This is a genomic window from Streptomyces sp. NBC_01304 (genome assembly GCF_035975855.1).
Classification (GTDB): domain Bacteria; phylum Actinomycetota; class Actinomycetes; order Streptomycetales; family Streptomycetaceae; genus Streptomyces.
This window is the reverse complement of record NZ_CP109055.1, coordinates 6,703,256-6,760,926: the sequence shown is the minus strand read 5'-3', so window position 1 is coordinate 6,760,926 and position 57,671 is coordinate 6,703,256. Positions and strand designations below refer to the sequence as shown.

At 70.6% G+C, this 57,671-nt stretch carries 48 protein-coding genes, 1 tRNA gene, 1 other RNA gene and 1 pseudogene (2 of these 51 running past the window's edge); 14 read left to right on the top strand and 37 right to left on the bottom strand.

Annotation, left to right across the window (positions count from 1 at the left end; all coding sequences use genetic code 11):
* The 3 genes in view from OG430_RS29985 to OG430_RS29975 are tightly spaced (each overlapping or abutting the next) and all read left to right on the top strand, a layout consistent with a single transcriptional unit that may run on beyond the window.
* Positions 1–472, top strand: the 3' end of a protein-coding gene (locus OG430_RS29985; RefSeq protein WP_442816576.1) for a betaine/proline/choline family ABC transporter ATP-binding protein. The gene continues 836 nt to the left of window position 1, outside the view; only the last 472 of its 1,308 coding nucleotides appear in the window; its start codon lies off the left edge, out of view; the stop codon is at positions 470–472.
* On the top strand, positions 469–1,344 hold the full coding sequence (locus tag OG430_RS29980; RefSeq protein WP_442816575.1) for an ABC transporter permease: 876 nt from the start codon (positions 469–471) through the stop codon (positions 1,342–1,344). The genes OG430_RS29985 and OG430_RS29980 overlap by 4 nt, the downstream gene beginning before the upstream one ends.
* Positions 1,341–2,315, top strand: a complete 975-nt coding sequence (locus OG430_RS29975; protein WP_327355737.1) for a glycine betaine ABC transporter substrate-binding protein — start codon at positions 1,341–1,343, stop codon at positions 2,313–2,315. The genes OG430_RS29980 and OG430_RS29975 overlap by 4 nt, the downstream gene beginning before the upstream one ends.
* Before the next feature lie 36 nt (positions 2,316–2,351).
* Here the strand turns inward: OG430_RS29975 and OG430_RS29970 are convergent, their stop codons facing one another.
* The 4 genes from OG430_RS29970 to OG430_RS29955 form a co-directional block, all read right to left on the bottom strand.
* The gene (locus OG430_RS29970; RefSeq protein ID WP_327355736.1) at positions 2,352–3,149 is read right to left on the bottom strand and encodes a S16 family serine protease; all 798 of its coding nucleotides are present in this window, start codon (positions 3,147–3,149) and stop codon (positions 2,352–2,354) included.
* A gap of 166 nt (positions 3,150–3,315) precedes the next feature.
* Positions 3,316–3,957, bottom strand: a complete 642-nt coding sequence (locus tag OG430_RS29965) for an IclR family transcriptional regulator (RefSeq protein ID WP_327355735.1) — start codon at positions 3,955–3,957, stop codon at positions 3,316–3,318.
* A gap of 402 nt (positions 3,958–4,359) precedes the next feature.
* The gene (locus OG430_RS29960; protein WP_327355734.1) at positions 4,360–6,150 is read right to left on the bottom strand and encodes a DEAD/DEAH box helicase; all 1,791 of its coding nucleotides are present in this window, start codon (positions 6,148–6,150) and stop codon (positions 4,360–4,362) included.
* Positions 6,151–6,352: 202 nt separating this feature from the next.
* A complete protein-coding gene (locus OG430_RS29955) occupies positions 6,353–7,855 on the bottom strand; it encodes an MFS transporter (RefSeq protein WP_327355733.1) in 1,503 nt (500 codons plus the stop codon).
* A gap of 206 nt (positions 7,856–8,061) precedes the next feature.
* Here OG430_RS29955 and OG430_RS29950 point away from each other — a divergent pair.
* Positions 8,062–8,133 (top strand) — tRNA-Cys (locus OG430_RS29950).
* A 107-nt stretch (positions 8,134–8,240) separates the two neighbouring features.
* On the opposite strand, the gene OG430_RS29945 is transcribed toward OG430_RS29950, so the two are convergent.
* Positions 8,241–8,714, bottom strand: coding sequence for a VOC family protein (locus tag OG430_RS29945; protein WP_327355732.1), 474 nt, complete (start codon positions 8,712–8,714; stop codon positions 8,241–8,243).
* A 164-nt stretch (positions 8,715–8,878) separates the two neighbouring features.
* The gene (locus OG430_RS29940; RefSeq protein ID WP_327355731.1) at positions 8,879–9,406 is read right to left on the bottom strand and encodes a GNAT family N-acetyltransferase; all 528 of its coding nucleotides are present in this window, start codon (positions 9,404–9,406) and stop codon (positions 8,879–8,881) included.
* A gap of 158 nt (positions 9,407–9,564) precedes the next feature.
* On the opposite strand from OG430_RS29940, the gene OG430_RS29935 reads away from it, so the two are divergent.
* Positions 9,565–11,376 carry a serine/threonine-protein kinase gene (locus tag OG430_RS29935; protein WP_327355730.1) on the top strand — a complete coding sequence of 604 codons (1,812 nt, stop codon included), beginning with the start codon at positions 9,565–9,567 and terminating at the stop codon, positions 11,374–11,376.
* A gap of 274 nt (positions 11,377–11,650) precedes the next feature.
* On the opposite strand, the gene OG430_RS29930 is transcribed toward OG430_RS29935, so the two are convergent.
* Both OG430_RS29930 and OG430_RS29925 read right to left on the bottom strand, forming a co-directional pair.
* Positions 11,651–12,769: an SUKH-4 family immunity protein gene (locus OG430_RS29930; protein ID WP_327355729.1), complete on the bottom strand. Its 1,119-nt coding sequence runs from the start codon at positions 12,767–12,769 to the stop codon at positions 11,651–11,653.
* A gap of 408 nt (positions 12,770–13,177) precedes the next feature.
* Positions 13,178–13,721, bottom strand: a pseudogene (locus tag OG430_RS29925) (AAA family ATPase).
* Positions 13,722–14,022: 301 nt separating this feature from the next.
* Between OG430_RS29925 and OG430_RS29920 the strand changes: the two are divergent.
* From OG430_RS29920 to OG430_RS29905, 4 genes are read left to right on the top strand one after another with little or no spacing between them, the layout of a single operon-like run.
* The gene (locus OG430_RS29920; protein WP_327355728.1) at positions 14,023–15,012 is read left to right on the top strand and encodes a serine/threonine protein kinase; all 990 of its coding nucleotides are present in this window, start codon (positions 14,023–14,025) and stop codon (positions 15,010–15,012) included.
* Positions 15,013–15,014: 2 nt separating this feature from the next.
* Positions 15,015–17,252, top strand: a complete 2,238-nt coding sequence (locus OG430_RS29915; RefSeq protein ID WP_327355727.1) for a protein kinase domain-containing protein — start codon at positions 15,015–15,017, stop codon at positions 17,250–17,252.
* 58 nt (positions 17,253–17,310) lie between these two features.
* Positions 17,311–19,395, top strand: coding sequence for a protein kinase domain-containing protein (locus OG430_RS29910; RefSeq protein ID WP_327355726.1), 2,085 nt, complete (start codon positions 17,311–17,313; stop codon positions 19,393–19,395).
* Between the two features lie 31 nt (positions 19,396–19,426).
* Positions 19,427–19,729: a ribosomal protein L7/L12 gene (locus OG430_RS29905; RefSeq protein WP_327355725.1), complete on the top strand. Its 303-nt coding sequence runs from the start codon at positions 19,427–19,429 to the stop codon at positions 19,727–19,729.
* Positions 19,730–19,772: 43 nt separating this feature from the next.
* Here the strand turns inward: OG430_RS29905 and OG430_RS29900 are convergent, their stop codons facing one another.
* From OG430_RS29900 to OG430_RS29870, 7 genes are all read right to left on the bottom strand, one after another.
* Complete coding sequence (locus OG430_RS29900; RefSeq protein WP_327355724.1) at positions 19,773–20,150, bottom strand: hypothetical protein; 378 nt, start codon at positions 20,148–20,150, stop codon at positions 19,773–19,775.
* Positions 20,151–20,273: 123 nt separating this feature from the next.
* The gene (locus OG430_RS29895; protein ID WP_327355723.1) at positions 20,274–22,592 is read right to left on the bottom strand and encodes a xanthine dehydrogenase family protein molybdopterin-binding subunit; all 2,319 of its coding nucleotides are present in this window, start codon (positions 22,590–22,592) and stop codon (positions 20,274–20,276) included.
* Positions 22,589–24,070, bottom strand: a complete 1,482-nt coding sequence (locus OG430_RS29890; RefSeq protein ID WP_327355722.1) for a (2Fe-2S)-binding protein — start codon at positions 24,068–24,070, stop codon at positions 22,589–22,591. Before OG430_RS29890 ends, OG430_RS29895 begins: the two co-directional genes overlap by 4 nt.
* Complete coding sequence (locus tag OG430_RS29885) at positions 24,067–24,966, bottom strand: FAD binding domain-containing protein (protein WP_327355721.1); 900 nt, start codon at positions 24,964–24,966, stop codon at positions 24,067–24,069. Before OG430_RS29885 ends, OG430_RS29890 begins: the two co-directional genes overlap by 4 nt.
* A gap of 290 nt (positions 24,967–25,256) precedes the next feature.
* Positions 25,257–26,909 carry a beta-N-acetylhexosaminidase gene (locus OG430_RS29880; protein WP_327355720.1) on the bottom strand — a complete coding sequence of 551 codons (1,653 nt, stop codon included), beginning with the start codon at positions 26,907–26,909 and terminating at the stop codon, positions 25,257–25,259.
* A 134-nt stretch (positions 26,910–27,043) separates the two neighbouring features.
* Positions 27,044–27,343, bottom strand: coding sequence for a DUF3039 domain-containing protein (locus OG430_RS29875; protein WP_327355719.1), 300 nt, complete (start codon positions 27,341–27,343; stop codon positions 27,044–27,046).
* A 65-nt stretch (positions 27,344–27,408) separates the two neighbouring features.
* Positions 27,409–27,969, bottom strand: a complete 561-nt coding sequence (locus OG430_RS29870) for a YqgE/AlgH family protein (protein ID WP_327359274.1) — start codon at positions 27,967–27,969, stop codon at positions 27,409–27,411.
* Between the two features lie 281 nt (positions 27,970–28,250).
* Between OG430_RS29870 and murA the strand changes: the two genes are divergently transcribed.
* Positions 28,251–29,597, top strand: a complete 1,347-nt coding sequence (gene murA / locus OG430_RS29865; protein WP_327355718.1) for a UDP-N-acetylglucosamine 1-carboxyvinyltransferase — start codon at positions 28,251–28,253, stop codon at positions 29,595–29,597.
* Between the two features lie 240 nt (positions 29,598–29,837).
* Positions 29,838–30,473: an HAD family hydrolase gene (locus OG430_RS29860; RefSeq protein ID WP_327355717.1), complete on the top strand. Its 636-nt coding sequence runs from the start codon at positions 29,838–29,840 to the stop codon at positions 30,471–30,473.
* Positions 30,474–30,576: 103 nt separating this feature from the next.
* Here OG430_RS29860 and OG430_RS29855 read toward each other — a convergent pair whose 3' ends face one another.
* From OG430_RS29855 to OG430_RS29795, 13 genes are all read right to left on the bottom strand, one after another.
* Positions 30,577–30,858, bottom strand: a complete 282-nt coding sequence (locus tag OG430_RS29855) for an HU family DNA-binding protein (RefSeq protein WP_016645140.1) — start codon at positions 30,856–30,858, stop codon at positions 30,577–30,579.
* A gap of 324 nt (positions 30,859–31,182) precedes the next feature.
* The gene (locus OG430_RS29850) at positions 31,183–32,613 is read right to left on the bottom strand and encodes an NAD-dependent malic enzyme (RefSeq protein WP_327355715.1); all 1,431 of its coding nucleotides are present in this window, start codon (positions 32,611–32,613) and stop codon (positions 31,183–31,185) included.
* A gap of 468 nt (positions 32,614–33,081) precedes the next feature.
* Complete coding sequence (locus OG430_RS29845; RefSeq protein WP_327355714.1) at positions 33,082–35,469, bottom strand: HelD family protein; 2,388 nt, start codon at positions 35,467–35,469, stop codon at positions 33,082–33,084.
* A gap of 104 nt (positions 35,470–35,573) precedes the next feature.
* Positions 35,574–36,362 (bottom strand): anti-sigma factor family protein, encoded by a 789-nt coding sequence (locus OG430_RS29840; protein WP_327355713.1) that lies wholly within the window; start codon positions 36,360–36,362, stop codon positions 35,574–35,576.
* Positions 36,359–36,931 (bottom strand): sigma-70 family RNA polymerase sigma factor, encoded by a 573-nt coding sequence (locus OG430_RS29835; RefSeq protein ID WP_327355712.1) that lies wholly within the window; start codon positions 36,929–36,931, stop codon positions 36,359–36,361. Before OG430_RS29835 ends, OG430_RS29840 begins: the two co-directional genes overlap by 4 nt.
* 153 nt (positions 36,932–37,084) lie before the next feature.
* On the bottom strand, positions 37,085–37,696 hold the full coding sequence (locus OG430_RS29830) for a CGNR zinc finger domain-containing protein (protein WP_327355711.1): 612 nt from the start codon (positions 37,694–37,696) through the stop codon (positions 37,085–37,087).
* 590 nt (positions 37,697–38,286) lie between these two features.
* Complete coding sequence (locus OG430_RS29825; RefSeq protein WP_327355710.1) at positions 38,287–38,829, bottom strand: anthrone oxygenase family protein; 543 nt, start codon at positions 38,827–38,829, stop codon at positions 38,287–38,289.
* Between the two features lie 76 nt (positions 38,830–38,905).
* Positions 38,906–40,069, bottom strand: a complete 1,164-nt coding sequence (locus tag OG430_RS29820) for a uroporphyrinogen-III synthase (RefSeq protein WP_327355709.1) — start codon at positions 40,067–40,069, stop codon at positions 38,906–38,908.
* A gap of 145 nt (positions 40,070–40,214) precedes the next feature.
* Positions 40,215–41,594 (bottom strand): nitrate/nitrite transporter, encoded by a 1,380-nt coding sequence (locus tag OG430_RS29815; RefSeq protein WP_327355707.1) that lies wholly within the window; start codon positions 41,592–41,594, stop codon positions 40,215–40,217.
* A 107-nt stretch (positions 41,595–41,701) separates the two neighbouring features.
* Positions 41,702–43,009 carry an acyltransferase family protein gene (locus OG430_RS29810; protein ID WP_442816574.1) on the bottom strand — a complete coding sequence of 436 codons (1,308 nt, stop codon included), beginning with the start codon at positions 43,007–43,009 and terminating at the stop codon, positions 41,702–41,704.
* On the bottom strand, positions 43,006–45,123 hold the full coding sequence (locus OG430_RS29805) for a glycosyltransferase (protein WP_327359272.1): 2,118 nt from the start codon (positions 45,121–45,123) through the stop codon (positions 43,006–43,008). The genes OG430_RS29810 and OG430_RS29805 overlap by 4 nt, the downstream gene beginning before the upstream one ends.
* Before the next feature lie 125 nt (positions 45,124–45,248).
* Positions 45,249–45,899: a hypothetical protein gene (locus OG430_RS29800; protein ID WP_327355706.1), complete on the bottom strand. Its 651-nt coding sequence runs from the start codon at positions 45,897–45,899 to the stop codon at positions 45,249–45,251.
* Between the two features lie 206 nt (positions 45,900–46,105).
* Entirely contained in the window at positions 46,106–47,101 is a 996-nt protein-coding gene (locus OG430_RS29795) for a LysR family transcriptional regulator (RefSeq protein ID WP_327355705.1), read from the bottom strand.
* A gap of 83 nt (positions 47,102–47,184) precedes the next feature.
* Between OG430_RS29795 and OG430_RS29790 the strand changes: the two genes are divergently transcribed.
* Positions 47,185–48,456 carry an MFS transporter gene (locus tag OG430_RS29790; RefSeq protein WP_327355704.1) on the top strand — a complete coding sequence of 424 codons (1,272 nt, stop codon included), beginning with the start codon at positions 47,185–47,187 and terminating at the stop codon, positions 48,454–48,456.
* On the opposite strand, the gene dacB is transcribed toward OG430_RS29790, so the two are convergent.
* Entirely contained in the window at positions 48,447–50,021 is a 1,575-nt protein-coding gene (gene dacB / locus OG430_RS29785) for a D-alanyl-D-alanine carboxypeptidase/D-alanyl-D-alanine endopeptidase (RefSeq protein WP_327355703.1), read from the bottom strand. The two genes, OG430_RS29790 and dacB, sit on opposite strands and share 10 nt — an antisense overlap.
* Before the next feature lie 115 nt (positions 50,022–50,136).
* Between dacB and OG430_RS29780 the strand changes: the two genes are divergently transcribed.
* Entirely contained in the window at positions 50,137–50,583 is a 447-nt protein-coding gene (locus OG430_RS29780; protein WP_327355702.1) for a DUF4870 domain-containing protein, read from the top strand.
* Between the two features lie 74 nt (positions 50,584–50,657).
* Here OG430_RS29780 and ssrA read toward each other — a convergent pair.
* From ssrA to ftsE, 5 genes are all read right to left on the bottom strand, one after another.
* Positions 50,658–51,045, bottom strand: a transfer-messenger RNA (tmRNA) gene (ssrA, locus tag OG430_RS29775).
* An 81-nt stretch (positions 51,046–51,126) separates the two neighbouring features.
* A complete protein-coding gene (smpB, locus tag OG430_RS29770; protein ID WP_327355701.1) occupies positions 51,127–51,615 on the bottom strand; it encodes an SsrA-binding protein SmpB in 489 nt (162 codons plus the stop codon).
* A gap of 18 nt (positions 51,616–51,633) precedes the next feature.
* Complete coding sequence (locus OG430_RS29765; protein ID WP_327355700.1) at positions 51,634–52,797, bottom strand: S41 family peptidase; 1,164 nt, start codon at positions 52,795–52,797, stop codon at positions 51,634–51,636.
* Between the two features lie 67 nt (positions 52,798–52,864).
* Positions 52,865–53,782, bottom strand: coding sequence for a permease-like cell division protein FtsX (gene ftsX / locus OG430_RS29760; RefSeq protein ID WP_327355699.1), 918 nt, complete (start codon positions 53,780–53,782; stop codon positions 52,865–52,867).
* 38 nt (positions 53,783–53,820) lie between these two features.
* The gene (gene ftsE / locus OG430_RS29755; RefSeq protein WP_327355698.1) at positions 53,821–54,510 is read right to left on the bottom strand and encodes a cell division ATP-binding protein FtsE; all 690 of its coding nucleotides are present in this window, start codon (positions 54,508–54,510) and stop codon (positions 53,821–53,823) included.
* A gap of 267 nt (positions 54,511–54,777) precedes the next feature.
* Here ftsE and OG430_RS29750 point away from each other — a divergent pair, with 267 nt between their 5' ends.
* Complete coding sequence (locus tag OG430_RS29750; protein WP_327355697.1) at positions 54,778–54,975, top strand: hypothetical protein; 198 nt, start codon at positions 54,778–54,780, stop codon at positions 54,973–54,975.
* 81 nt (positions 54,976–55,056) lie between these two features.
* Here OG430_RS29750 and OG430_RS29745 read toward each other — a convergent pair whose 3' ends face one another.
* From OG430_RS29745 to OG430_RS29735, 3 genes are all read right to left on the bottom strand, one after another.
* A complete protein-coding gene (locus OG430_RS29745; protein WP_327355696.1) occupies positions 55,057–55,683 on the bottom strand; it encodes an LPXTG cell wall anchor domain-containing protein in 627 nt (208 codons plus the stop codon).
* Positions 55,684–55,980: 297 nt separating this feature from the next.
* Positions 55,981–57,084 (bottom strand): peptide chain release factor 2, encoded by a 1,104-nt coding sequence (gene prfB, locus OG430_RS29740; RefSeq protein ID WP_327355695.1) that lies wholly within the window; start codon positions 57,082–57,084, stop codon positions 55,981–55,983.
* 58 nt (positions 57,085–57,142) lie between these two features.
* Positions 57,143–57,671, bottom strand: the final stretch of a protein-coding gene (locus OG430_RS29735) for a serine/threonine-protein kinase (RefSeq protein ID WP_327355694.1). 740 nt of this gene lie beyond the right edge of the window; 529 of the gene's 1,269 nt are visible here — the last part of the coding sequence; the start codon falls outside the window, past its right edge — the gene reads right to left on this strand; the stop codon is at positions 57,143–57,145.

The following is a 57,671-nucleotide window of genomic DNA, read 5'->3' as shown; positions in this document are numbered from 1 at the left end:
CGTACGGGATGTGGAGATCCGCGAGTACCCGACGGTCACCGTCGACGACCCGCTGCAGGACATCTTCAACAAGCTCCGCTCGGGCAACACCAACGAGATCCTGCTCCTGGACAAGCGCGGCCGCCCCTACAAGTGGCTCAGGCGCGGTGACTTGATGCGCGCCAGGGGTTCACTGGCCCGCGCGGGCACGCTGGTGCACGACACGGTGACCCGTGATGCGACCCTGCGCGACGCGCTCGAAGCCGTGCTCACCGAGAGCGCGGGCCGGGTCGCGGTGACCGGGCGGCGCGGCGAGTTCGAGGGCGTCGTCGACATGGAGACGCTGATGAACTCCGTGCAGGAACTCCTGGAATCCGACCGCCTGGAGGCCATGGAGCACCAGCACGCCCTGGAGGAGCAGCGCGCCGAGCAGACCCATCGCGAGCAGGAGGGCGACTTCGGCTCCGCGGCGCCCGGGGAGGAGAAGGCGTGAACACCTCGCGCAGGCCCCCCGCTCCCCCGCCCGGGCGCCCCGAGGGCGAGCACGAGCTCAAGGGGCACACCTTCCGCGACATCGGCGAGGCCGAACTGGAGGCACCGCCCGCGGAGCAGGCCGTGAAGGACCCGCCCCGGATCACCTGGCAGAAGCTGACCTTCCTGCCGGCGACCCTGGCGATCGTCCTCCTGATCACCTGGCTGTGGTTCCGCAACGCCAGTCTGGACTCGATCGCCACCAACGCGCTCGCCGACGGCAGCGTCTGGGTCCGGCTCAAGGAACACATCGAACTCACCGTGATCTCCACGTTCTTCGTGCTGATCATCGCGATCCCGCTGGGCATCCTGCTCACCCGCAAGCGGCTGCGCCCGGCCGCCCCGTTCGCGATGGCCCTGGCCAACATCGGGCAGGCGACACCCGCGATCGGTCTGCTCGCGCTCCTGGTGATCTGGCTGGGCATCGGCAAGCGGGCCGCGCTGTTCGGCATGGTGATCTACGCGGTGCTGCCGGTCCTCTCCAACACCATCGCGGGGCTCAAGGCCAACGACCCGACCCTCCTGGAGGCGGCACGCGGCATCGGGATGTCGCCGCTCGGAGTGCTGAGCAAGGTCGAACTGCCGCTCGCCGTACCGCTGATCCTCGCGGGGGTGCGTACCGCACTCGTCCTGAACGTCGGCACGGCGACCCTCGCCACCTTCGGCGGTGGCGGCGGGCTCGGCGATCTGATCACCACCGGGATCACCACCCAGCGCATGCCCGTCCTGGTCCTCGGCTCGATCCTGACCGTGGCGCTCGCGCTCCTGGTGGACTGGCTCGCCACGCTGGCCGAGCTGTTGCTGCGGCCACGAGGTCTCGAGGTGCGGTCATGAGGCATACGTTCCGATTGATCGCGGCGACCACCGGTGCGCTGGCCCTGCTGAGCGCTTGCGGACTGCACAGCGGGTCCACCCTGGTCGCCGATGTCACACCCGGCTCGATCGGCAGGGGCGAGCCCCTGAAGGGGGCCGATCTCACCGTGACCTCCAAGGAGTTCACGGAGCAGCTGATCCTCGGCCAGATCATGGGCATCGCGTTCAAGGCGGCCGGCGCGGACGTCCTCGACCGGACCGGCATCCAGGGCTCGATCGGCGCGCGCGAGGCCGTCAAGAGCGGGGACGCGGACGGCATGTACGAGTACACGGGCACCGCCTGGATCACCTTCCTCGGCAACACCGAACCCATCGACAACCCGCAGAAGCAATGGCAGGCGCTGCACGACGCGGACCTGAAGAACGGCATCACCTGGCTGCCGCCCGCCAAGCTCAACAACACCTACTCGCTGGCCATGAACCAGGCCAACGCGGCGAAGTACAAGACGAAGACGCTCTCCGAAGTGGCGGCCCTGTCGAAGTCGGATCCGAAGGCCGTCACGCTCTGCGTCAACCAGGAGTTCGCCTCGCGCAACGACGGACTGCCCGGGATGCAGAAGGCCTACGGCATGAACATCCCGCCGTCCCACATCAAGGCCATGGACTCCGGGATCGTCTACACCCAGGTGTCGGAGGGCAACTCCTGCACCTACGGCATGGTGTTCACGACCGACGGCCGGATCAAGGCGATGGATCTGGTGCTGACGGAGGACGACAAGCACTTCTTCCCCAACTACAACGCCGCGCCCATGCTCAACAGCGACACCTTCAAGAAGTACCCGGCCATCGCGGACGTCCTGGACCCCATCACGGCCAAGCTCGACAACGCGACGGCGCAGGAGCTGAACTCGAAGGTCGACGTGGACGGGCAGGACCCGCACGAGGTGGCGCTGGACTGGCTGGTGCAGGAAGGGTTCGTCAAGAAGGGCTAGAAGGGCTAGAAGGGCTGGGCGTACGGGAGTTGAGCCCTAGCAGCTCGGTACCTTCTCGCCCTCCTCCAGGGCGCGCAGCGATTCCACGGTGCCCTTGAGGGTGCTGACGGGGATCAGCTGGAGGCCCTTGGGGAGTTCGGCCTTGGCGTCCGAGCACTCCGCCTGCGGGACGAGGAAGACGGTCGCGCCGTCGCGCTTGGCGGCCTGCGTCTTGAGGGACACCCCGCCGACCGGGCCCACCTTGCCGTCCGGCGTGATCGTGCCGGTGCCCGCGATGGTGCGGCCGCCGGTGAGGTCGCCGCCGCTGCCGTCGCCGTCCAGCTTGTCGACGACGCCGAGGGAGAAGAGCAGGCCCGCGCTGGGGCCGCCGATGTCGGCGAGCTTGAGGGAGACCTTGATGCCGTCGTCGGTCTTGCCCAGGTACTTCAGGGCGGCGTCGACGGCGGAGTTCTGGGACTTCTTCATCTCGTCGAGGTTGTGCTTCTCGATCTCCTCGGTGGAGTCGCCGCTCGGGTACACGGCGTCCTTGGGCATCACCGCCCGGTCCGTGCGGAACCAGCCGTCGATCACGTCGCCCAGGTCGACGTCCATGGCCGGGCCGGTCGCGATGATCGTCGTCATGCGCAGCTCGCCCTTGGTGGAGCGGGTGGGCGCTCCGGTGATCGTGATGACCGGGTCGCCCTTGTTCTCGCCGAGCACATCGGCCGTGGTGCCGGGCTGGGCCACGGTGAACGGCAGCGGGGCGAGCCCTACGGTGGCGAGGAGGGCCACGGTGGGGATCGCGCTTAGGGCGATGGCCTTGGGGCGGGTGAGCTTGGCGAGGCGTGAGAGCACGGGCCCAATGTAACCGGCAACGCCCCCCGCAGCGGGCCCGGGGAACTGCGCCCCGTAAGGGGCGCGGGGAACTGCGCGACCAGCCCCCACGAACCCGCACCCGACAAACAAGGGGTCGCCCCCATCAGGGCGCGGGGAACTGCGCGAAAGACCGGCCCAGCCAGCGCTAGCGCAGCGCGTCCGCGACTTCGCGCGCCGCGTCCACGACCCGAGGCCCCACCCGCTCCGGCACGGAATCCGCCAGCATGACGACCCCCACGGAGCCCTCTATCCCGGTCACCCCGAGCAGCGGCGCCGCCGCCCCGCTCGCGCCCGCCTCCAGCTCGCCGTGCGTGAGCGTGTAGCCGGGCTCGTTCACCAGGCCCTGGCGCGCCGCGAGGATCGCCTTGCCGGCCGCGCCCCGGTCGAGGGGGTGCCTGAAGCCCGTCCGGTAGGCCACGTGGTAGTCGGTCCAGGTGGGCTCGACCACCGCCACGGCCAGGGCCTCGGTGCCGTCGACCATGGTCAGGTGGGCCGTGGCCCCTATGTCCTCGGCCAGGGAGCGCAGCGCGGGCAGCGCGGCCTCGCGCACCAGCGGGTGCACCTGGCGGCCGAGCCGCAGCACGCCGAGCCCCACCCGTGCGCGACCGCCCAGGTCACGACGTACGAGCGCATGCTGTTCCAACGTGGCGAGCAGCCGGTACACGACGGTCCGGTTCACCCCGAGCTTGTTGGACAGCTCGGTGACGGTGAGGCCGTGGTCGGTATCGGCGAGCAGCTTGAGGACTCGCAGTCCCCGGTCGAGCGTCTGGGAGGTCTCCGCGGTCACGACGCCCTCTCCTTAGAGGTGAGTTGCGACGGCCTCTTACGCTTCGTTACGTCACCGAGTCCCGTCGGCGACGCGCGTCAGAGGGCCGCCGGTCGTAAAGCGGGGCCCGGGGCAACCTTGCGTACCTGCCCCGGCGCCACCTGGCACCGGCTGCGCTCCGCGGCGGCGCTGCCACGGGGCGTGTGCGTTGCCGGGACAGTAGCGAGCGGGTCCGCTGAGCGGAAGACTACGTCCAGAATCCGGGCACTCAGGGGTGAAGAGACGACTCCGGTACGTCCTGTAAATGCGGAATGCCGCATTCGCGTACGTACGGAATGCGGCATTCGGTCCCTGCGGATGTGGAGGTTCGGCGGTGGAGGCCAACTCCCCCTCCACACGCCCCACTTCCGCACTCCCTCTTCCTCACTTCATCCGGGTCGCCCACTCCTGGACCTTGGCGATCCGCTGCCGGATCTGCCCCGCCGTGGCCTCCGCGCTCGGCGGGCCGCCGCAGACGCGGCGCAGCTCGGTGTGGATCACGCCGTGCGGCTTGCCGGACTGGTGGGTGTACGCCGACACCATCGTGTTCAGCGACTTCCGCAGTTCAAGCAGCTCCTTGTGGGAGACGACGGGACGCCGCTCGGCCGGCAGTTCAAGGAGGTCGGCCTCGTCGTCCGGCTTCTTGCGGCTGTGCGCGATCTGCCGGGCCTGGCGCTTCTGCAGGAGCATCTGGACCTGGTCGGGTTCCAGGAGGCCCGGGATGCCGAGGTAGTCCTGCTCCTCTTCGCTCCCCGGATGGGCCTGCATGCCGAATTCGGCACCGTCGTACAGCACCCGGTCGAAGACGGCCTCGGACTCCAGCGCCTCGAAGGAGAACTGCTCCTGCTCGCCGGTGTCCTCGTCCTCCTGCTTGTTCGCCTCGTCCATCTCCTTCTCGGACTCGGCGTAGGGGTCTTCCTCCCCGTCCTTCTTGGGCTTGTCGAGCACGTGGTCGCGCTCGACCTCCATCTCGTTGGCGAAGCCGAGGAGATCGGGGATGGTCGGCAGGAAGACGGAAGCGGTCTCGCCGCGCCTGCGGGAACGTACGAAACGCCCCACGGCCTGCGCGAAGAAGAGCGGGGTCGAGATGGTGGTGGCGTACACCCCGACCGCGAGGCGGGGCACGTCGACGCCCTCGGACACCATGCGGACGGCGACCATCCAGCGGTCGTTGCCCTCGCTGAACTTGTCGATCCGGTTCGACGCGCCCGTGTCGTCGGACAGGACGGTGGTCGCCTTGGTGCCGGTGATCTCGCGGATCAGTTTCGCGTACGCGCGTGCCGAGTCCTGGTCGGCGGCGATGACCAGGCCGCCCGCGTCCGGGATGCCCTTCCTGACCTCGGTCAGCCGCTGGTCGGCGGCCTTGAGGACGCTCGGCATCCACTCGCCGCGCGGGTCCAGGGCGGTGCGCCAGGCCTGGCTGATCGCGTCCTTGGTCATGGGCTCGCCGAGGCGGGCGGCGATCTCGTCGCCGGCCTTGGTGCGCCAGCGCATGTTGCCGCTGTAGGAAAGGAAGATCACGGGTCGCACGACGCCGTCACCCAGGGCGTTCCCATACCCGTAGGTGTAGTCGGCGGACGACTTCCGGATCCCGTCGTTGCCTTCCTCGTACGTCACGAAGGGGATGGGGTTCGTGTCGGACCGGAACGGCGTACCGGTGAGCGCGAGGCGGCGGGTGGCCGGCTCGAAGGCCTCCAGGCAGGCCTCGCCCCAGGACTTGGAGTCACCGGCGTGGTGGATCTCGTCGAGGATGACCAGGGTCTTGCGCTGCTCGACGCGGTTGCGGTGCAGCATCGGCCGCACACCGACACCGGCGTACGTGATCGCGACGCCGTGGTACTCCTTGCTCAGCGGGCCCGCGCTGTACTCCGGGTCCAGCTTGATCCCTATCCGGGCGGCCGCCTCGGCCCACTGCTTCTTCAGATGCTCGGTCGGCGCGACCACCGTCACCTGCTGCACCACATGGTGGTGCAGCAGCCACGAGGCGAGGGTCAGCGCGAAGGTCGTCTTGCCGGCGCCGGGCGTGGCGACGGCGAGGAAGTCTCGCGGCTGCTCCTGGATGTACCGCTCCATGGCCCCTTGCTGCCAGGCACGCAGCTTGTTGGCGGTACCCCAAGGGGCCCTGCCGGGGAAGGCCGGGGAGAGGTGGTGGGAGGAGGTGGCGGTGGTAGTCACGGGCTCCGGGTTCGACGGGTCGGCGTCAAGGGCAGGACGCGGTGGCGTCAGGTACGTACGACAACCGGGCCACCTTACCGGTGGGGGTGGGGCGGTGCCGGGTGGACGGTGCCGGGGTGGCGGGGAGTGCGATGTGCGTCACATCTGTCACCGCGACTTGGACCGAAGCCCGAGCCCGGCGCAGCCCGGCCCGAAGACAAGCTCAATCCCGCCGCCCGGCGCCCAGCCGGCCCGCCACGAACACCCCCAGCAGCGCCACCCCCACCGACAGCGCGAACACCGCCACGAAGGCCCCCGGGTGCGAGCCCGAAGAACCCCCGGCGTGCCCCACCGATCCCCCGCCGAGCCCCGCGAACAACGCGCCCCCACCCGCGAGCAGCAAGACGTTCGACAGCCCGTCCGAGATCTGCAGGGAGGCCGAGTTCGACCCCACGTCCGCCGGCGCCGACAGCTTGAGCAGCAGCACGCTCGTGGACGAGATCACCAGCCCCATCCCGAAGCAGCCCCAGGCCCACGCGACCCCGATGATCCACACCGGCACCGAGGAGATCAGCACGGTCGGCGCCGCCGCGATCGCCGTCGCGACCAGGAGCATGCCGAGCCGGACCAGCGACTCCCGCCGGCCCTCGAGCCGGGGCCGCGACTGAACGTACGAGCCGAGCGCCCAGGTCGCCCCACCGACGGCGAGCGAGAACCCGGCGAGGGTGGGCGAGAGCCCGCGCTGCGTCACGAGCATCAGCGGCACGAACGACTCCGCCGCAATGAACGATCCGGCCGCGATCCCCCGCAGCAGAACGACCGAAGGCAGCCCCCGCCCGGCCCGGAACGTCCCCCGCGGCAGCAGCCCCAGCGCGCAGGGCGCGAGCAGGGCCGCCCCCGCGAGGGCGGGCAGCACCGACCAGAGGGACAGCTCCTGCCCCGCGTACTGCAGCAGCCCCGCCCCCGCGGAGATGCCGAGCGCGAGGCGGATCCGGCGCGGGTCGAAGCGGGCCTCGTCGGACACCGGGCCCGACGCCTTGCGGCGTATCGCGGGCAGCGCGAGCGCGAGGGGGATCACGACCAGGACCGGAACCCCGATGAACACCCAGCGCCAGCCCAGCTGTTCGGTCACCGTGCCCGCCGCGAGCGGCCCGACGATCGACGGCACCACCCAACTCGCCGCGAACGCCGCCATGATCGCGGGCTGCAGCCGCTGTGGATAGGCCCGGCTGACGACGACGTACAACGAGACGATCACCAGGCCGCCACCGAGCCCCTGCACCGCCCGTCCCAGGATGAACAGCCACATCCCGCCCGCCGTCCCGGAGAGCAGCAGCCCCGCCACGAAGGCGCTCATCCCGATCGCGAGGGGCCGCAGCGGCCCCTGCCGGTCGGCCCACTGCCCGGCGAGCACCATGCCGAAGAGGCTCGTGGTGAAGTACCCGGAGAAGGCGAACGCGTACAGCGATATCCCGTCCAGCTCGCGTGCCGCCACCGGCATCGCGGTGCCGACCGCCGTCGCCTCGAAGGCGATCAGGAACGTGACCGAGACGATGCCGATGCTCAGGGCTCGGTGGGCCCGGCCGAGCACTCCGCCGCCGTGGTCGTTGCCACCGTCGTGGTCGTTGCGGTCGTTGCGGCCGCCGTGGTCGTCGGCCAGGGCGGGAGCGGCGTCCGGTATGCCGGGTTCACCCGGTTCGGTCTCACGTGGTGCGGTGGCGGTCATGCAGGCCAGAGTAAGTGGCGTGACGCCCGTTGACCCCTGTCGCGGGACGGGCTCGGCCTGGTCCCTTGGTCGTACGTCCTCTACGTACGTCCGTACAGCGGTGAGCCCGCTCCATGAACGGCGTATGGCAGTCGCATTGCAGGCCCCGCCCTTTCCTTGAGCTCCGGCCCCGGGCCCGCCTACCGTCGAAGCACGAGGTACGACACGGCCGTGTGCCCGAGTGGTTGAGGGACTCGCCTGCAAAGCGAGTTACGTCGGTTCGATTCCGATCACGGCCTCCGGCAGCTCCGGCGCACGAGCTGCAAGGATCGAGGGGCGGTTCCCCGTTCAGGGGCCGCCCCTCGGTCGTGGTCCGTCCTCACGTGCCCGGGACGCAGCCCGGGACTCATCCGGCGTAGGCGTCCTTCAGGGCCTGGACGTCGATCTTCCCCATCTTGAGCATCGCCTCCATGACCCGCCCCGCCTTGGCCGGGTCCGGGTCGCGCATCAGCTCGGTCAGGGTGCGCGGGACGATCTGCCAGGACAGGCCGTACCTGTCCTTGACCCAGCCGCAGGGCCCGTCCTCGCCGCCCTCGCCGAGCTTGGCCCAGAGGTCGTCCACTTCCGCCTGGTCCGCGCAGTCGACGGACAGCGAGATGGCCTCGGTGAACTTGAACTGCGGTCCGCCGTTCAGCGCCATGAAGCTCTGCCCGGCGAGCTCGAAGGTGACGACCATGACCTTGCCCGCCATGTCACCGGGACTGCCCTCGGGGTACCGCTGGACCTCCGTGACGCGCGAGTCGGGGAACAGGGACGTGTAGTACTCCGCCGCCTCTTCCGCCTGCTGGTCGAACCAGAGGAACGTGGTGATCTTCTGCATGACGTCTTCTCCTTCGCCGGCCGTCCGAGGCGTTCGCCTCGTCCTGTCTCGTCCTGTCTCGTCCTGTCGTGTAACCAAGGGGTAGACCGGCCGGGCCTCGGAAACTCATCGCCACGCACTCATCGCTCCGTCGCCACGCGCTCATTGCTCCGGCTGCCGCGCACTCATCGCTCCGGCTGCCGTGCATGAACCCAGGAGTGGAGCACGAGCGGCCGCCCCTTCTCCTCCAGCCGCTCCTCCTCGTCGATGCGCCGGTATCCGGCACCCTTGGCCACCGCCACGCTCGCCCCGTTCTCGTCCTCGATCTGCAGCCGCAGCCGGGGCAGGCCGAGGGTGTCGTGGGCGTACGCGGTGAGCAGCCGGGTGGCGCGCAGGGCCAGGCGCTGCCCCCGGTGGGCGGAGCCGACGGCATAGCCGAGGGTGCCGGTGGAGGTGACCAGGACCTCGCCGAGCGGGGCCCGGCCGTCGGTGGTGATCGCCAGGTGCAGCCGGGTGCCCTCGGCGCGGGCGCCGCGGACCTTGTCCAGGTAGGCGCGCGCCTCGGCCAGATCGAAGGGGGTGACGAGCGGGGTCCAGTACGCGACCTGCGCCTCGTCGAACAGGTCCACCATGGCGGGCAGATCGTCCTCGGACCATTCACGCAGGACGAGACCGTCGCCCTCGATCAGCACCGCCTGCTCGCTGTTGCCCACGGCCGCAGCTCCCCTCTCTCGTTCGTCACTACTGTTGCCTGTTGCCTGTTGCCTGTTGTTGTCTCGCGGGTACGCCCCCACGTCACGATTCAGTGCTGATACATGGCCCCCGAGGCCCGGATCCCAGCCTCTCCGGCACCGTGCGGCATGATGTGGCCATGGCAAGCACGGGGGATCTGATAGCGGGCCGCTACCGCATCACGACGCGGCTCGGCCGCGGCGGCATGGGCACGGTGTGGCGGGCCAAGGACGAACTGCTCGGCCGGGACGTCGCGGTCAAGGAACTGCACGTGGACGACGAACTCGCGCTCGTCGACGCCGAGTTGCAGCGCGAACGCACGCTACGCGAAGCGCGCACCGTCGCCCAGGTGCGACACCCCAACATCATGGTGCTGCACGACATCGTGTCCCATGACGCACAGCCCTGGATCGTGATGGAGCTGATCGACGGCCGCTCCCTCGCCGACCTCATCGCCGCCGAGGGCCCGTTGACGCCCGCCGAGGCCGGTCGCATCGGCCTCGACCTGCTCGCCGCCCTGGGCGCCGCGCACGACAGCGGGGTCCAGCACCGCGACCTCAAGCCCGCCAACGTCATGCTCGAAGCCGGCACGGGCCGCGTCGTCCTCTCCGACTTCGGCATCGCCCAGGTCGTGGGCCAGCCGACGCTCACGGAGACCGGCGCCTTCGTCGGCTCGCCCGAGTACACCGCCCCCGAGCGCATGTCGGGCAAGCGCACCGGTCCGGAGTCCGACCTCTGGTCCCTCGGCGTCCTGCTCTGCACCGCCGTCACCGGCGAATCCCCCTTCCACCGCGACTCCCTGGCCGGGGTCCTGCACGCGGTGGTGATGGACGAGATCCAACTCCCCCCGGCGGCGGGCCCCTTGCTGCCCGTCATACGCGGCCTCCTGGAGCGCCACCCCGACGTACGCCTCGACGCCCCCGAGGCGGCCCACCTGCTGCGCACCGTCCTCACGGACAGCCGGTCGGCGTCCACCGTGCGCCGCCCCTTGGGCGAGACCAAAGCCGAGCATCCTGACGGGTTCGGGCCCGGGCACACCGACGCCCACTCCGGCGCCGCCCACTCCGGCGCCGCCCACTCTGGTGCCGCCCGCTCCGGCGCCACAACCACGCCGGACACCCCGCACCCACCCGCCGATCCCCTGGTCCACGTCGGGCCCACCACGGCAACTCCCGCACGCCGCCCGCGCGTTCGCGCCGCGCTCCTCGGCGGCATCCTGGTCGCGGTACTGGCCGCCGGCGGGGCCGGCGCCGGGGTGTGGCTGCTGACCCGGGACGACGGGAGCAGCGACAAGACCACGAGCAACGGCACGTCCGACCAGGTGTCCCAGGAGGACCTGCCGGACCAGCCGGAGGGCGGCCGGGTCCCGCCCCCGGCCGGCGGCAAGTCCGGGAAGCCCACGCCGTCCACCGACGCCACCGACCCGGACGGCTCCGGCTCGGGCGACTCCGAAGGGGCCACGTCGGGCACCGGCGACGCGACCGAGGATCCACAGGACTCCGGCCCGCCCAGCTACCACACGGTCAACGACCAGCTCGGCTTCGAGCTCGCCGTCCCCGACGGTTTCACGCGCTCCAGCGAACCCCCTCGCGTCTTCTACTACTCCCCAGGCAAGACCTACCGCCTCGGCGTCCACCCCCAGCCCCAGGACCCGGACGGCCCCCTCGCGGTGATGCAGCGGGCCCACGAGGACGGCCCGTCGCGCTATCCCGGCTACCGGCTCGGCTCGGTCCGCGAGATCACGCACAACGGACAGCCCGCCGCCCTCTGGGAGTTCACCTGGGACGGCACGTCGGCGGACGGCGGCCCCCGCCACACCTACGACCTGAGCTGGGACGAGAACGGCAAGATGCACGACGTCTGGCTCTCCGCACCGACCACCCAGGAGGAGCGCGGCAAGCAGTACTTCGACAAGGCCATCGAGACGTTCGTGGCCCCACCGGCCGACTGAGGCGGGGCGGCAGCCGGGGGCGCGCCCCGGGGCCGGGCGTAGGGGCTACGTGGGGCGAAAGGGGCACCTAAGCGCCCGAATTACCCAGGTTTCGGCGCCCCTTTTCCCTCACCTACCTCTTCCCGCACCTACCTCCACCACTCCCCAGCCTCCGCCCCTGGCCTCGCCGCCCCAGCTCCGCCGCCCCTGGCTCCCCCCTCCCCCGACCTCGCCGCCCCCGCCTCCGCCCCGCTCCCCCTCCCCCGGCCGCCCCAGCCCCAGCCCCCCGCCGACCTCAGAGCACCCCGCCCCCCTCGTCCCGAAACGCCTCCGGCCAGTACCGCCAGCCCCTCGCCTGGGCCTCCGCCTCTCCGGTACCCCCGGCGCTTCCGGTACCCCCAGCACCCCCGGCCGCCCCCACCGGCCCCGCAGGCGCGCAGGCCACCGGATCCTTCCCGGCAAGGACGGCCACCATCGCGCTCGCCGCCGCCTCGTACGCCTCGTACGTCACCTCCTCCAGCTCGTCCAGCTCCTTCTCGCGGTGCAGCAGCCAGAGCGTGAACGCGAGCGTCGACACGTCGGCGTTGACCGGCCGGAGCACGCCCTCGACGCCGTACCAGCCGAGAACCCGCCCCGTGCTCCCCTCGACCACGACGTCGATCTCCTCGATGAGCGAACCGAGCCGGATCAGCCGCCCCGCGCTCGTAGGCAGCGCGAACCCGCATTCCTCGACCGACTCCGAGTCGGACTCCGCGTAGTACGAGGCCAGGGTCGGCAGCGGGACGTCCGCGTCGAGCAGGAACATGAACCCGTCCTCGGGCAGCCCCACTTCGCGCAGGAAGCGCCGGGTCGGCTCGTGCTTCAGCGCGGTCGGGAAGTCGACGTCCTCGAAGCGCACCACCCCGCTCGCCCCGAACTCCTCGTCGAGCAGGCGCTCGGGAAGGTCGAGCGCGAGCTCGTGCACGGGATCCTTTCCGGGGCCCGCGCCGAGCGCCAAGGGACGTATCTGCGCGGCGACCAGCCAGTAGGCCGGCACGTCGGCATCCCCCATGCCCTGCTCCAGGACCGCGGTGAGTCGCCTCGCCGCCTCCTCGACCACCCGTATCCCGAACCGCCCGCGCAGGTCCTGGAACCGACCGTGCAGCCCGTCCAGCTCCGCCACGGCCGCCTCGAACCGGAGCAGGGTCTCCAGGTCGGGGGCGAGCAACTCCCGCTCGGGCGTGCTCACTCCGGGGTAGAGGTCGGTGAGGTAGACACGCCCGCTCTCCCCGTCGAGCAGAATCGTCCGCTCACCGTCCCGGCCCCACGCGCCGTCCCCGTCCTGCGCGCCGTCCCCGCCCCACGCGCCGTCCCCGCCCTGCGTGCAGTCCCCGTCCTCGCTCCCGTCAAGGATCAGCCGCCCGACGACCAGCAAGTCCCGTATGGACTCCTCTGGTTCAGCCGAAGGAGGCGCAACCTCCCCCAGGGTCCGCAACCCACCCCCGTCCCCACCCCTGCCTCCGTCCGCACCCTCATCCCCCAGGGCGAACCGCATCCGGGCCGTCTCCCGCAGCCCTTCCCCCGCCAGCCACGCACGCGTCCCCGCATGCGCGATCCGCGGGTCGATCCCGCCCTCGGCCTTGCCCTGGGACTTGCTCTCAGCCCTGTTCCCAGGCTTGCTCTCAGGTTTCCTGACCGTGCTCATGGCACCGCCTCTGTCCACATACATCCCCACAGGACCCGCGCCCGCCGAAGACCCGGCCGCACACGGTTCCCCACTGCTCAACGACCATACGCGCCACCACTGACAACGCTCCCGAACCGGCATGACAGAGGCCGGAGTTCAAGCCACCGAGGCCTCTCCCAGCCCGGCCAGAATCGCCTCGACCGTCTCGTCGACGGTCAGCTCGGAACTGTCGAGCCACAGCCCGACCCGCGAGGTCTCCTCCCGCAGCCCCTGGTCCAGCTCGGCCACCGACCAGGCCGCCCCGTACCCGGTCTTGCCCCGCCCCGCCTCCCGCTCGGCCACCACGTCGGCCCGCGGCGCAAGCACGACCACGTACAACGGCCGGGTCCGCACCCCGGCGACGTACCGCCCTAGTTCCGCACCGAGCACGACGTCCTGCACCACGGCGGTGAACCCGGCCGCCGCATACTCATCGGCCACCATCGCCGACAGCCGGTACCGCAACCGCAGTTGCCCCAGCGCCTCCTCCCCCGCCCCCTGCACCATCTCCTCGCGCCCGGAGACGACCATCCCGCCGGAACACATCCCCCCGGACATGCACGGCCCGCGGCAACCGCTCGGCGAGGGCCTGGGCAACGGTGGACTTGCCGGCGGCCATGATGCCGGTGACGAGGAGGACGGCAGGGCCCGGATCAGTCATGGCGGGACGGTATCCCGACCGCCGGACCACACCCCGACACCCGAGCCACGACGCACGCACAACCACATCCGCAACCACCCCCCGCGCACTCCCTCGACCACATCCCCAACCACCCCTCGAGCACTCCCTCGAGCACATCCGCAACCACCCCTCGAGCACGCCCCCGAGCAGCAACACCCCTCATTGCATTCGCCAGCCCGCACACAAGCCCCACCCCGCCCCACCACCGCCCTCCCTCCCCCACCGCACCACCGTCTGGGTAGGCTCGACCCGTTCAGCACGCACGGGGGGAAATTTGCGCATGGAACGCCTACGTCAGGACGACCCGCCGCAGATCGGGCCGTACGTCACCCTTGCCCGGGTCGATGCCGACGGCGACCGGCAGCCCGTTCCCGACCGCCGCTACATCGCCCGCAGCTCCGACGGCGAACGCACGGTCGTGGTCTGCCTCCCCCGCGTCGACGCGGACCCGATGCGCTGGGCCGTCGAGGCGGAGGGCGCCCGCCGCAGCTCACTGCCCGGCCTCGCGCCGGTCACGGAAGTCGGCGGTTCCGCGGCGTTCCCCTGGCATGCGATGCCGTACGTCCCCACGCTCCCCCTCCCCGCCGCCCTCGCCCTGCACGCCGGCCCTCTTCCGGAGACGGTCGTACGTTCCCTGGGCGCGGCCCTCGCCACCACCCTGGCCACGGCCCACGAGCAGGGCGTGACCCACGCGGGCCTGTCCCCGACCGCCGTGCTGCTCGGGGCTGAAGGCCCCTTGCTGGCGTCCTTCGGAGCCGTGCGGGCGGCGGCCCCGGACGGCGAACAGCGCACGGGCCTCCCCGGCCTGGAGCCGAGCTGTCTCGCCCCGGAACAGGCCCAGGGCGGCCGCCCACGCCCACTCGGCGACGTATACGCACTGGGTGCGGTGCTCTCGTACGCGAGTACCGGGCACACCGTCCCCGAGCGGGAGGAACTACCCGCCTCCCTCCGCTCCTTGATCACGGCCTGCCTGTCCCGCGACGCGGCGAAGCGACCGCCGGCCGCCCAGCTCGCGGCCGAACTGGCAGCGGAACAGGCCGTCCCGACACCCATGGCCGTCCCTGCGCCGCCCATGGCCAGCTCTGCCCCGCCCATGGCCGTCCCGACACCGCCGGGGCAGCCGGCGACGGTCCTCGACACCCCGCCCACCCCCTCTCCCTCCCCCTCCCCTCTCCTCGCTCTCCCCCCGTCGCTCGTCGTGGCCCTGGCCCGCCAGTCCGCCGACCTCCTGGCCACCCAACTCCCGCAGCAGCCCACGGAGGTGAGCTGACCATGACGTTCGCCCCGCTCGCGCACGACGACCCCGAGCAGCTCGGCGGCTACCGCCTCATCGCCCGCCTCGGCAGCGGCGGCATGGGCACGGTCTACCTGGCCCGCTCGGCCACCGGCCGCACTGCGGCGCTCAAGACGATGCACGAGCGAATAGCCGCCGACACGACATTCCGTACCCGCTTCCGCCTGGAGGCCGACGCTGCCCGCGTCATCGGCGACCACCACGGTGCCCGCGTCTTCGACGCCGACGCCATGGCCCAAACCCCCTGGCTGGCCACGGAGTACGTGATCGGCCCGCCCCTCGACGACGCCGTCCACCTCTCCGGCCCGCTCCCCGAACCGGCCGTACGCTCCCTCGGCGCCCTGCTCTGCGCGGCCCTCGCCCAGCTGCACGCCTCGGACGTGGTCCACCGCGACCTCAAGCCCTCCAACATCATGCTCACCGCCGACGGCCCCAAGGTCATCGACTTCGGCATCGCCCGCGCCTTCGGCGACGAACGCCTCACCAGCGTGGGCGCCGCGGCCGGCACCCCGGCCTTCATGTCACCGGAGCAGGCGACAGGCCAGGAACACACCCCGGCCGGCGACGTGTTCGCTCTCGCAGGAGTGCTGCTCTACGCGGCCACGGGCCACGGCCCGTTCGGCGGCGGCGCACCCGCGGACCTCCTCTACCGGGTCCGCTACGCCGAACCCGACCTCACCGGAACCCCGGAAGGTCTCATCCCGATCCTGCTGCGCTGCCTGAGCAAGGACCCGGCAGACCGCCCCAACACCTCTGACCTGGCAGCCCAACTGTCGCCTGGCCACCCGGACTTCACCGCCCACCTCCCCGAGCCCTTGCTCACCGACATGGGCCACCGCGCCACGGAAGTCTGGCGCGTACAGCCCCACCGCCTCCCGGCCCCGCCCATGACGGCGGAACAACAAGCAGCAACTTCCGTATCCACCGGCGTCACCCGCCGCACCCTGCTCACAGTGGGCGGCACCTCGGCGCTCGGGGTGGCCGCGGTGGGGGGCGGGGCTTGGGCTTGGTTCGGGCGGCAGAAGGACGGGGGGCCCGAGGCGAAGCCGAGCAAGGCTCCTAAGTCGAAGGCGAGCGCGGTCGCCAATCCGGACCGCTTGTGGCAGGTCCCGATCACCGAAGCGAAGGACGCGCTCGTGCCGTCCTTCCCTTTCGCCTTCAGCGCCGGATTCGTCGGGATCTCCGACAGCAAGGGAGTGCGGCTGTACGACTCCGAGCGGGGCGGCGTGGAGTTCGACGGCCTCAGCAAGGCTCCGGCCCACCAGTGTGTCGCCGAGGTCATAGGTGAGTCGTCCAAGGCCGAGACGCTCCTGCACACCAATGAGTCACCGGCGGGTGAGAACGGCCCGCTGCGCATCCAGTCGGTGGATCCCGTCTCCGGTGAGGCCGCGTCGCCCGCGGCCGAGTACCCGGACTTCAACGGGGGCCTGCCCGGGACCCAGTTGCTGTGCGCCGCGGACGACGTCCTCTACCTCGCGGCGGGCCGGGGCGAGCAGTCCACGGAGGGCATCGGCTTCGGCCCGGACCAGTCCTGGTCACTGCTGGCCGTCCACGCCAAGAAGCGCAAGATCCTCTGGCGCCATCCACTCCCGAAGCGGCCGGCCTCCTCACGCCGGCTGCATTTCCTCGACGCCCGGATCACCGCCGCGTACCTGGTGCTGCTCCAGGAGAGGTCGGACGGCAAGGTGAAAATCTCGGTGCGCGACAACCGCTCGGGCAAGCTCCGCTGGGAGCAAGTGATCGAGGCTCCCGACCCGGAACGGTTGCGCGGGCTGCTGGCCGTGGATCTCAGCCAGGTCTTCCCCCCGACCGGGCCGCTACGCGCTCTCGACCTGGAGGACGGCCGCGAGGGGTGGAACGCCGGCAAAGGGCGGGCCCGCACCGGCCCTCCGGCGAACGGGGAGCACCTGTTCGCCGTGGAGGAGGGAGTCGGCGTCATAGCCGTCGACCTCTACAACGGGAAGGAGGTCTGGCGGGAGAAGGGCAACCAGGGAGCCAAGGCCGACCTCACCGCTCCACCCCTCACCATATACGGCTACGTCTACAGCTACAGCAAGGACCTGGGGCAGATCCGCATCCTGAAGGACCGCTCCGGCGACGCCGTCCGGCCCTACCAAGCCGCCGGAACCCGCCTGTTCGCGCAGTCCGGCATCCCCGAGCGTGTCCTTGCCCTGGGCGATGGCTTCCTCGACGCGTACGAGCACAAATTCAAATGACCCAGATGAACCAGCTGACCCAAGTGACCCAGGTGAACCGACAGAAGGCAGTCTTCGCATGAACCCGCTCGGCACCGGCGATCCGCTCCGCCTCGGCCCGTACCGCCTCCTCGGCGTGCTGGGCGAAGGCGGCATGGGCAAGGTGTACTTCGGGCAGGACGCCGAGGGGAACAAAGCCGCGGTGAAGGTGCTCCGGCCCGAGCTCACCCAGGACCAGCACCTCGCCCAACGCTTCGTCCGCGAGGCCGAGATGGCCCAGGCCGTCGTCAGCCCCGGAGTGGCCCGCGTCCTGGGTGCGCAGACCGAGGGCGGGCGTCCCTGGATCGCCACCGAGTTCCTGACCGGCCCGACGCTCGACGAGGCCGTGGAGTCGTACGGGGCACTCGACGAGCCCGCCGTGCGCGCACTGGCCGCCGGAATCGCCGGAACCCTGACGGACATCCATGCCCTGGGCCTGGTCCACCGCGACCTCAAGCCCGCCAACATCGTGCTGACTTCGACCGGGCCGCGCGTCATCGACTTCGGCATCGCCCGCCCTGAGCACGGCCTCACCCTCACCACCACGGGCCAAATCCCCATCACTCCCGGTTACGGCGCCCCCGAACAGGTCCTCGGCCAGCGGGTCGGCGCCCCCGCCGATGTGTTCTCGCTCGGCGCGGTCCTGGTGTACGCGGCTACCGGGGCCAGAGCCTTCGACGGCGGCCATGTCGCCGCGGTGCAGTACGAAGTCGTGCATGGTGAGCCTGAGTTGGGCCACGTCCCGGAAGAGCTCCGGTCGCTCATCGCGCCCTGCCTCGGCAAGGAGCCGGCGTTCCGTCCCACTCCCGACCAAATCACGCACGCCTTCGCGCCGCCGCGCGGGGCCGAACGCATCTGGCGGCACGGCCCGTTGGCCCAGGACATCAAGAAGCGGGAACGTACCGTTCAGCAACTGACCACGGTCGTCTCGGGGCCCGGCTCCGGCCGCCCTCTGTCGCGCCGCCGTCTGATCACCACCTTCGCGGTCGGCGGCACGGTGCTCGCGGCAGGCGGCGGAACGGCTGCCTGGTGGCTGCGCGGGCGCAAGGAGGACGATCCCTTCGCCCTTCCCCCTGCGGCAAAGACCCCGCAGGCCCGGGTGGTTGCGGCTGCGGGCGGCAAACCGCCCGCTCCTCTGTGGCAGACCCGTGAAGCCTTCACTGAGAAGTCACCGGGCCCCCTTGCCGTACGCGATGTCGTCATCGCCGGCCCGAAAGGCGGGGGCATCGCCGCGTACGACGTGGTGGACGGCAAGCGCCGGTGGCAGGCGAAGGACATCGACATGACGGCGGGATACCTGTCGCTGTCGGACGCCCTCATCGCGGCGATCGACACGAAGGGCACGCTCCGGACGTACGTCGCCTCCAGCGGGGAGCCCAGATGGACGGCCCCCGCGGAGGCCAGATCGCTGGTGGCCGCCGACGACAACGCGGTGTACGTCGCCACCAGGAGCGGCCGCCTGCGCAGCATCAGCCGCTACACCGGGAAGATCGTGTGGACGGTCAAGACCACCATCGATCTCGACAGCCAGGGCGGCAAGCAACGGCCCGTGGGCGCCGCGGCGCGGGATCGGCTGGTGGTCGCCACGCACGCCGGGGACGTGGTCGCCTTCGATTCGGGAACGGGCGAGCAGAAGTGGAAGTTCAGCGGCCAGGAGACGATCGACGAGACGGTCCTCGTCCCGGTGATCGAAGGCAACGTCGTGTACATCAACGGCAGGGTCCTGACCGCACGCAACCTGGCCGACGGCAACGAGCACTGGGCAACCGGCAAAATCACCGAGGGCAAACTGCGCGCGGCCGGCCCGCCGATCATCCGGGGTCGCTCCATCTACGTCACCGAAGGCCTCAACATCGACGCCTACCGTCTCAAGGGCGGGGACGCGGAGTGGGAGTCCTCGCAGGCGAACTTCACCTACAGTCCGCTCGCGTTCCAGGGCGACACCGTGTGCGCGATGAGCTCGGGGGACTCGGGCTTCCAGCTGTGGGCCTTCAGCCACGACAGCGGTAAGAAGGTCTGGACGTACCCCTTGGTCAAGGACGCAGGACGCTACTGGGTGGTGGGCGACGGCAACCGCCTCTTCGTGCGCAACGGCACTGAGCTCCTCGCACTACCGGTGTTCTGATCGCATCAGCGTGCCCTCTAGGCTCACCCGCATGGAATTCGCCGTATACCTGATGCTCTTGGCCCTTGTTGTGATGTACGGGTTCCTCGAGACCAAGATCAAGCAGACCCATCGGACCATGGCCAGGATCGAGGGGAAGGTCGACCACATCCTCGGCCACCTGGGCATCGACATGCCTGTCGATGGCTTCGACGCCTCCCCTGACGGGCCCTACTCCGAAGTGATCGCCCTCGCGCAGGCGGGCAAGAAGATCCCGGCGATCAAGCTGTACCGGGAGCTGACGGGAGCCGGCTTGAAGGATGCCAAGGACGCGGTGGAGCGGATGGTGCCGTAGGCATCGTCGGGCCAATCGCACCGCTCGGCCAGCTCAGACAGCGTCACGGCAAGTCGAGCAGACCCCAAAAGACCAGATACAGCGCAACGAGGGAGAGCGGCGCCAACCAGGCGAAGGCCACGCGCCGCCCCCTGTAACGCAATTGCGCGGGAACGGTCCAGCCGGCGATCAGGAGCCCGAGCGTCACCACGTGGCCAAGCCCGTAGACCGGGAAGGCGATGTCCCAACTGGACTCGAAGCGCTCACTGTCCGCGTCGGAGCAGGAATCGCAAGCCATCGCCGAGAAGGCGACGACGATGTAGGCGAAGCACGCCAGCGGGAGCGTGACCACGGTGGAGAGCAGCGGGGCGAGCCAGGCGCGCGGAATCGGGTCGTCGGGCGAGCTCTCCAGGTCGGCCACTTCGGTCGCGTTCTCAGGCATACGGGCCAGTTAACTCGATGAGAACGAACGGAACATCGGTCCGCGTACTCATCCAGGTACTCAACTGTCCGCGGCCCAACAGACCATCACCAGGTACTCACCTGTCCGCAGCCCAACAGGCCATCACGAGCCCGCGACAGCCACCGCAGCCTGCGGCCGAATAGGCAACCGATTGACCGGCCGCCCAGTAGCCGCCCGCACCGCCCCCGCCACCGCCGCAGGCGAAGTCACCACGGGTGCGGCCGAAGCCGGCTTCGCGCCGAAGGGCGCCACCACGTCCCGCTCCTCGACGAGCTTCACGATGCGAATTTCCGGGGCGTCCAGCGACGTCGGCAGGGCGTAGCCCGTCAGGTCGGGGTGCCGCACCAACCCCTGCGGCGTCCGGAGGTTCTCCATCAGCGCCGCCCCCACGCCCTGCGTGACGCCGGCCTCGATCCGAGCGGCCAGCTGCACCGGATTGAGCACGCGGCCCACATCCTGCGCAACAGCCAGCTCCACCACGCGAATTGAGCCGAGCTCGACGTCCACGTCGACGACAGCCCGAATCGCGCAGAAGGCGAGCCCGACGAAAGCGTCGCCCTGCCCGGTGTCGTCCAGCGGCTCCGTCGGATGCGGCCTGCACTGAGCCGTGGCCCAGAGCTCCTTGCCGTCCATCGCCTCAGTGACAGTCGTCGACAGGACACCGTCGTACGACGTGATCTTGCCGTCGACGATCTGGAGAAGCTCCGTCGACATTCCGAACTTGGCCGCCAGCGGCTGGAGCAGCTGAGTGCGGACCATCTTTGCCGCCCGCTCGACAGCGCCTCCCGAAACCCACGTGTGGCGGCCACGGCACGAAGGCCCGGCCGGCGGCTGGTCCGTGTCCACGGACGCGACGTGGACTTCTTCCAGGCCCAGCGTCTCCTGCACGATCTGCCGGGCCAAGGTGGAGAAGCCCTGCCCCGCGTCCACCGCCGCGCAGATCACCGTCGCCACGCCGTCCTGGACCTTCACCGTGGCCGTCGAGACCTCGTCGGCGCCCTCCGCGCCCAGCATGTGCACCATGCCGAGTGCGTAGCCGACGCCCCTGCGGATCGCTCCCGGTTCGCCCGCGCCCTCCGGGCCGCCCGGCAGCAGCCACTCCTCCTCGGGAGTGTCCTTCGGCAGCTCGGGGAGCGGGAAGTCCCGTACAGAACGCAGCAGTTCGGCGACCGGGGCGGGACAAGTCACCGTCTGTCCGGTCGGCAGGATGTCGCCCGTGGCCAGCACATTACGAAGCCGCAGCTCCGCCGGGTCCACCCCCAGCTTCGCCGCCAGCTTGTCCATCTGGGCCTCGTAGGCCGCGCAGACCTGGAGAGCGCCCTCGCCCCGTACGTGACCCGAGGGCGGGTTGTTCGTGCGGACCGCCCAGCCTTCGACAAAGGCGTGCGGGACGACGTACGGGCCACAGGCGAACGAGACCGCGGCCGCCAGCGACTCCGACGAAGCATCCGCGTACGCGCCCGCGTCCAGCAGGATCTGCGCCTCGACCTTCACCAACCGCCCTTCGGCGTCCGCATGGTGGCGGTACCGAAGAAGAGTGGGATGCCGGTGCGCATGCCCGAGGAAGGACTCCTCGCGCGTCGCCGTCAGCTTGACCGGGCAGCCGGTCTTCAACGCCAGCAAGCCCAGGGGGAGTTGGAAGCTGGGGTCCTCGCGGTCGGCGGTGGCGCCGGGTACGCCCGTGACCACGACCTTTACGCGGTCCTGCTCCAGGCCGTAGCAGGCCGCGGCCATGTCGCGGTCCGCGTGCGGGTCCGTCGAAGCGACGTAGAGCTCCACGCCGCCGTCCGGGCGGGGCACGGCGAGGCCCGCCTCCGCGCCGATCGGGGCCGGGTCCTGGCGGCCGATGCGGTAGAGGCCCTCCACCACGACCTCGCCGGCGGCCTCGGGGTCGCCGTAGCGGAGCGGGATGTGGCGGATGAGGTTGCCGTCGGGGTGCAACGGTTCGGCGGCGAAGGCCTGTTCGGGGTCCGTGACCGGGTCAAGCACCTCGTACTCGACGACGATCGCGGCGGCCGCCATGCGGGCCGTGTCGGGGTGGTCGGCGGCGACCGCGGCGATGGGCTCCCCGTGGTGGCGTACCAGCACAGAAGCGAAAACCGGACGGTCCGCGATGCGGCGGCCGTGGGCCGCGTCGCCGGGGACGTCCTCGTGCGTGACCACCGCGCGGACGCCCGGCATCGCGGCCGCGTCCTTGGTGTCGATCGCGACGATGCGCGCGTGCGCGTGCGGGGAGCGCAGGACGGCCGCCCACAACAGGCCCTCGGCCCACAGGTCGGAGGCGTACGGGAAGGTGCCCTCCGTCTTCGCCTGGGAGTCCAGGGGCGGCAGCGAACTGCCGATGCCGTGCGCGGGCTGTTCCGGTGCGGCCGGCGGGGAGGCGGTCGGTGAGGTGGTCGCGGTGGCGGCTTCGTTGCTCACGCCAGGCCTCCGTCCTGCGGATAGTCCTGCGGGTTCTGCGGGTTCTGCGGGTTCTGCGGGTAGTGCTCGGGGTTGATGCCGCCGGCGCCGGGGCGCGCCTGGTGCGGGATGCGGGCCGTGTCGTCCGAAGCCTGCTTGGCCTCGTCGGCGGATGACGCCGACGCCTCGCGTTCCGCCACCACGTCGCGTACGGCGTCCAGGACCCCCTGGTAGCCGGAGCAGCGGCACAGGTTGCCGCAGAGCGCCTGGCGGGTCTCGCGCTCGGTCGGGGCCGGATTGCCCTCAAGGAGGTCGTGCACGGTCATCGCCATCCCCGGGATGCAGAAACCGCACTGGACGGCGCTGCTGCAGGACAGGGCGCGCTGCACGTCGGAGGGCTGTCCGTCGGTGGCCAGGCCCTCGACCGTACGCACTTCGCTGCCCGCGGCGGTCGCCGCCGGGACCAGGCAGGAGGCGACGAGGCGGCCGTCGACCTGCACCGCGCAGGCCCCGCACTCGCCCTGTGAGCAGCCGTCCTTGGCGCCGGCGAGGCCGAGGCGCTCGCGCAGGACGTAGAGCAGCGATTCGCCGATCCAGGCGTCGGTGACGGGCCGGTCCGCGCCGTTCACACGCAGGACGTACGAGGCGAGGGGGTGCTCGTCGTGGAAGACCGGGGCGCTCTCCTCGGCCGGCTCGGCCTGCTCGGCCGGTGCCGGCGACTCCAGGTCCGAGTCCGACTCCAGGCTGGGTTCTTCGGCTGCGGACGCGGGCGCGGGCTCTTGCTCGACTTCAGGAGCCTCGCCCGTGGCGCCAGCCTCAGTCGACAGCTCCGGCTCCGGCTCCGTCTCCGGGGCCGGCTCCGGAGCCAGGGCCTCCTCGACCTGCTGCTCCGCCGCCAACGCCTCCGCCCAAGGTGCCGGAGCACCCCCGGGGAGCGTCGCCGGGGCGTTCCCGCCCCACTGCTCGACCAGCGAGGATTGAGTGAACTCGCCCGATTCGTCCGGGAGATCACCATCGGCGAGCGGAATCGACCACTGCCCGGTCACGTTCGAGTGCCCGGACCCGGCGGACGCGGCGGCCGCGGGGGTCTGCGAGAACGACCACTGCCCCGTGGCCCCCGGGTCGTGCACCTCGGGCGCGGGCGGCTGCGGTGCGTTGGGCTCGGGCCACTGCACGGCCGGGGCCGCGGCGGCCTGCGGCGCGTCGAAGTGGGGGATCACGAAGGTGCCGGTCGCCGCGGGATCCGTGGCCGCACCCGGCGACACCGAGATCTGCGAGATCTGCGGCGGTACGAAGCCGCTGCCGGGGGCCGCGAGCGGCGAAGACCCCGGGGCCCGCGAGGTGTCCTCCTCGAAGTCCGCGAGGCCGTCCATCATCCCCTCCGGGAGGCGGACGAAGGCCGTGGCCTCGGCGTCGTAGTCGCCCTGCGGGGTGGGCTCCCAACCGCCGTACCCAGGACCGTCGCCCGCGCCATTGCCGTAGCCGTTGGTGCCGCTCACGACAGCGCCCTCCCCAGTGCTCGTCGGGCCAGTGCGGCGACGGTCCGCCGCAGGTGCAGTACGGCCGGCGACAGTTGCTCGGGGGTGCCGTCCGGGCCCGCCTGGTCGGGGATGCAGGCCGCGGCGACGTACTCCCCGAAGGCGTTCAGCGCCTCGGGGGCCAGCGCCCGCTCGGCGTCCCAGTCGATGAGTGAGGCGACCCAGTTCTCGGCTTCGAGGGGGCGCAGCGGCATCGGCGCGATGGCGCCCACGGCGCAGCGCACTCCGCGCCGGGCCGGGTCGAGGACCAGCGCGACGGAGGCGGTGGCGCGGCCGGGGCCCGTGCGGCCGGTCGCCTTCAGGAAGACCTGGGGGGCGTGCAGCAACGGAACGCGCACAAAACCGATGAGCTCGCCCGCGCGCAGCATCTCCATGCCGGCGAGGAGGTGCGAGACGGGGATCTCGCGACGGGCGCCGTTCGGGCCCGCGATGATCAACGTGGCTTCCAGGGCTGCCAGGACGGGCAGGGAGTCGCCGGTCGGGGCGGCCGTCGCGATGTTCCCGCCGAGGGTGCCCGCGTTCCGGATCGTGGGCGGTCCGGCAGCGCGCGCGGAGGCGGCGAGCGCGGGGATCAGGGCGGCGAAGTCGGGGCGGCCCATGCGGGCGTGGGTCAGTCCGGCGCCGAGCAGGGCGTGGCCGTCCTGGTACTGCCAGCCGCGGATCTCGCTGATGCGGCCGAGGCCGACGAGTGCTGCGGGGCGCAGGAGGCCGGAGTTGACCGAGGCCATGAGGTCGGTGCCGCCGGCCACGGGCACGGCGGCGGGCATGGCGGCGAGCGCTGCCACTGCCTCGTCGAGCGTGGCGGGGAGATTCACCGCCTGCGCAGCCTGCGGTGCCTGTGGTGCGTGCGTGGTCAAACCGGCTGCCCCTTCCCAATGACCGACCGTGCGAGCCAAGGTGTGCCTGTTCCGCCGTACGGTACGTGCTCACAGGCCGGACGTGGCAACTCTGGCACATCTTCCGAGCCCACCGACGCGGGGGTCCGCTAGGAGCAATTCGTCCGTGGACCTGGGGATTGGTCCGGTTTCTCACTCCCGCGCCGTTCGACGCACAATGACACTCTTCGGTGATTCTTGTACGAGTTCCCCTTTGCGGTCCTCCACGCTCCCAGGGCCGCACCCCCGGGACGCGCGGCTTACGGCATGCCTCACACGTTCGGGGGCGCCCCCTCGATCGGGCGTCCGAGGCTGCCCTCCATTCCTGCCGGGACGGGGCGCTGCTGCCACGGCAAGGGGCCCGAGGACGGCCGGTATTCGACCCCCAGTGCGTCAAGTCTCGCGTAGTGCACTGACATTCGGCGCTCGAAGTCCGCAAAGTCCCGGTCAGCGGCGGGCGGCAGGGAACTCCAGGCGACCTCGGCGAAGGCCGCGAGGCGCGGGAACACCTGGTAGTCCACGCGCGCGTGGTTCTCCATCACCTCGGTCCACACATTGGCCTGGGTGCCCAGGACATGGCCGGCCGCTTCGGGGCTCAGCTGTGGCGGGACGGGCTCGAAGCGGTAGACGTCGGCCGGTGTGCGGACGTACCCGATGGGCATCGGCTCGTCCTCGCCGCCGTCCTGGCGGTGGTCCAAGTACACCTGCTGCTCGGGGCACATGACGACGTCGTGGCCCGCCTCGGCGGCGGCGATCCCGCCCGCGTAGCCGCGCCAGGAGGAGACGGCGGCGCCCGGTGCGAGGCCGCCCTCCAGGATCTCGTCCCAGCCGATGAGGCGCCGGCCGCGCTCGCCGAGCCAGCGGTCGAAGTGCCGGATGAACCACGACTGCAGCTCGTCCTCGTCCTTCAACCCCAGTTCCCGGATGCGGGCCTGGGCGGTCGGGGACTGCTTCCACTGGTCCTTGGGGCACTCGTCGCCGCCCACGTGGACGAAGGCCGACGGGAAGAGCTCCAGGACCTCCTCGAAGACGCCCTCGTAGAAGCGGAGAGTGTTGTCAGTGGGGGCGAGTACGTTCGGATTCACGCCCCAGGTGTCCCAGACGGAGAGGGAGGTGGTGTCGATGACGTCGGTGTTGCCGAGCTCCGGGTAAGCGGCGATGGCGGCCTGCGAGTGGCCGGGGATGTCGATCTCCGGGACGACGGCGATATGCCGCTCGGCGGCGTACGCGACGATCTCGCGGATGTCGTCCTGGGTGTAGTACCCGCCGTGCGGCTTCTCCTCCCAGAGGGGCGAGGCGCGGTGGCCGTACTTGGTGCGGGCGCGCCAGGAGCCGATTTCGGTCAGCTTCGGGTAGCGCTTGATCTCGATGCGCCAGCCCTGGTCGTCCGTCAAGTGGAAGTGGAAGACGTTGAGTTTGTGGGCGGCGAGCAGGTCGAGGTAGCGCAGGACGCCGTCCTTGGGCATGAAGTGCCGGGAGACGTCGAGCATCATGCCGCGCCAGGCGAAGCGGGGGCTGTCCTGGAGGTGGCTGACCGGCAACCGCCAGGTGGTGCCGGGCAGTTCCGCTCGCCGGAAGGCCGCAGGCCCGAGCAACTGCCGCAGCGTCTGTGCTCCCCAGAACAGCCCGGCCGGGCCGCCGCCGGCCAAGTGGACGCCCTGGGGCGTCACCACGAGGCGGTAGCCCTCGTCCCCGAGGTCCTTGGCCACCACGTCGTCGATGGACAGCCGGATGACGTTCTCGTCGTCGGCGCCCGCGGGGGCGAGCGCGAAGCCCGTCGCGGCCCCCAGCGTGCCCCTGAGCCAGCGTTCCGTACGTTCCGTTCCCGCACCGGCCGCGAGCTTTGTGGCCGACCCGAGTTCATAGAAGGTGTCCCCGTACTCGTGCACGTACCGGGGTACCGGAATCAGATCCGTTTGCGTCATGATTCCGAGCCTGCCACGGCCCCCCGTTACGCAACGAGCCTCCAAAAACACACAGCCCCGGCGCACGCCGAAGCGCGCACCGGAGCCGCAGGGTCAGCCAGGGGACCGCAGGGTCCGCCAGTGAAGAGGAGGGGCTACTTCGCGCCGCCGCCCTTGCCCGACTTGTCCTTGTCCTTGTCGCCACCGGCGCCCATGGACTCGTAGATCTCCTTGCACATGGGGCACACCGGGTACTTCTTCGGGTCGCGACCCGGCACCCAGACCTTGCCGCAGAGCGCGACGACGGGCGTGCCCTCGAGCGCGCTCGCCATGATCTTGTCCTTCTGGACATAGTGGGCATAGCGCTCGTGATCGCCGTCACCGTGCGACGTCTGCGGCGTCGGCTCAACGAGGGTCCCCGTACCTGTCCCGCGCTCGGGCTCAAGAGTGCTCATGGATTCCAGGGTACTGAAGGCGCAACGAACCGGCCGCACAGCGTCAAGGAAGCGACCGCCGGGCGTCAATTCAGCGAGGGATCGTCCGGATACGTCGCCACCATCGCCAGCTCGCTGCGCTGCCTGCGCAGCACCTCCCGCCACAGCCGCTCCGGTACCGGCGACGACACATCCCCCGGCTCCGACTCGACCACGTACCAGGCGCCTTCGACCAGCTCGTCCTCCAGCTGCCCCGGCCCCCACCCCGCGTACCCCGCGAAGATCCGCAGCGAGCCGAGCGCGGCGCCGATCAACTCGGGCGGCGTCTCCAGGTCGACCAGGCCGATCGCGCCATGTACGCGACGCCAGCCCAGTGGCCCGTCGTCACCCGGGATGACTCCGACCCCGAGCGCCGAGTCCAATGAGACAGGCCCGCCCTGGAAGACCACCCCCGGCTCCCCCGCCAACGAGGCCCAGTCCTCGAGGATGTCGCCGACGCCCACCGGAGTCGGGCGGTTGAGGACAACGCCGAGCGAGCCCTCCTCGTCGTGGTCGAGGAGCAGCACCACGGCACGGTCGAAGTTCGGGTCCGCCAGGGCCGGGGTGGCGACCAGCAACCGCCCTGTGAGCGAGGACACCTCGGTCATGCCAGACATGATCCCGCATCTTCGCCCTCCGTGGGGAGGCAAAGCCCGTACGTAAGGGAATGCAGCTCAGGGCTCACGGAGGCAACCACCGCGCACAGTCGCCGGAGGGGTCGATTCCGTGACCGTATGCGCTGGATAAAGCACGGTTCGTGTTGTGGCGAAGTCATGACGTCCGGAACCGGTACTTGGGCTTACGGAAGGGGGGTAGGCGCCCATTACCCTTGCTCTTCGGCCCACTCACAGCCAGACGCCCCCAGCCCGACACACGGAACGCGAGATACATGACCGTCAACGGCAATGACGACGTACTGCTTGTCCACGGCGGCACCCCGCTCGAGGGCGAGATCCGTGTCCGCGGTGCCAAGAACCTGGTCCCCAAGGCCATGGTCGCCGCGCTGCTCGGCAGTGGCCCGAGCCGGCTGCGCAATGTCCCGGACATTCGTGATGTGCGTGTCGTACGCGGACTCCTGCAGCTGCATGGTGTGACCGTCCGCCCCGGTGACGAGCCGGGCGAACTGGTGATGGACCCCTCGCACGTCGAGAGCGCCAACGTGGCCGACATCGACGCGCACGCCGGGTCCTCCCGCATCCCGATCCTCCTGTGCGGCCCGCTCCTGCACCGCCTCGGCCACGCGTTCATCCCGGGCCTCGGCGGCTGCGACATCGGCGGCCGGCCGATCGACTTCCACTTCGAGGTGCTCCGCCAGTTCGGCGCGACCATCGAGAAGCGCGAGGGCGGCCAGTACCTGGAGGCACCGCAGCGACTGCGCGGCTGCAAGATCCAGCTGCCGTACCCGTCGGTGGGCGCGACCGAGCAGGTCCTCCTCACGGCCGTCCTGGCCGAAGGGGTCACCGAACTCTCCAACGCGGCGGTCGAGCCCGAGATCGAAGACCTCATCTGCGTACTGCAGAAGATGGGCGCGATCATCGCGATGGACACCGACCGGACCATCCGGGTCACCGGTGTCGACACGCTCGGCGGCTACAACCACCGCGCCCTCTCGGACCGTCTGGAGGCCGCCTCCTGGGCGTCCGCCGCGCTCGCGACCGAGGGCAACATCTACGTGCGCGGCGCGCAGCAGCGCTCGATGATGACCTTCCTCAACACGTACCGGAAGGTCGGCGGCGCCTTCGAGATCGACGACGAGGGCATCCGCTTCTGGCACCCGGGCGGCTCGCTCAACGCCATAGCGCTGGAGACGGACGTCCACCCGGGCTTCCAGACCGACTGGCAGCAGCCGCTCGTCGTCGCCCTCACGCAGGCGGCGGGTCTCTCCATCGTCCACGAGACGGTGTACGAGTCCCGGCTCGGCTTCACCTCCGCGCTCAACCAGATGGGTGCGCACATCCAGCTCTACCGCGAGTGCCTCGGCGGGTCCGACTGCCGCTTCGGGCAGCGCAACTTCCTGCACTCGGCGGTCGTTTCGGGCCCGACGAAGCTGCAGGGTGCGGACCTGGTCATCCCCGACCTCCGGGGTGGCTTCTCGTACCTGATCGCCGCGCTCGCCGCGCAGGGCACGTCGCGTGTGCACGGCATCGATCTGATCAACCGTGGCTACGAGAACTTCATGGAGAAGCTCGTAGAGCTGGGCGCCAAGGTCGAACTGCCGGGCGGCGCGCTCGTATAGATGTTCTTGGTTGTACGTTGCCGGGGTGGCCGTCCGTTGTCGGGTGGCCGCCCCGGTTTCTTTCTTCCCCTCCCCGCCCCTTCCCGAAAGTCCTCAAGCGCCGGACAGGCTGATAAATCAGCCTGTCCGGCGCTTGAGGACATCAGTGACCGTCGCTGAGAACACCCGCACCGTCATGGAAGCCGGCGGCAGCCTTACGGGAAGGGGCGGGGTGGGGAAAATATCGCCCCGGAGGCCCCCTTGATACTCCTGCCCCAACCCGCCGCCCTCCTCTGCGACATGGACGGCACCCTCGTCGACACCGAGCACGCCTGGCTGGACGTGGTCGCCGAATTCGTCCGGGGAGAGGGCCGGTTGGCGGATGCCGCCACGCTCGCCCCCTTCGCGGGCGCGACGATCGCCGCTGCCGCCGAGATGGTCGTACGCGGCGGTCTGACGGCCCGTACGGAGGCCGAGGCGGGGGAAATCCTGGACGCCGCCTTCACGGCCCGTGTGGCCGAAGGTGTGACCGTACAGCCGGGTGCGCTGCGGCTGCTTGACCGGGCACGCGAGTTGGGGATCCCCACGGCCCTGGTGACGGCCTCCGAGCGGCACGTGGCGGACCTGGTGCTCGAGACGCTGGGCAAGCACCGCTTCGACACGTCCGTGACGCAGGGGGAATCTCGGCGGGGCAAGCCCCATCCGGACCCCTATCTGACGGCCGCGGCCGCCCTGGGCGTGGACCCGGTGGCCTGTCTGGCGGTCGAGGACACTCCTACGGGCGCGCAGGCGGCCCTTGCGGCGGGCTGCAGCCTGTTGGCCGTGCCTTCGCTGCCGGGGATCGAGCCGGGGCCGCGTACGACCGTCGTACAGTCCTTGACCGAGGTCGACTTCTAGCCAAGCCCCGCCCGCACACGCAGAAGGCCCCGGAGCCCGCGCACGCAGAAGGGCGGCCACCCGGAAATCCGGATGGCCGCCCGACGTTGGTCAAGCCGAAGGCTTACTTGCCCTTGGCCGCTTCCTTGAGCTTCGAGCCCGCGGAAACCTTCACGCTGTAGCCGGCGGGGATGTTGATCGGCTCGCCGGTCTGCGGGTTGCGGGCGGTGCGAGCGGCACGGTGGGTGCGCTCGAAGGTCAGGAAGCCGGGGATGGTGACCTTCTCGTCGCCCTTGGCAACGATCTCGCCGACGGTCTCGGCGAACGCGGCCAGTACGGCGTCGGCGTCCTTGCGGGTCACCTCGGCACGGTCGGCCAGCGCGGCCACCAGCTCACTGCGGTTCATTTTTGTACTCCCGTGTTCTTCTTGCCGTTGAGGCGTCAGATCGAAGCCGATGCTGCCAGGGTCCTTGGAGGTCCCTGGACCCGGGTCCGTCGTCAGACCCTCGCGCCCAGAGACGCATCCTGCCCCCACCTGCGGCGGGAAAGCCAATCCGCCGCCCTTGAGAGTCACACGAAAAGCGCCCATCTTAGGCAAGGTGCCTCGAAATGGTGACGCTCCGTCCACTCCCGGCAGCGGACCGCAGGGCATTTTCAGGGCGTGGTTTCCGCAACCCTAGAGGGCCGCACAGGGCCCTGCGTTCCGCGACGCGCCGCTAAATCGGCGGGATCAGGCCGTGGTTCCGGTCACAGTGGCGGCGGCGGCCTTCGCGGCATTGCGCACCGCGCCCGCCACCGCGCCCGCGACCTTGTCGTTGAAGACGCTGGGGATGATGTAGTTCGGGTTCAGCTCGTCCTCGGACACGACGTCCGCGAGAGCGCTCGCCGCGGCCAGCATCATCTCCGTGTTGACGGTGCGCGACTGGGCGTCGAGCAGACCGCGGAAGACGCCCGGGAAGACCAGGACGTTGTTGATCTGGTTGGGGAAGTCCGAGCGGCCAGTGGCCACAACTCCGGCCGTCTGGCGGGCGATCGACGGGTCGACCTCGGGGTCCGGGTTCGCGAGCGCGAACACGATCGCGTCGTCCGCCATGGCCGCGACGTCGTCGCCGTTCAGCACGTTCGGAGCAGAGACGCCGATGAAGACGTCGGCGCCGACCACGGCCTCCTTGAGGGTGCCGGTGAGGCCCTCGGGGTTGGTGTTGTCGGCGATCCAGCGCAGCGGGGAGTCCGCGGCGGCGTCCACGAGATCCGCGCGGTCGCACTGCACGACGCCGTGGATGTCGGCCACCACGGCGTTCTTGACGCCGGCCGCGAGCAGCAGCTTCAGGATGGCCGTACCGGCGGCGCCGGCGCCCGACATGACGACGCGGACGTCACCGATGGACTTGCCGACCACGCGCAGGGCGTTGGTCAGCGCGGCGAGCACCACGATGGCCGTGCCGTGCTGGTCGTCGTGGAAGACCGGGATGTCCAGGGCCTCGCGCAGGCGCGCCTCGATCTCGAAGCAGCGGGGCGCCGAGATGTCCTCGAGGTTGATGCCCGCGAAGCCGGGGGCGATGGCCTTGACGATCGACACGATCTCGTCGGTGTCCTGGGTGTCCAGGCAGATCGGCCAGGCGTCGATGTCGGCGAAGCGCTTGAAGAGGGCCGCCTTGCCCTCCATGACCGGCATGGCGGCCATCGGGCCGATGTTGCCGAGGCCGAGCACCGCGGAGCCGTCCGTGACGACCGCGACGGTGTTGCGCTTGATGGTGAGGCGGCGGGCGTCCTCGGGGTTCTCGGCGATCGCCATGCACACGCGGGCGACGCCCGGGGTGTAGATCATCGAGAGGTCGTCACGGTTGCGGATCGGGTGCTTCGCCTGCATCTCGATCTTGCCGCCGAGGTGCATCAGGAACGTACGGTCGGAGACCTTGCCGAGCGTGACGCCCTCGATGGTGCGCAGCTCCTCGACGATCTCGTCGGCGTGCGCGGTGGAGGTCGCGGCGATGGTGACGTCGATCCGGAGCTTCTCGTGGCCGGACGCGGTGACGTCGAGGCCGGTGACCGAGCCGCCGGAGGACTCGACCGCCGTGGTGAGCTGCGAGACCGCTGTTCCGCTGGCGGGCACCTCAAGGCGGACCGTCATCGAGTAGGAGACGCTGGGCGCCGTAGCCATGCCGACTTCCTCTTTCACCTGTAAGTCACGTACGTCTTCCGATCGTCGCACCTACCTGTGGGTACGTGGTAGCCGCCCCAGATTGAGAACGTTTTGTTCTCAAGCTTTTCGGAAAACGACTTCCACCATACGAGAAGTGCTCGCACAGCGGAACCCCTTGCAGGGGACACGTAAGAGGCCCACGTCACCATGTGACGTGGGCCTCTTACGGAAGTTAAGCGACACCGACCCGCCATGCTCGCCTCGCGGCAAGTGGTCGCTCTAAGCGACGAAGGTTGGGCCCGGGGGCTTGGATCGAGCCGGTGTCACATCCAAGGTAACAAACGATCCCCGTAAGGCAATTCCCGTCCCGCAGGACTCTTCGAAGTAGGGCCAACAGGCCCTGTGACGTCAGCCCCGTGTCAGCCGCCGTCAGGCCCGGTATCAGCCGATCAGGGCCCCCGGTGCCGGCCGGCCTGCGCCCCGGTGTCAGTCCCGCAGCAGGTCCGGCACTCCGGCCCCGTCCGGGTCGTCACGGTCCGTCGAGATCACCGTGAGCTGCTGGGTGGCCCGGGTGAGGGCGACGTACAGGACGCGCAGCCCCGCCGGGGACTCGTCGGCGATCTCCGCCGGGGAGACCACCACCGTCGCGTCGTACTCCAGGCCCTTGGCCTCCAGGCTGCCGAGCGCCACCACGCGCTCGCCCAGCTCCGCGAGCCAGCGGGCCGCCTCGCCCCGGCGGCGCATCGCCACGACCACGCCGACCGTGCCGTCGACCTGGTCGAGCAGGCGCTGCGCCTCCGCGCGGACCGTCCCCGCCAGATCCCTGCCCCGTACGACGGCGAACCGGGGCTCGATGCCCGTCGAGCGGACCGCCTTCGGGGACGGGGAGCCGGGCATGGCGAGGGCCAGGACCTTCGCCGCGAGCTCCGCGATCTCGGACGGATTGCGGTAGTTGACCGTCAGCTCGAAGCGGCGGCGCGGGCGGGTGCCGAGCGCCTCGTCGCGGGCCGCGGCCGCCTCGTCCGGGTCGGACCAGGAGGACTGGGCCGGGTCGCCGACGACGGTCCAGGTGGCGGTCCGGCCACGGCGGCCGACCATGCGCCACTGCATGGGGGTCAGGTCCTGCGCCTCGTCGACGATGACGTGCGCGTACTCGACGCGCTCCTGGGCGAGGCGTTCGGCGCGCTCGCGCTGGGTCTCCTCGCGGGTCGGCATCAGCTCTTCGAGGCCGGTGAGCTGGTCCAGCGGGTCGAGCTCGCGCTTCTTCTTGGGGCGGGCCGGGGTGCCGAGGATCATCTGCAGCTCGTCGAGCATGGCCACGTCGTGCACGGACAGGCCCGCGCGCTTGAGCGAGCGCGCGACCCGGCGGACCTCGCCGGGGTTGAGGACGCGGCGGGCCCAGCGGCCCAGGCGCTTCTCGTCGGCCATGGCTTCGAGGACCCGGCGCGGGGTCAGCTCGGGCCACCAGGCGTCGAGGAACTCGATGAACGGGTCCTCGGAGGTGATGTCCTCGTCGAAGGACGAGCGCAGCTCGGCGGCCAGCTCCGGGTCGGTGTGCCGGCCGGCCGCGCCGGACTGGGACCACAGGGCGTCCAGGAGCAGCCGACGGGCGCGCGGGCGCAGGTGGTTGACCGGTGAGGTGCCGCCGAGGGCGTTGTTCCGGATGCGCTGAAGGGCGTCGTACTCCAGCTCCAGGCGGCGCCCGAAGGCGACCACGCGGAGGCGGGTCGGCGGGCCGGCGGCGGCCTGCGGTTCCTCGCCGAAGGCCAACTGGCCCTCCTGGCGCGGCGGACCGCCCGGGCGGGTGCCTTCGAGCACGCCCCGGGCCGCCTTGCGCAGCACCTTGAGCATGCGCGAGGAGCCCTTGACGCGGGCCACCGAGGGCTCGTCGTACAGCGTCGCCTCGGCCCCGTCCACCAGCGAGCCGACCGCGCGGATCGCGACCTGTCCCTCCTCGCCGAGGGAGGGCAGCACGCCTTCGGTGTACGCCACCAGCAGGGGCGTGGGAGAGACGATGAGGATGCCGCCCGCGTACCTGCGGCGGTCCTGGTAGAGCAGATACGCGGCCCGGTGCAGCGCGACCGCCGTCTTGCCGGTGCCGGGCCCGCCCTCGACGTACGTGACGGAGGCGGCGGGGGCCCGGATGACCAGGTCCTGCTCGGCCTGGATGGACGCCACGATGTCCCGCATGGTGTGGCTGCGGGCCTGGCCGAGCGCGGCCATCAGGGCGCCGTCGCCGATCACCGGGAGCTCGGCCCCGCCGAGGAAGGCGCGCAGCTCGGGGCGCATCAGGTCGTCCTCGACACCGAGGACCTTGCGGCCCTTGGAGCGGATCACCCGGCGGCGTACCACCCGGCCGGGATCGACCGGCGTCGACCGGTAGAACGGCGCGGCGGCCGGGGCGCGCCAGTCGATGACCAGCGGCGCGTAGTCCTCGTCCAGGACTCCGATGCGGCCGATGTGCAGGGTCTCCGCGATGTCGGCTTCGCTGTGGGTGCCTTCGGTGCGGATCGCGTCGTCGGCCGGGTCGATCGACGTGTACGCGCCGTCCGGGCCCTTCTTGCCGTCCTTGCCGAGGAGCAGGTCGATGCGGCCGAACAGGAAGTCCTCGAACTCGCTGTTGAGGCGGTTGAGGTGGATCCCGGCGCGGAAGACCTGCGCGTCCCGCTCGGCGAGCGCGCCGGGGGTGCCGACCTGGCCGCGCTGGGCGGCGTCGTGCATCAGGAACTCGGCCTCGTGGATCTTCTCCTCGAGCCGCCGGTACACCCGGTCAAGGTGGTCCTGCTCGATGCCGATCTCCTGGTCGCGTACCGAATCCACCTGGGACTCGACCGCGGATCCGACGGATTCGACAGCGGCTTCCTGCGCGGCCACCGAGGCCCCCTTCTGACGTGCTGAGCAGCCGTCCACGGTACGCGAAGGGGGCCGGTGGGTGCACGCTTCTTACCTGTTCACCTTCACCGGACGGGCACAAAATCTCACGCCTTCACCTCCACCAGCCGCTTGCCGTCGAAGGTGCGGACCTCGAAGTGGTCGATGTCGGCGCGGTCCATCGCGGCGCCGCCGTGCACGTAGAGCGGGGTGCGGGCCCATTTGTTCGGGCTGTCCTCGATGCCGTAGCCCCACTTCGGGACTGACCAGGAGGTGACCGTCTCCTCCTTGCCGTTCTTGCCCACGGCGATGAGGGAGCACTTGAGCGGGCCCTTGACGTTCTTGAGTTCCAGGACCGTGTGGGTGCCCCAGGCCTTCTTCTCCAGGCCGACGGTCGCGGTGACGTCGGTCTTCGCGTCGGTCGCCTCGACCTTCTCCTCCATGTGGTGGAAGAACGCGTCCTGGGCGGGGCTGGTGGAGTGCGCCGACGGGGTTCCCGTGCTGTCGCTCCCGCCGGTCACCGCCATGACCGTGAGCGGGCCGCCGATGATCAGGGCCGCCGCTGCCGCCACCAGGTAGAAGGACCGCCGGCGCTTTTGGGCGCGCTTCTCGGCGACCTCGTCCACGAGATTGCCGAGCAGCTTGTCGCTGGGCTTGGCCGAGAGCTGGTTCCCCACCTCAGGCCCGCGCTGCTCGGGCATGTCCGCGAGGGCGGCCAGCATCGGCTCCATGCCGGCCAGCTCCTCCAGCTGGACCTGGCAGAAGTCGCACTCGGCCAGGTGCGCCTCGAAGGCGGTGGCCTCCGCGTCGTCCAGGATGCCCAGGGCGTAGGCGCCGACCGTCTCGTGCATGGCTTCCATGTCGGGTGCGCCACTGTTCGTGTCGTACGCGGTCATGCCGTCACCCCCCGCTCTTCCAGGGCCAGTTTCATGGAGCGCAGGGCGTAGAACACCCGGGAGCGGACCGTCCCGCTGGGTATGCCGAGGGCTTCGGCCGCCTCATTGACGGTACGCCCTTTGAAGTACGTCTCGACAAGTACCTCCCGGTGCGCGGGAGTCAGGTCCTCGAGAGCGTCGGAAAGAGTCATCAGCCACAGCGCCTTGTCGATCTCGTCCTCCGCGGGGATGACCTCCAGTGGTGACGGGTCGACCTCCTGCGGCCGGGCCTGCCGGCTGCGGTGGCCGTCGATGACGATACGCCGCGCCACTGTCACCAACCAGGGCCGGACCGAGCCAGTGGCGCGATTCAGCTGCCCCGCGTTCTTCCACGCCCTGATCAGCGTTTCCTGTACGACGTCCTCGGCCCGCTGCCGGTCGCCCGCCACCAGGCGCAGCACATAGGCGAGCAGTGGACCCGCGTGCTCCCGGTAGAGCGCGCGCATCAACTCCTCGTCGGGCTCCGCCGGTTGACCCCGATGTCGGGCTCGCGGCGGGCGGTCGTCGGCCACAGCGGAATCCTTGCGCACGCCTACCTCCGGTGTCCCCCATACAGGTGGGCTCACCCACCTTGCTCATGGGTGAGTTACGTACGCGGGCCGCGCTCCGTTCAAAGCGTCTTCCTGTACGTCCATTCAGTAGCGGTACGCGGCTGAGTAGGCGCTACGCCACCGGCGTGGGCTTCAGACGCGGGCCAGGGCCGCCGCCCTGCGCCGGTGCCGGGCCACGCGTTCGCGGTTGCCGCAGATCTCGCTGGAGCACCAGCGGCGCCGGCGGCCCCGGGACGTGTCGAGGTAGATGATCGGGCAGTTGTCGCCCTCGCACTGCCGGATCCGGGAGCGCGCGGCCGGGTCGGTGAGCAGCTCCACCGCGTCCCGCGCGACCGCCGCGAGCAGTGCCGGGGCGCCGGGGTCCTGGTGCAGTGCGCGGACCAGACCGCCGTCCGCGGTACGCACCGCACGCGGCGCCGGGGGTGAGCCTGCGGCCAGCGCGTTGAGGTGGGCGAGGGCCGCGTCGAAGGGCCGGCCGTCGAGGTTCGGCGCATCGGTGACCAACTCGGCTATGTGGTCCCGCAGTTCCCGGAAGGCGGTCGCGCAGCCGGCGTCGATCAGGCCGAGCGGGGTGCTGGCGGGGACGAGCCCCGCACCCTTGAGCCAGGCCCGCAACGGCTCGGTGCCGCTGAGGTGTTCGTCGGGGTGTGCGGTGGCGAGGAGGTCCAGGCAGACCCGCCCGGAGTCGAACCGCAGCTCGTACGCGCCCGAGCCCGCATCGCCGAAAGACGTGCCCGCTGCCATGCGCCTGTCACCGCCTTGTGGGGGGTTACCGGGGAGCTACTCCCCAGAGTGCCCTCCCGGTGCCGCGACCGGAAGGGCTCCTGCCGCCCTGCCGGTCGGGATCCGGGACGCCCCAGGCCGACCGTCAGCCGGAATCCCGGCTTGCCCCAGGCCTGTTGCGGCCAGGGCCCCGCCACGTCCCAGGCCGACCGGCGGGCAGGGCCCAGGCGCCCCCAGGCCTACGGGCGGCCAGGACCCAGGTGTACCCGGGCCGTCGGCGGCCAGGATCCAACCGCATCCCTGGCCGGTCGGCGGGCCGGATCCAGGTGTGTCCCAGACCCACGGACGGCCAGGACCCAGGTGCACCCGGGCCCGTCGACGGCCAGGATCCAACCGCATCCCTGGCCGGTCGGCGGGCCGGATCCAGGTGTGTCCCAGACCCACGGACGGCCAGGACCCAGGTGCACCCGGGCCCGTCGGCGGCCAGGATCCAACCGCATCCCTGGCCGGTCGGCGGGCCGGATCCAGGTGTGTCCCAGGCCCGCGCGCAACCAGGATCCAGGCTTGCCCCCAGGCCCACCGGCAACCACGACCCAGGATCCGGCCGAGCCCTACCCCTGCACGGCGTACCGCCCCTGCCGGACCCTCCCCCGTACCGCCAGCGCCCGCGCCAGGCACGCCACCGCTGCCGTGTTGAGCAGCGCTCGCACGATGTTCCAGGCGACCCAGGGATCCTCGAAGTCCCCCCGCACCCCTGCCGGATCGGCGATCTTCGCCGGATTGCCCGCGGCCGCCAGCTGGTCGTTCAGCGGGACGCTGGCGCCCGAGGTCACCACGAACACGGCGAAGTACAGCGCGAGTCCGGCCAGCGTCCACAGCAGGACGTCCCGCTGCCCGGCCCGCCGTGCTTGCCACGCCGCGACGGCCGGCAGGATCAGCGCGCCGAAGAGGCCCGCGAAGAACACCGGGTTCTGGATCATTTCGTTGATGTTCTGCATGACCTCGATGAAGGTCCGGTCGTCGGTGCGCCCGAGCGCCCCCATGACCGAAGTCGCGTACGCGTACCAGACCCCGGCCATCAGCCCGCTCACCACGGTCGCCGCGATCAGGACCACCCCTGCGGCTCCCCGCCGCACCTGCGTGTTCTGTGTCATGGCTCAAGTCAAGCCGCAACGGCTGAGCTTTCCCATGGGCTAGAAGCGCGCCCGCATACGCGAGCGTCCAACACCCCTACGAGTCCGCGTACTTCGCGTCCGCCGCCGGATCCAGCGCCAGCCGGTACCCCCGCTTGACCACGGTCTGAATCAGCTTGGGCGCCCCCAGGGCGGACCGCAGCCGCGCCATGGCGGTCTCCACCGCGTGCTCGTCCCGCCCCGCCCCCGGCAACGTACGCAGCAACTCCGCCCGCGCCACCACCCACCCCGGCCGCCGCGCAAGCGCCCGGAGCAGCGCCATCCCGGCCGGCGGCACGGCCTGCAGCTCGTCGTCCACGAGCACCGCATGGCCGCGGATCTCCACGCGCCGCCCGGCGATCGGCAACGTACGCGTACGAGAAGGGAGTTCGAGGCAGAGCAGCTGCACCAGCGGCCCGAGCCGGAACCGCTCCGGCTGCACGGTGTCGAGCCCGTGCGCCTGCAGCGGCAGCGCGGTGACCGGCCCGACGCACGCCGGCAGCACGTCGTGGTGCAGGGCGGCGATCAACTGGTCGAGCTGACCGCGCTCCTCGGCCCGCGAGAGCAGCGAGGCCGCGGCGGGCGCGCTGGTGAAGGTGAGCGCGTCCACGCCGCGCGAGAGCGTCGCGTCGATGAGGCGGTCGAGGGGGGCCAGGTCCTCGGGCGGCAGCCAGCGGTAGACGGGGACGCCGACCACGTCCGCGCCGCCCGCCCGCAGCGCCTCGACGAAGCCGGGCAGCGGCTCGCCGTGCAGCTGGAGGGCGATGCGCCGGCCGTCGACGCCTTCGGCGAGCAGCCGGTCCAGGACCTCGGCCATGGACTCGGACGACGGGGACCAGTGCTCGGTCAGGCCCTGGGCGCGGATGGCGCCCTTCACCTTGGGCCCACGGGCGAGGAGTTCGCTCCCGCCGAGGCAGGCGAGCAGGGCCTCGCCGAGGCCCCAGCCGTCGGCCGCTTCGACCCAGCCGCGGAAGCCGATCGCGGTGGTGGCGACCACCACGTCGGGGGCGTGGTCGAGCAACTGCTTGGTGGCGGCGAGCAGTTCGCTGTCGTCGGCGAGCGGCACGATCCGCAGCGCGGGCGCGTGCAGGACGGTGCCGCCGCGCCGGGTGAGGAGCGCGCCGAGTTCATCGGCCCGGCGGGCGGCGGTGACCCCGATGGTGAAGCCCGCGAGGGGCCCCTGACCGGTCGGCGCCGGGGCTGCGGCTGTGTGCGCTTGCATGGTGTCGTCCCGCCTGACGGTGATGCGTGGCGACCGAGCCTGCCAACAGTGCGTGACAGGCTCGGTTCGCTCCGATTGCCTCGGTGTTACGTCACCCTCCTCGGGCGCACGTACCCGACGATCTTCGGGTGTACGTTCCCGACGATCACACCTCCGCGTAGCTGAGCTGCGGCTTCGCCTCGGGGGCCACCGCCGACGGGGTGGGCGCCGGGGCCGTGCGGCGAAGGTATACGGCCCACGTCATCACGAAGCAGGCCGCGTAGAAGGCGAGGAATCCGACGAAGGCGCCGGTGCCGGAGCCCACCGTCTGGAAGGACTGCCTGAAGGCCAGGTTGATGCCGAGCCCGCCGAGCGCGCCGACCGCGCCGATCAGGCCCATGGAGGCACCGGAAAGGCGCCTGCCGTACGCGGCCGCGGCCTCGCCGGTGAGGCCCTTGGCCACGGCCTTGGCCTGGAAGATCCCGGGGATCATCTTGTACGTCGACCCGTTGCCGAGGCCCGACAGGACGAACAGCACGATGAAGGCCGCGGTGAACAGCGGCAGCGACTTCTGGGTGGAGGCCAGGACGACGACGGCGGTCGCCAGGGCCATGCCGACGAAGTTCCACAGCGTGATGCGCGCCCCGCCGTACCGGTCGGCGAGCCAGCCGCCGACGGGCCGGATCAGCGAGCCGAGCAGCGGCCCGATGAAGGTGATGGACGCGGCCTGCAGCGGGGTCCGCCCGAACTGGGTCTGCAACACCAGGCCGAAGGCGAAGCTGTAGCCGATGAACGAGCCGAAGGTGCCGATGTACAGGAACGCCATGATCCAGGTGTGCGGGTCCCGCACGGCCTCCTTGGCGGCCCCGGTGTCGTTCTTGACCGGCGCGAGGTTGTCCATGAAGAGCGCGGCGCAGACCGCGGAGGCCGCGATCAGCGGGATGTAGATGCCGAGCAGCACCCGCGGGCCGCCGCTCGCCCCGATCACGCCGAGCGCGACCAGCTGCACCACGGGTACGCCGATGTTGCCGCCGCCCGCGTTCAGGCCGAGCGCCCAGCCCTTCTTCCGCAGCGGGAAGAAGGAGTTGATGTTGGTCATGGAGGAGGCGAAGTTGCCGCCGCCCACGCCGGTGAGCAGGGCGCACAGCATGAAGGTGGTGTACGAGGTGCCGGGCTCCATGACCGCGAAGGCGGCGATGGTCGGCAGGAGCAGCATGGAGGCCGCGAAGATCGTCCAGTTGCGGCCGCCGAAGCGGGCCACGGCGAAGGTGTACGGGACCCGGATCACGGCGCCCACCAGGGTGGCCATGGCCACGAGGAAGAACTTGCCGGCCGGGTCGATGCCGTACTCCGGTCCCATGAACAGGACCATCACCGACCACAGGGTCCAGATCGAGAACCCGATGTGCTCGGACAGGACGGAGAAGACGAGATTGCGCCGGGCGGTCCGCTCCCCCGTCTCCTTCCAGAATCCTTCGTCCTCCGGGTCCCACTGCTCGATCCAGCGGCCCCCCTTGCGCGGTGCGGTGGTGGTTGGGGCTGTCATCGCGCGCCTCCACTGATGCGTCGGGTCGTGATGCCGACGCTATGGAGGGCGCATTTCAGCCCCGTGCCGCCAGGTGACCGCGTTGAAACCTTACTCTCACCCGCAACTCAGCGTCGGTGTGAGCCGGTGTTCGCCCGCGCCCGCTTGGCCGGAGCCTTTCCGGCCCCTTCCCCAAGCTCTCGGCTTCGCTCGAGCAGGGGAGACCCCACTGGCCACAGCCTGGGACTGCGCTTGGCCGCCAGGTCCTCCACCCAGCCCGTCGTCAGGATGACCAGGCCGATCAGCGGCCAGACCAGGAGGAACATCCACACCATGTACGTCGTCTCGAGCGCGTCGCTCAAATGCTGGTCGACGTACGGGATCTTCCACAGCTGGTCCAGGATCGGCACGGTCGCCGTGATCAGCATGTTGTGCCAGAGGTAGATGGTCACCGCGCGGTTGTTGGAGAGGGTGACCAGCTTGTCGAACTTGGCGAGTCTTCCGGGCAGTTCCTGCCAGGACGGCGAGTACTGCAGCAGGATCACCACGAACCCGAGCGACCAGGTGGCCTGGGCGAGCGGAATGTCGTTGAGGTCCCAGCCGTCCGGGCCGAGGTGCCCCGATGCCCACCACAGGCCGAAGGCCATGAGCAGCGAGGACGCGGATATCGCCAGGTAGCGGGGTACCCGCTGGAGCACGCCTTCCTGGTGGGCGAAGCCCAGCACCCAGCAGGAGCCGTAGATCGCGAAGTCCTGGACCGCGTTCCCCGTCTCGCCGGGGATCTTGACCAGTCCGGTGCCGATGACCGCGGTGAGCGCGAGCGGCGCGCACAGCGTCGCCCACGGCACCTTGCGGAACGCCCACAGGAGCAGCGGCGAGGCGATCACGAACCACAGATAGGCCCGGATGTACCAGAGCGGCCCGACGGCGTTCACCGCCCAGGTGTCCTCCAGGAGGCCCGCCTTGTCCCCGAGGTGCCAGGGCAGCGGCGGGGCGCCCACCGGGAAGAGGTAGTTGCCGAACTCGATCAGCCAGGTCCCGGTCCTGGTCGGCTGCCAGCCCGCGTAGAACATCAGCGGGAGCATCGCGGCCCCGAACAGCCAGACGGGCGGCAGGAGTCGGCGGATACGTCCCCGGATCACGCTCCACGCGGGCCGGTTGAGCGAGCGCGCCATCAGCGACCCGGCGAGCGCGAACATCACGCCCATGGACGGGAACAGGATGGTCAGCCAGGCCCAGCCGAAGATGTGGTAGATCACCACGCGGACCAGGGCGAGGGACCGCAGCAGGTCCAGGTACCGGTCGCGGCCGGGCTTCTTGGGCGCGGCCCAGGCCGGAGTCGTGGCCGGTCCGCCGGGGGCCGGCCGGCCGGGGCCGAGGTCCGGCACCACGTGCAGGGGCCGGGTGTCGCCCGATGGGGCTCTGTGGGTCGTCACGCGACGGGCCTCCGCTCATTGCGGCGCTGCCCCGGCATCGAGCCGGGCGCCGCACCCACCACTCCGGTGCGCCGGAGCTTCTGCCAGCGGAGCCGGCCTCCGGTCAGGGCGGTGATCCAGGACTGGAGCAGCACGACGTACATCAGCTGCCGGTAGAGAATCTGCTGGAGGGGCAGCGAGATCAGATGGGTCATGCGCTCGCGGTCGAGCCGGAAGGCGTACGCGGCACAGACGGCCTGCACGGCGAGCACGCCGAGCCAGGCGAGGACCGTCTTCTGGGTGGGGCCGAAGACGAGTCCGTACAACAGGAAGACGTCGATGAGCGGCGCGAGCAGCGGCGCGAGGACCATGAACAGCGAGACCAGCGGAAGGCCGACCCGCCCGAACCGTCCGGAGGGACCGCGCTCGATGATCGCGCGCCGGTGCTTCCAGATGGCCTGCATGGTGCCGTACGACCAGCGGTAGCGCTGCGACCACAACTGCTGGACCGTTTCCGGGGCTTCGGTCCAGGCCCGCGCCCGCTCGGCGTACACGACGCGCCAGCCGTCGCGGTGCATGGCCATGGTGATGTCGGTGTCCTCGGCGAGCGTGTCGTCGCTCATGCCGCCGACCCGCTCCAGGGCGCTGCGCCTGAAGGCCCCGACCGCGCCCGGGATGGTGGGCATGCAGCGCAGCACGTCGTACATGCGGCGGTCGAGGTTGAAGCCCATCACGTACTCGATGTGCTGCCAGGCGCCGATCAGCGAGTCCTTGTTGCCCACCTTGGCGTTGCCCGCGACGGCGCCGACCCGGCGGTCGCCGAAGGGCTGGACCAGCTCACGGACGGTGGACGGCTCGAAGACCGTGTCGCCGTCCATCATCACGATGATGTCGTAACGGGCGTTGGCGAGACCGCGGTTGAGGGCGGCGGGCTTGCCGGCGTTGTGCTGGCGGACCACCCGGACGTTGGGCAGCCGCAGGCCTTCGACGATGCGCGCGGTGCCGTCGGTGGAGCCGTCGTCGATGACGATGACCTCGATGGGATGGTCACTGCCCATCAGCGAACGCACGGTGTTCTCGATGCACTTCGCCTCGTTGTACGCCGGTACGAGGACGCTCACCGGCTCCCGGACCGGCGGCCCCCACGAGAAGTCGCGCTTGCGGGTGCGGCGCGCGTGGATGGCGGAGAGCAGCAGCATCAGGCCGAACCGGGCCAGGACAAGGGCCCCGATCACGGCGAGGCCCACGACGAGTCCGACGGTGGCCTTCTCGGAGACCTGGACGGCGAAGACGAACGCCCGCGCCTTCCACAGATCGAACCCGGTCACCGGGATGTGGGCGCTGGGGGCGCCCATGGCCTCGGTGAGGTTGGTGAACTCATAGCCCTTGGCCTGGAGTTCGGGCAGGAAGCGGTCGAGGGCCGCGACGGTCTGCGAGCGGTCGCCGCCGGAGTCGTGCATGAGCACGATCGCGCCCTTGCCGCCCTTCGGGGTGGCCCGCTTGATGATCTCGTCGACGCCGGGGCGCTTCCAGTCCTCACTGTCGGTGTTGTTGACGACCGTGATGTAGCCGCGGCCGCCGATGTAGGACGTCACGGGCCACGACTTGTTGTCGAAGGCGTCCGAGAAGGAGGAGTACGGCGGCCGGAACAGGGACGTACGGATGCCCGCCGCGCCCGCGATCGACAGCTGGTTCTGCGAGAGCTCCCAGTCGATGCGGCTCTTGGACTGGTAGGAGAGATCGGGGTGGTTGAAGGTGTGCAGCCCGACCTCGTGCCCCTCCTTCACCATCCGCTCCACCAGGTCCGGGTGGCGGGCGGCCATGGTGCCGGTGACGAAGAAGACGCCGTGCGCGTGGTGTTCCTTGAGCTTGTCGAGGACCTTCGGGGTCCACTCCGGGTCGGGCCCGTCGTCGAAGGTGAGCACCAGGCGGTGCTCGGGGACGCTGAGTGCCTTCATCTCGCCGTCGCGCACATCGATGACCGGGCCGCCCTTGAGGATCTTCTCGGGCACCTGGTCGGTGGCGGCGGGCGGGCGCACGCGGTGGTCGGCGAGGATCTCGCTGTGTACGTAGCCGCGCAGCATCAGCATCGCCAGCAGGGCGACGAGGAACAGCAGCGGCAGCAGATAGCGCATGGGCAGCCGGCGCCGCTTGGCCTTGGCCGCTCTGCGGGAGCGCGCGGGGGCGGGGGCGCCCCGGCGGGCACCCGCGGGCGCGGCTCGGCGGGAGCCCGTGGGTGCGGCTCGACGGGAAGGTGCGGTCATCGCTGTGCGCCCTCCGGGGCGGGGCTCTGCGGGTTCTGCGGGCTCTGGAAGGAGATCGGCTGCCCTGCGCCGGCCCCGTCGCTGACCGGCGTCTCGCTCGGGTCGACCGGCGGGTCGGTCGTGGGCGGCGGGTCGGTGGGCTCCTGGGTGACGGGCGGGTCCGTGGGGTCCGGGTCGCCGGGATCCGTCGGACCGGGGCCGCCGTCGGACGGGTTGCCGCTTGGCTCGCCCGGCTCGGTGGCGCCGGGGCTCGCCGAATCGCCGGGCGAGGCGCTGCCGGACGGGTCGGCGCCGGGGCTCGCGCTGCCCGAGGGGACCGGAGTCGTGGAGGGGCCGACAGGTTGCGCGCCGGCGCCCGGCAGTTCGCTGGGGCCGGGCGAGGTGTCGACGCGGCCCGCGGGCCGGTCGTCGTCCTTGCCGAGGCCGGGCATCCAGGGCGCGTCCGAATTGCCGGACAGGAGCGTGACGCCGAGCACCACGGCGTACACCGCGCAGCAGATGCCGAGCACCCAGCCGATGCGGCGCACTCTGCGGCTGCGGCTGCCGGACTCGTCGACGAACACCGGGCCCTCGGCGGCCTCCGGCTCGTCCGGTGCCGGGGAGAGCCCCGGCAGCTGACGGCCTATGCCGTCGATCTGGACCGTCACCTCGTTCGGGTCATGGGTGTGTCCCGAAGATGGGTCTTCTCGCCACATTTCCACTGAAGTACGCCCCCGACAGACTGATTTGGGCGCACGCGCGAGACCGGGCACTCGCCGCCGGACCGAGTCCCCACCCGGTCCGAACGCCCCCCTTGTCCCACTGCGCCCGGACCACGAATGTAGCGCAAGCGAGTGACAGTCGTACTTTCCAGTCAGTTCTGACTCATCATGATGAGTGCATCTGTTTCCGGAATCCAATGGTTCGGACCATGCTCCAACCACCCCTCCGACCTGGCGACTTCGGTCGCAGCCGCCCGCAGTGCGGCGAGCCCGGGATGCTTCAGCGTTTTGTTCCACACCAGTGACACGGGCGACAGGGGAACGGGGTCCACGAGCGGCCGGACCACGCTGCCCGGCATGGCCGGAAAGTCCACCACGGCGAGGACCGGGTTCCGGTGCTTGGCCATGATCCGCCGGAACTCCTCGACGCCCACGGCGAGCGGCGCGGGCGCGGCGACCTCGATCCCCCGCCCTGCGAAGAGCTGCCGCGCGAGGTCCGTCCACTCCGGCGTCCGAGGATTGCCGGCCCCCGCGTACACGCTCTCCCCGCGCAGCTCGTCCAGGCGCACCGCTGCCTGTGCCGCCAGCGGGTGATCGTCGGGCAGCACGACCGCCATGCGCTCGTACCGCACGGGCTGCTGCGCGAGGCCCGCCCGCAACTGCGGGGCCAGGCCCGCGTACCGGCCGAAGGAGGCGTCCAGCCGCCCGGCCATGATCTCGGTGGCCGCCCCGGTCAGACCGCTCTCGTAGCGGGCCATCAGCTCGCACTCGGGGGCGAGTTCGCGGGCGCGGGCGAGGACCCGCTCGAAGGCGAGGCCCGGGCTGTTCACATCGACCAGGAGGGCCCGGCTGCCCCCGTCGGCGGCGGCGTGCAGCTCGTCCTGTGCCTGGAGCACCCGCCGCGCGTACGGCAGCAGCCGCTCCCCCTCTGCGGTGAGCGCCACCGCGCGCGTGCTGCGCACGAACAGCTCGGCACCCAACTCCCGCTCCAGGCGCCGCACATCACGGCTAAGGGCCTGCTGGGCGACGTACAGCCGGGCGGCCGCCCGGGTGAAGTGCAGCTCGTCGGCGACGGCGGCGAAGGCACGGAGGAGGCGCGGCTCGATGTCCCTGGGGAGGCCGGGGCCCGGGCCCGATATCGGATTCACGCGCCGAACTTACAACCCAGGTGCGTGAATCGGCGCCCAGAAGGTGTTGGACCCCGCCCCACCCGCACCCCGAGCCTTGGTCCATGCCCGACGCCCCGCTCCGCACCGCCTCCCCCATCCTCACGCTCACCGGCGACCGCCTGATAGCCGCCTCCCCACGCGCACCCAAGCGCCCCTCCCGCAACCCCTACTTGCGCCTCTTCCGCATCCCCGGCACCCGCGCCTTCACCCTCGGCAATCTCCTGGCCCGCCTGCCCATGGGCATGTTCGGCGTCAGCGCCGTCATCATGATCGCGGGGCAGCGCGGCTCGTACGCGCTCGCCGGTGCCGTGACGGCGACCGGTCTGGCCACGACCGCCCTGGTCGCCCCCTGGACGGCCCGCCTGGTCGACCGGCACGGGCAGGCCCGAATTGCCGTACCCGCCACGGCACTTGCGGCCCTCGGCTCGCTCGCCCTGGTCCTCTGCGTCCGCCTGGACGCCCCCACCTGGACCCTGTTCGCCGCCTACGCGGCCACCGCCACCACGCCCAACACCGGCGGTATGTCCCGCGCCCGCTGGCAGCACCTCCTCAAGGACGACCCCAAGGCCCTGCACACCGCCAACGCCTTCGAGCAGGCCGCGGACGAGCTCTGCTTCATGCTCGGCCCCGTCCTGGCCGCCTTCCTGTGCACGGCGATCGCCCCCGAGGCGGGCACCTTGACCGGCGCCGCGTTCCTGCTCACGGGCGTACTGCTCTTCGCGGCCCAGCGCTCGACCGAGCCGCCCGCGCAGGGACGTACACCCCAAGGCCCTTCCCCCGTACGCACGTTGGCGCCGCTGCTCACCGTCTTTCTCGCCACGGGCGCGATCTTCGGCGCGATGGAGGTCATCACGGTCGCGTACGCCGATGAGCTGGGGCATCCCGCAGCCGCGGGCCCGGTCCTCGCGCTGCAGGCGGCGGGATCGTGCGTCGCCGGACTCGTGTACGGCACGCTCCGGCTCCGCGGACCGGTGGACCGGCGCTTTCGCGGCTGTCTCGCCGCCATGGCCGTACTGATGTCCCTGCCTCTGCTCACCACGACCGCCACCGGCTCGCTGCTCGCGCTCGCGCCCGCGCTGCTCGTCGCCGGGATGGCGACCGCGCCGACCATGGTCACCGGCATGACGCTGGTGCAGGCCCGCACCCCCGAGGGCCGGCTCAACGAGGGCATGACCCTCGCGGTGACCGGCCTGCTCGGGGGCATCGCCTGCGGCTCCGCGAGCGGCGGCTGGGCGGTGGAGCACCTGGGCGCGAGCACGGCCTACGCGGTGCCGGTCGCGGCGGCCGCGCTCGCCCTGGCCCTGGCCTTCCTACGCCGCCGGTCTCAGCATTGACTCGGCTTCTGCCAGGAGCATTCGAGGTCGGCGCTCCGCTCGGCGGCGCGCTCGGTGCGGGGACGTACGAGCACGGTCTTGTCGGCACTCGACTTGGCGAGCGTGACGACGATGGCGTCCTCGATGCTCTTCACGGACGGGGCCAGGTAGTTATTGAGGACGATGCTGAAGACCAGCTCCCTGCCGCCCGCGTCCTTCACATATCCGGAGAGCGCCGAGGCACCGGTCAACGACCCCGTCTTCGCATGGGCGTTGAGAGCGGCCGGCGTCCCGCACATCCGCGACCTGAGCGTCCCGCCGACGAACCGGTCCGGATCGCAGGCCACCGGCAGCGAGCGGTACCAGTCCGCGTACCAGGGGGCGTCCCGCACGGCGAGGAGCAGCTTGGCGAGCTGGTCGGCGGGGAAGTTGTTCATCCGGGAGAGCCCGGACCCGTCCACCTGCCGCAGCTTCCCCCTGTCGACGCCCTCCTTCTTAAGGAAGCCGTCGATTGCGGCGAGCCCGGCGCTCCAACTCCCGCTCCCCGTCGCCTGGTAGCCCATGGCCTTGGTGAGCGCTTCGGCGTGCATGTTGTTGCTGAGCTTCATGAAGGGGACGAGCAGCTCCTTGAGCGGCATGGAGCTGTGCCCGGCGAGCTGCTTGGCGTCCTTGGGAGTGGCCCTGCCGAGCTGGGTCTTCCCGACGACGCGTACACCGTGCGCGGCGAGGGCGTCCCGGAAGACGGCGGCCGCGTACCCGGTGGGCGCCCAGACGGTGACCCACTCCTTGGCGGGGTCGTCACCGACGGGGATGTTGCCGCTGACGGTGATGGTGTTGGAGCCGTGCACCCGCTCCACGGTCAGGGTGTTCTCCTGCCCCGCGGGCACGGTCTTCGCCTGTACGTCGATATCGACGTACCCCGTCTTCGGAGTGAGGGCGGTGCGTGGCTTGTCCCCGGCCGCGGCACCCGGGAACACCTCGACGATGACGGTGCCCGCGTCGTAGTCCGTGTCGGGCGCGACGGTGAGCGCCGAGATCTGCGCCGAGTAGTACGAGGACTCGTCGTCGGCGGCCCAGGACCGGCCGAGCCGCTGGCTGTCGAACCGGGTGTCGTCGGCGATCAGCCGCCCGCTCACGGTCTTGATCCCGGACCCCGCGAGATCGGCGGCCAGGGCGTCGTAGTCCTTGGCGAGCGCGGTGGGATCACCGGTCCCGCGCAGATACAGGTCGCCCACGAGTACGGAGCCCTGCTTGCGCCCGTCGGACAGGGCATCGGTGCGGAAGCGGTAGTCGGGGCCGAGCAGGGCGATCGCGGCGGCCGAGGTGGGCAGCTTGGTGTTGGAGGCGGGCATCAGGCGCCCGGCGGGCTGGTGCTGGTAGAGGGTCTGGCCGGTGGCGGCATCGGCGACGACGACGCTCGCCGCACCCCCGTCGAGGCGGGGATCGGCGAGGATCTTGTCGATGGCCTCCGGCAGCCCTGCGTCCTCGGGGCCCGCGCCGGCCGGTGAGCTCCAGGTGAGGGTGGCCGCGAGGCCGAGGACTGCGGTCCAGATCCAGGCATTTCTGCGTCTCACGGGTCTACTCATGGCACGGGAGCATCCCGGAAACGGGGGCTGCGCAACAGAACGCATGCCCACACCGCAAGGGTTTTGTTACATATTGCCCGGATTATCGAAATAGACGCTACTTAGCGTTGATTCCATGACGACCTACCAGACGTGGGGGCCCAAGGACGACCCGCAGACCCCTGCCGCCCCCTCCACCACCGGCGCACTCTTCAGCCATCTCTCGCACGTCCTGTGCCTGATCACGGGCTTTCCGTATCTGGCCTGGATTCCGGCACTGGCCATCAGGGCGAGCGCCAGGGACGAGCACACCCGGAGTCATGCGACCACGGCCCTGAACTTCGTCCTGACACAGCTGATCGCCTGGGGGGCGGGCTTCCTGGCCCTCGTGGGCCTGATGACAGTCGGCACTTTCGACGACGGCCACGAAACGCTGTTCCTTTTGGGCCTGATCCCTCTATGCCTCGGCTTTCTCGCGTATCTCGCCTTCGGGGTCGCGTACAGCATCATCGGGATGATGAGGGCGACGCGTCTGGAGCCGTTCCAGTACCCGGTATACCTGGCCTTCCCAATGGTCCGGTGAAACGCACGGACCCGACCCGGAAAACGACAAAGGCCCCGCTGCCTCAGCAGCGGGGCCTTTGCCTCACATGGGAATTGTGGAGATGGCGGGAATCGAACCCGCGTCCAACGGTGCGGAATCAGGGCTTCTCCGAGCGCAGTTCGCTGTGATTTTCTCGGCCCCGGCAATCACGCGAACAAGTCGCCGACGGGCCCAGTCACTGTTTGATTTCCCTTCCAACCCCGTGACCGGGCTGGAAGGTTTAGTTCCCTAGATTATGCCAGGGTCCGGGTCGGGAACACCCCCGGGCTGACACCCTTTTAGGGTCCTTCAGTCGCTGTTATTAGGCAGCGAGGGCGAAGGACTGGGAATCGCTCTTGGAATTGGCGATTATTGGTTGCGACATATGGTTTACGAGATCATTGCCGCTTCCTCGGCTCGCTTCCCCTGCTTCGACATCCGCTGTCGAAACCGATCATCCCCATGTTGATTTTTCAAAGTGCGCCCCTCGCGGGGTGCTCTGCTGCCATGGTACGCGACCCGGGCCGCCCCATGCCAGATCTTTTAGCCGTGCTGGCTCCGCTGCTGCCTGCGCACCGCGGCGATCGCCCGGTTCGTCTCGCGGGTGTCCTGCTTCTCGCGCAGCGTCTGCCGCTTGTCGTACTCCTTCTTGCCCTTCGCGAGGGCGATCTCGACCTTGGCCCGGCCGTCCTTGAAGTACAGCGCGAGGGGCACGATCGTGTGACCCGACTCCTGCGACTTCGACTCGAGCTTGTCGATCTCGTGGCGGTGCATCAGGAGCTTCCGCTTGCGCCGGGCGCTGTGGTTCGTCCACGTGCCCTGGCTGTACTCCGGCACGTGCACGTTGTGCAGCCACGCCTCGTTGCCGTCGATCTGGACGAAGCCGTCCGTCAGCGAGGCCCGCCCCTGACGCATCGACTTGACCTCGGTACCGGTCAGCACGAGGCCGCACTCGTAGGTGTCGATGATGGTGTAGTCGTGCCGCGCCTTCTTGTTCTGCGCGATCAGCTTGCGCCCTTTTTCCTTAGCCATAGTGCGGCCATTTTCGCACTAGGAGGGGGTGCCGAGGCCACTCAATACTGTGCGGGCCCGCTCCTCGGCCGCCTCGCCGGCCTCGAGGTCCGGAGTGATGCCCCGGCCGTCGACGCCACGGCCCGACGGGGTGCGGTAGTGGCCGACGGTGAGCTCGGCGACCGAGCCGTCGGGGAGCCGGGTCGGCATCTGCACGGAGCCCTTGCCGAAGGTCCGGGTGCCGACGACGACCGCGCGGCCGCGGTCCTGCAGGGCCCCGGTGAGCAGTTCGGCGGCGCTCATCGTGCCGCCGTCGACCAGGACGACCAGGGGTCTGAGCGTGTCACCGCCCGCTTCTGCGTGCAGGGCGCGCTGCTCTCCCTTCTCGTCGTACGTCGCCACCAGACCGCCGTCCAGGAAGGCGGAGGCGGCGACCACGGCCTCGGAGACCAGTCCGCCGGCGTTCCCCCGCAGGTCCAGCAGAATGCCCGCGTGGTCGGGGGCCGACCGGACCGCGGAGCGCACCTGCTCGCCCGTGCCCTTGGTGAAGGCGGTGACCTTGATCAGTACGGGGCCGCCGGCGAGCGTCCGGCTGGACACCGACTCGGTCTCCAGGGTCTCGCGGCGCAGCACCCTGCTCCACGCGCGCGTGCCGCGCGTGAGGCCCAGCTCGACCCGGGTGCCGGCGTCGGCGCCCCGGCCGCGCAGCCGGGCCAGCACCTCGCTGACGGGGCGGTCGGCCACGGGCTTGCCGTCGACGGTGCGCAGCCGGTCGCCGCGGACGATCCCGGCGCGCTCGGCGGGGCCGCCGCGCTGGACGCGGGTGACCTCGATGGCGCCGTCCCGGGTGCGGCGGGCCCAGAGGCCGACGCCGGTGTACTCGCCCTCGAGCTCCTGGGCGAACTCCTCGTACTCGGTCGCGTCGTAGACCGAGGCCCAGCGGTCACCACTGCGGCTGACGGCTTCCTCGGCGGCCTCGGCCGCTTCGGCGGGCGACTTGCCGTCGGCCATGGCCTCGGCCGCGGCGTCGGCCACCTTGTCGGCGGGGGCGGCGGAACGGGCGGGCGGCTGAGGGTTTTTCCGGCCTTGCTCGCTCCACGATCCGGCGGCGGCGCCGGTGAACAGGACGCTCGCGAAGACCAATGTCAGGGCCGCCCCGCGGCGAATGCTGCGGGGCCGGTGGAACAAATCAGGGCCCGACATGACGGTGAGTCTAGGACAACACAGGGCGCCGTACGGCCCGTTGACCGTACGACGCCCTGGACATGTCTCACACCTTGAGGTACTTGCGCAGCGCGAAGAAAGCGGCGAGCGCGGGCATCAGCAGGCCGATGAGGAGGACGTACGGGAGGACCGCGATGACCTGGTCCCAGCCGACGAACTTGATCAGCTGCAGCTTGTCGGCAAGCGCGAGGCCGTGGTCGATCAGGAAGTACCGGCCGACGAGGAGCATCACACAGGCGACACCGGCGCCGAGGAGCCCCGCGAAGGCGGCCTCCATGATGAACGGCATCTGGATGTAGAAACTGGAGGCGCCCACCAGGCGCATGATGCCGGTCTCGCGTCTGCGGCTGAACGCCGAGACGCGCACCGTATTGACGATCAGCATCAGGGCGACGACCAGCATCAGGGCCATCACGAACAGGGCCGCGTAGTTCATGCCGTTGAGCAGCTCGAAGAGGTTGTCGACGGTCTTGCGCTGGTCCTGCACCGACTGCACACCCGGCCGGTCCGAGAAGGCGCTGGCGATGACCTGGTACTTCTCCGGGTCCTTCAGCTTGACCCGGTACGACTCCTGCATCTGGTCCGGGGTGAGCGAGTTGATCAGCGGCGAGTCACCGAACTGGTCCTTGTAGTGGTCGTACGCCTCGTCCTTGGACTCCTCGATGACGTTCTCGACGATCGGCAGCTTCTCGAGCTCGGCGAGCATCGACTTCTTCTGCTCGTCGTTGACCGCCCCCTCGGTGCAGTTGGGGTCGGTCTCCGCATCACCCTTGTTGCACAGGAAGATGGCGACGTTGACCTTGTCGTACCAGTAGCCCTTCATCGTGCTCACCTGGTCGCGCATGAGCAGCGAACCGCCGAAGAGCGCGAGCGAGAGGGCGACGGAGACGATGACGGCGAAGGTCATCGTGAGATTGCGGCGGAGACCTACGCCGATCTCCGACAGGACGAATTGGGCGCGCATGGCGTCCTTTCAGGCTTGTGCTCTCGTTGCTGCTCGTGTCAGTGCTGGTAGCCGTAGACGCCGCGCGACTGGTCGCGGACGAGACGGCCCTTCTCCAGCTCGATGACGCGCTTGCGCATCTGGTCCACGATCTGCTGGTCGTGGGTGGCCATGATGACGGTGGTACCCGTCCGGTTGATGCGGTCGAGCAGCTTCATGATGCCGACGGAGGTCTGCGGGTCGAGGTTGCCCGTGGGCTCGTCCGCGATCAGCAGCATCGGCCGGTTCACGAAGGCGCGGGCGATGGCCACGCGCTGCTGCTCACCACCGGAGAGCTCGCCGGGCATGCGGTCTTCCTTGCCGCCGAGACCGACGAGGTCGAGGACCTCGGGGACGGTCTTGCGGATCGTGCCGCGCGGCTTGCCGATGACCTCGAGCGCGAAGGCGACGTTCTCGCCGACGGTCTTGTTGGGCAGCAGCCGGAAGTCCTGGAAGACGGTGCCCAGCTGGCGCCGCATGTGCGGCACCTTCCAGTTGGACAGGCGCGCGAGGTCCTTGCCGAGGACGTGCACCTGGCCGTGGCTGGCGCGCTCCTCACGGAGGACCAGGCGCAGGAAGGTGGACTTTCCGGAGCCGGAGGACCCCACCAGGAAGACGAACTCGCCTCGCTCGATGTCGAGGGAGACATCCCGCAGCGCGGGGCGCGTCTGCTTGGGATAGGTCTTGGACACGTTGTCGAATCGGATCACGGATGCACCACGGGTCGCCGGGGGTAGGTCTGCGTGACCATACGCGACCTGGGGTGCGGAGTGCAGTCGGCGTCCGGGGTTGCGCGAGGGTTGCCCCTTTTATCACGGATCTCACCTGGAACGGATCGGTCGGAATCCGGCGACTTACGGCGGGGCGCGCCGAAATCCGGGGAAGCTGGCACAGTGGAGGGGAACGGATGCGTTTCCGTGAGCGTTGGGCGGAGAGAACTGTGGTTGCGGCTCCGCCGCGCGGGAGGAGGAGTGCGCATGACGTATGACCGATTGGTGTGTGCGAACTGCGCCGCCCCCGTCAATGAGGGCCGCTGCCCCGTGTGCCGCGCGAACCGCGTGCGGCTGCAGCAGCAGGATGAGGGCCCCTTCGGGGGCCTGAACCCGGTGGCGCTGATAGCACTCCTGGTGATGCTGATCGGCGCGATGGCGCTGCTGGCGCACCAAACCGCATAGGCAGAAGGCAGGCAGAAGGCAGGCAGAAGGGCCCGGAGCGAACGCTCCGGGCCCTTCTGGTTACGCTACGTGCAGACTCGCTCAGACAGCCGCGTTACGGCCGGCAGCCAGGCGAGGCAGCAGGCGGAAGCCGATGCCGCCCGCGATCATCGTGGCGGCACCGATGATCAGGAACGTGGTCTCGGCCGCGCCCGTCTCGGCGAGCTCGCCCTTGTCCTTGCCCTGCGCGGCGGGAGCCTCGCCGGTGTCGGTCAGGCCCTCCTGGCCGCCACCGTTCTCGACGGGCTCGTTGCCGCCGTTGGGGTCGGTGTTGCCGTTGCCGCCGTTGTTGCCACCGTTCCCGTTGCCCGGGTCGGTCGGCTCGTCGGTCGGCTCGGACGGGTCCGTGGGCTCGTCAGTCGGCTCGGTGGGCTCGTCGGTCGGCTCCTCCGGGTCCGTCGGGACGTCGGTCGGCTCCTCGGGGTCCGTCGGGATGTCCGTCGGCTCCTCCGGGTCCGTCGGGTCGTCCGTCGGGTCGTCCTCGCCGCCGATGCCGATGCCGACACCGACACCGTCCTCTTCGCCGGCGTGGGCGTTCACGTTGAGCGGGCCGACGTTCACGTCGATACCGGCGGCCGAGGCAACGCCGGCGGCGGTCAGCGAGGCACCGGCGGCGATCACTGCGCCGGCGGCTATCCGCGCCACGCGGATCCGCGTCTTCTTCGTCATCTGGCTGCTACCCCCAGTAGCTAATTCGTCAGTGGAGCAGCGCCCAGGGCAGAGATGCACCGAGTGGCCGGAAGCCCCCGTCACACGCGCCCCAGTAATACGCATGCCGCGCGCCAGCCTTCCCAGAATTAAAGACTGCGTCAAGGCCGTTGCGCGAGTGATGTCCGAATTGCCATGTGATGCCCGGCCTACGGAGATGCGACTGTGACGGAAAAGGCAACTGCCGCCTCAAGGGACGTACCCCGGGCGGCAGTTGCCATGTCGATAAAACCAGCGGAGAGAGCCGACGTGAGTGGCTTACTTCTCCTGCTGCTTGCGCCAGCGAATCCCGGCCTCGATGAAGCCGTCGATCTCGCCGTCAAGTACGGCCTGCGGGTTGCCGACTTCGAACTCGGTGCGCAGGTCCTTGACCATCTGGTACGGGTGCAGGACGTACGACCGCATCTGGTTGCCCCACGAACTGCCGCCGTCCTTCAGGGCGTCCATCTTGGCCCGCTCCTCCTGGCGCTGGCGCTCGAGGAGCTTGGCCTGCAGGACGTTCATGGCGCTGGCCTTGTTCTGGATCTGCGAGCGCTCGTTCTGACAGGACACCACGATGCCGGTCGGGATGTGCGTGATGCGGACCGCGGAGTCGGTGGTGTTGACGCCCTGACCACCGGGGCCGGAGGCGCGGTAGACGTCCACGCGCAGGTCGGCCTCCTCGATCTCGACGTGGTCGCTGGACTCGACGACGGGGAGCACCTCGACGCCCGCGAAGGACGTCTGGCGGCGGCCCTGGTTGTCGAACGGCGAGATGCGGACCAGGCGGTGGGTGCCCTGCTCGACGGAGAGCGTGCCGTACGCGTAGGGCGCCTTGACGACGAAGGTGGTCGACTTGATGCCGGCCTCTTCCGCGTACGACGTCTCGTAGACCTCGGTCGAGTAGCCGTGCCGCTCGGCCCAGCGCAGATACATGCGCTGCAGCTGCTCGGCGAAGTCCGCGGCGTCGACGCCGCCGGCCTCGGCGCGGATGTTGACCAGGGCCTCGCGGGCGTCGTACTCACCGGAGAGGAGGGTGCGTACTTCCATCTCGTCCAGCGCCTTCTGGACGGCGGCGAGCTCGGACTCGGCCTCCGCGAGGGTGTCCGCGTCGTCCTCCTCCGCGGCCATCTCGAAGAGCACCTCGAGGTCGTCGATGCGACCCCTCAGGGCCTCGGCCTTGCGGACCTCGGCCTGCAGGTGCGAAAGCTTGCTGGTGATCTTCTGCGCCGCCTCCGGGTCGTCCCACAGGGACGGTGCCGCGGCCTGCTCCTCGAGCACGGCGATATCGGCCTTCAGCTTGTCCAGGTCGAGGACGGCCTCGATCGACCCCATGGTCGCGCTGAGGGACTTGAGCTCTTCGGAAACATCGACGACTGCCACGACACCAGCCTAACGGCTCGGGGAAGTACCGATTCCCCGGCTGCGGTAACCGCTCGGATCAGGGGCTGACCGGGGCCGTCGGGTTGCCTCCGTTGTTGTCCTGAGGGGTCGCGTCCGCGTCGTCCCCGCTCGTCGCCAGCCAGCTGCCGACGCCGACCGCCGCGACCAGGGCGACGGCCGCCGCCCCCAGCGTGAGCCGCCGTCTACGGGCGTCCGCGGCCGCCTTGTGCCGGGCCGAGCCGGGCCGGGGCGCGCCCGCCGCCCGGGGCGCACGGGCCGTGCCGCGCGCACCGCCGGCCAGCTCGTCCGGTCCGGGCACCCGCATCGACGTATGGGTGTCGCGGTTGGAGTCGGTGGCGCCGCCGGGCACCAGCGGGACGGCGCCCCGGCGGGGGGCGCCGGGGTTCGGCTGGTCGTAGGCGTCGCTGTGCTCGTCCTCGTAGGTGTCGCCGGCGGGCGCCGCGTCCGGGTCGTACGGCTCGTCCACGTCCAGTGGCGGCATCCCGGCGAGCAGCGGGAGCTGCTCGCGCAGCCGGGCGGCCATCTCGGAGGCGCGCAGCCGGGAGGCCGGGGCCTTGGCCAGGCAC

Excerpts from the sequence above, each read along its gene's own strand:
- OG430_RS29825 (WP_327355710.1), bottom strand. The coding sequence starts at position 38,829 with ATGACACAGAACACGCAGGTGCGGCGGGGAGCCGCAGGGGTGGTCCTG.
- OG430_RS29870 (WP_327359274.1), bottom strand. The coding sequence starts at position 27,969 with ATGACCGAGGTGTCCTCGCTCACAGGGCGGTTGCTGGTCGCCACCCCG.
- dacB (WP_327355703.1), bottom strand. The coding sequence starts at position 50,021 with ATGAGTAGACCCGTGAGACGCAGAAATGCCTGGATCTGGACCGCAGTC.
- OG430_RS29745 (WP_327355696.1), bottom strand. The coding sequence starts at position 55,683 with ATGACGAAGAAGACGCGGATCCGCGTGGCGCGGATAGCCGCCGGCGCA.
- OG430_RS29820 (WP_327355709.1), bottom strand. The coding sequence starts at position 40,069 with ATGCAAGCGCACACAGCCGCAGCCCCGGCGCCGACCGGTCAGGGGCCC.
- OG430_RS29790 (WP_327355704.1), top strand. The coding sequence starts at position 47,185 with ATGCCCGACGCCCCGCTCCGCACCGCCTCCCCCATCCTCACGCTCACC.
- OG430_RS29900 (WP_327355724.1), bottom strand. The coding sequence starts at position 20,150 with ATGCCTGAGAACGCGACCGAAGTGGCCGACCTGGAGAGCTCGCCCGAC.
- OG430_RS29945 (WP_327355732.1), bottom strand. The coding sequence starts at position 8,714 with ATGCAGAAGATCACCACGTTCCTCTGGTTCGACCAGCAGGCGGAAGAG.
- OG430_RS29850 (WP_327355715.1), bottom strand. The coding sequence starts at position 32,613 with ATGGCTACGGCGCCCAGCGTCTCCTACTCGATGACGGTCCGCCTTGAG.
- OG430_RS29855 (WP_016645140.1), bottom strand. The coding sequence starts at position 30,858 with ATGAACCGCAGTGAGCTGGTGGCCGCGCTGGCCGACCGTGCCGAGGTG.
- smpB (WP_327355701.1), bottom strand. The coding sequence starts at position 51,615 with ATGGCTAAGGAAAAAGGGCGCAAGCTGATCGCGCAGAACAAGAAGGCG.
- OG430_RS29875 (WP_327355719.1), bottom strand. The coding sequence starts at position 27,343 with ATGAGCACTCTTGAGCCCGAGCGCGGGACAGGTACGGGGACCCTCGTT.
- OG430_RS29935 (WP_327355730.1), top strand. The coding sequence starts at position 9,565 with ATGGCAAGCACGGGGGATCTGATAGCGGGCCGCTACCGCATCACGACG.
- OG430_RS29910 (WP_327355726.1), top strand. The coding sequence starts at position 17,311 with ATGAACCCGCTCGGCACCGGCGATCCGCTCCGCCTCGGCCCGTACCGC.
- OG430_RS29975 (WP_327355737.1), top strand. The coding sequence starts at position 1,341 with ATGAGGCATACGTTCCGATTGATCGCGGCGACCACCGGTGCGCTGGCC.
- OG430_RS29815 (WP_327355707.1), bottom strand. The coding sequence starts at position 41,594 with ATGACAGCCCCAACCACCACCGCACCGCGCAAGGGGGGCCGCTGGATC.
- OG430_RS29805 (WP_327359272.1), bottom strand. The coding sequence starts at position 45,123 with ATGCGCTATCTGCTGCCGCTGCTGTTCCTCGTCGCCCTGCTGGCGATG.
- OG430_RS29920 (WP_327355728.1), top strand. The coding sequence starts at position 14,023 with ATGGAACGCCTACGTCAGGACGACCCGCCGCAGATCGGGCCGTACGTC.
- OG430_RS29915 (WP_327355727.1), top strand. The coding sequence starts at position 15,015 with ATGACGTTCGCCCCGCTCGCGCACGACGACCCCGAGCAGCTCGGCGGC.
- OG430_RS29840 (WP_327355713.1), bottom strand. The coding sequence starts at position 36,362 with ATGACCGCGTACGACACGAACAGTGGCGCACCCGACATGGAAGCCATG.
- ftsX (WP_327355699.1), bottom strand. The coding sequence starts at position 53,782 with ATGCGCGCCCAATTCGTCCTGTCGGAGATCGGCGTAGGTCTCCGCCGC.
- murA (WP_327355718.1), top strand. The coding sequence starts at position 28,251 with ATGACCGTCAACGGCAATGACGACGTACTGCTTGTCCACGGCGGCACC.
- OG430_RS29765 (WP_327355700.1), bottom strand. The coding sequence starts at position 52,797 with ATGTCGGGCCCTGATTTGTTCCACCGGCCCCGCAGCATTCGCCGCGGG.
- OG430_RS29750 (WP_327355697.1), top strand. The coding sequence starts at position 54,778 with ATGACGTATGACCGATTGGTGTGTGCGAACTGCGCCGCCCCCGTCAAT.
- OG430_RS29880 (WP_327355720.1), bottom strand. The coding sequence starts at position 26,909 with ATGACGCAAACGGATCTGATTCCGGTACCCCGGTACGTGCACGAGTAC.
- OG430_RS29830 (WP_327355711.1), bottom strand. The coding sequence starts at position 37,696 with ATGGCAGCGGGCACGTCTTTCGGCGATGCGGGCTCGGGCGCGTACGAG.
- OG430_RS29780 (WP_327355702.1), top strand. The coding sequence starts at position 50,137 with ATGACGACCTACCAGACGTGGGGGCCCAAGGACGACCCGCAGACCCCT.
- OG430_RS29905 (WP_327355725.1), top strand. The coding sequence starts at position 19,427 with ATGGAATTCGCCGTATACCTGATGCTCTTGGCCCTTGTTGTGATGTAC.
- OG430_RS29955 (WP_327355733.1), bottom strand. The coding sequence starts at position 7,855 with ATGACCGCCACCGCACCACGTGAGACCGAACCGGGTGAACCCGGCATA.